Genomic DNA, 56255 nt, shown 5'->3' with positions numbered 1-56255 from the left:
GGTCACCAACGGTGTCTCGATCCGCATGGCCGTCCTGTACCTGCTGCTCGGAGGCTCCGAGCCGGCCGTCACCACCACCACCAGCACGCCCCGCACCGAGGAGAGCAAGTAAAGATGAGCAAGATCCTTATCCGTGGCGCGAAGGTACTCGGTGGCGACGTCCAGGACGTCCTGATCGACGGCGAGACCATCGCCGCCGTGGGCACGGACCTCGACGCCGGCGACGCGACCGTCATCGAGGCCGCGGGCCAGGTCCTCCTCCCCGGCCTCGTCGACCTCCACACCCACCTGCGCGAGCCGGGCCGCGAGGACTCCGAGACCGTCCTCACCGGCACCCGCGCCGCCGCCTCCGGCGGCTACACCGCCGTCTTCGCCATGGCCAACACCTTCCCCGTCGCCGACACCGCCGGCGTCGTCGAGCAGGTGTGGCGCCTGGGCAAGGAGTCCGGCTACTGCGACGTACAGCCGATCGGCGCCGTCACCGTGGGCCTGGAGGGCAAGCAGCTCTCCGAGCTGGGCGCCATGCACGAGTCCGCCGCCCGCGTCACCGTCTTCTCCGACGACGGCAAGTGCGTGGACGACGCCGTGATCATGCGCCGCGCCCTGGAGTACGTGAAGGCCTTCGGCGGCGTCGTCGCCCAGCACGCCCAGGAGCCCCGCCTCACCGAGGGCGCCCAGATGAACGAGGGCATCGTCTCCGCCGAGCTCGGCCTCGGCGGCTGGCCGGCCGTCGCCGAGGAATCGGTCATCGCCCGCGACGTCCTGCTCGCCGAGCACGTCGGCTCCCGCGTCCACATCTGCCACCTCTCCACCGCCGGCTCCGTCGAGATCATCCGCTGGGCCAAGTCCCGCGGCATCGACGTCACCGCCGAGGTCACCCCGCACCACCTGCTCCTCACCGACGAGCTCGTGCGCTCGTACAACCCGGTCTACAAGGTCAACCCGCCGCTGCGCACCGAGGCCGACGTCCTGGCCCTGCGCGAGGCGCTCGCCGACGGCACGATCGACATCGTCGCCACCGACCACGCCCCGCACCCGCACGAGGACAAGGACTGCGAGTGGGCCGCCGCCGCCATGGGCATGGTGGGCCTGGAGACCGCGCTCTCCGTCGTCCAGCAGACGATGGTGGAGACCGGACTGCTCGACTGGGCGGGCGTCGCCGAGCGGATGTCCTTCGCCCCGGCGCGCATCGGCAGCCTTCCGAACCACGGACGCCCCGTCTCGGCAGGTGAACCCGCGAACCTGACCTTGGTCGATACCTCGTACCGTGGTGTCGTGGACCCCGCACACTTCGCCTCCCGCAGCCGCAACACGCCTTACGAGGGCCGTGAGCTGCCGGGGCGCGTCACTCACACCTTCCTGCGGGGCCGGGCAACGGTCGTGGACGGGACGCTGGCGTGACACCTGCAGTAATCCAACTGGCCGCCGAGGCGACACAGAAGTCGGCGGAGGTGACGGACTGGGGCGCCCGCATCGCGTGGGTGATCGGTCTGCTCGTCTTCATCGCGTTCGTGTACTGGCTGATGCGGCAGGGCTGGAAATGGCGCGGCACCCTGCAGAGCGATCTGCTGGAGCTGCCCGCCGCCCCCGGCGGTCTCCCCGAGCACCGGCTGGCCCTGACCGGCCGGTACCACGGGTCCACCACCGCCGGGCAGTGGCTCGACCGGATCGTCGCCCACGGACTGGGTGTCCGCAGCCGGGTCGAGCTCACGCTCACCGATGCGGGCCTCGACGTGGTCCGTCCGGGTGCCACCGACTTCTTCGTACCGGCCGCGCAGCTGCGCGGCGCCCGCCTCGACAAGGGAATCGCGGGCAAGGTACTCACCGAGGGCGGTCTCCTCGTCGTCACATGGGCGCACGGCGACAGGCTGATCGACTCCGGATTCCGCTCCGACCGCGCGGCGGAACACGCCGCCTGGGTCGAAGCGATCAACCTCATGAACCACTCAATCACCACGACGGAAGGCGCCGAACGATGACGACCTCCACCAGGGGAGCAGCCAAAGCTCCCGCCGTACTCGTCCTGGAGGACGGTCGGATCTTCCGCGGCCGCGCCTACGGCGCTGTGGGGGAGACCTTCGGCGAGGCCGTGTTCTCCACCGGCATGACCGGCTACCAGGAGACCCTCACCGACCCGTCGTACCACCGGCAGGTCGTCGTGATGACCGCCCCGCACGTGGGCAACACCGGCGTCAACGACGAGGACCCCGAGTCCTCCCGCATCTGGGTCGCCGGGTACGTCGTACGCGACCCCGCCCGCGTCCCCTCCAACTGGCGCTCGGTGCGCTCGCTGGACGAGGAACTCGTCAAGCAGGGCGTCGTCGGGATCTCCGGCATCGACACCCGCGCCCTGACCCGCCACCTGCGCGAGCGCGGTGCCATGCGCGTCGGCATCTTCTCGGGCGAGGCCTGGGAGGGCGTGCGCGACGAGGCGCTGCTGGCCAAGGTCCAGGCCGCCCCGCAGATGAAGGGCGCCGACCTCTCCGCCGAGGTCTCCACCAAGGAGACGTACGTCGTCCCCGCGATCGGTGAGAAGAAGTTCACCGTCGCCGCCGTGGACCTCGGCATCAAGGGCATGACCCCGCACCGGATGGCCGAGCGCGGCATCGAGGTGCACGTGCTCCCCGCCACCGCCACCGTCGAGGACGTGTACGCGGTCAACCCCGACGGCGTGTTCTTCTCCAACGGCCCGGGCGACCCGGCCACCGCCGACCACGCGGTCTCCGTCATGCAGGGCGTCCTCGCCCGCAAGACCCCGCTGTTCGGCATCTGCTTCGGCAACCAGATCCTGGGCCGCGCGCTCGGCTTCGGCACCTACAAGCTGAAGTACGGCCACCGCGGCATCAACCAGCCGGTGCAGGACCGCACCACCGGCAAGGTCGAGATCACCGCGCACAACCACGGCTTCGCCGTGGACGCGCCCCTCGACAAGGTCTCGGAGACCGCCTACGGCCGCGCCGAGGTCTCCCACGTCTGCCTGAACGACAACGTCGTGGAAGGCCTCCAGCTGCTCGACCAGCCGGCCTTCTCCGTCCAGTACCACCCCGAAGCCGCCGCCGGCCCGCACGACGCCGCGTACCTCTTCGACCGCTTCACGTCTTTGATGAACACCGCCCAGATGGAGGCCGATCGTGCCTAAGCGCACCGATATCCAGTCCGTCCTGGTCATCGGCTCCGGCCCGATCGTCATCGGCCAGGCCGCCGAGTTCGACTACTCCGGGACCCAGGCCTGCCGCATCCTCAAGGCCGAGGGCCTGCGGGTGATCCTGGTGAACTCCAACCCCGCCACGATCATGACCGACCCGGAGATCGCCGACGCCACGTACGTCGAGCCGATCACCCCCGAATTCGTCGAGAAGATCATCGCGAAGGAGCGCCCCGACGCGCTGCTCCCGACCCTCGGCGGCCAGACCGCGCTGAACACCGCCATCTCCATGCACGAGCAGGGTGTGCTGGAGAAGTACGGCGTCGAGCTCATCGGCGCCAACGTCGAGGCGATCAACAAGGGCGAGGACCGCGACCTCTTCAAGGGCGTCGTCGAAGCCGTCCGCGCCAAGATCGGCTACGGCGAGTCCGCCCGCTCGGTCATCTGCCACACGATGGACGACATCATCCAGGGCGTCGACACCCTCGGCGGCTACCCCGTCGTCGTGCGCCCCTCCTTCACCATGGGCGGCGCCGGTTCCGGCTTCGCCCACAACGAGGAAGAGCTGCGCCGCATCGCCGGCCAGGGCCTCATGCTCTCCCCGACCACCGAGGTGCTCCTGGAGGAGTCCATCCTCGGCTGGAAGGAGTACGAGCTGGAGCTGATGCGCGACACCAAGGACAACGTCGTCGTCGTCTGCTCCATCGAGAACTTCGACCCGATGGGCGTCCACACCGGTGACTCGATCACCGTCGCCCCGGCGATGACGCTCACCGACCGCGAGTACCAGCGGCTCCGCGACATCGGCATCGCGATCATCCGCGAGGTCGGCGTCGACACCGGCGGCTGCAACATCCAGTTCGCGATCGACCCGGTCGACGGCCGCGTCATCGTCATCGAGATGAACCCGCGCGTCTCGCGCTCCTCGGCGCTCGCGTCGAAGGCCACCGGCTTCCCGATCGCCAAGATCGCCGCCAAGCTGGCCATCGGCTACACGCTCGACGAGGTCCCCAACGACATCACCGAGAAGACGCCGGCCTCCTTCGAGCCGTCCCTCGACTACGTCGTCGTCAAGGCCCCGCGCTTCGCCTTCGAGAAGTTCCCGCTGGCCGACGCCACCCTCACCACCACCATGAAGTCGGTGGGCGAGGCCATGGCCATCGGCCGCAACTTCACCGAGGCCCTGCAGAAGGCCCTGCGCTCGCTGGAGAAGAAGGGCTCGCAGTTCACCTTCGTCGGCCCCACCGGCGACAAGGAGGAGCTCCTCGCCACCGCGGTCCGCCCCACCGACGGCCGCATCAACACCGTCATGCAGGCCATCCGCGCCGGCGCCACCCAGGAAGAGGTCTTCGAGTACACGAAGATCGACCCCTGGTTCGTCGACCAGCTCTTCCTCATCAAGGAGACCGCGGACGAGCTGGCCGCCGCCGACAAGCTCCACCCCGAGCTGCTCGCCGAGGCCAAGCGCCACGGCTTCTCCGACAGCCAGATCGCCGAGATCCGCGGCCTGCGCGAGGACGTCGTCCGCGAGGTCCGCCACGCGCTGGGCATCCGCCCGGTCTACAAGACGGTCGACACCTGCGCCGCCGAGTTCGCCGCGAAGACCCCGTACTTCTACTCCTCGTACGACGAGGAGTCCGAGGTCGCCCCGCGCGAGAAGCCCGCGGTCATCATCCTGGGCTCCGGCCCGAACCGCATCGGCCAGGGCATCGAGTTCGACTACTCCTGCGTCCACGCCTCCTTCGCCCTCAGCGACGCCGGCTACGAGACCGTGATGGTCAACTGCAACCCGGAGACCGTCTCCACCGACTACGACACCTCCGACCGCCTGTACTTCGAGCCGCTGACGCTCGAAGACGTGCTGGAGATCGTCCACGCCGAATCGCTGGCCGGCCCCATCGCCGGTGTCATCGTCCAGCTCGGCGGCCAGACCCCCCTGGGCCTCGCCCAGGCGCTCAAGGACAACGGCGTCCCCGTCGTCGGCACCCCGCCGGAGGCCATCCACGCCGCCGAGGACCGCGGCGCCTTCGGTCAGGTCCTCGCCGAGGCCGGCCTGCCCGCCCCCAAGCACGGCACCGCCACCACCTTCGCCGGCGCCAAGGCCATCGCCGACGAGATCGGCTACCCCGTCCTCGTACGCCCCTCGTACGTGCTCGGCGGCCGCGGCATGGAGATCGTCTACGACGAGGACCGGCTGTCCTCGTACATCGCCGAGTCCACCGAGATCTCGCCGACCCGCCCCGTGCTGGTCGACCGCTTCCTCGACGACGCGATCGAGATCGACGTCGACGCCCTCTACGACGGCACCGAGCTCTACCTCGGCGGCGTCATGGAGCACATCGAGGAAGCCGGCATCCACTCCGGCGACTCGGCCTGCGCCCTGCCCCCGATCACGCTCGGCGGCTACGACATCAAGCGGCTGCGCGCCTCCACCGAGGCCATCGCCAAGGGCGTCGGCGTCCGCGGCCTGATCAACATCCAGTTCGCGATGGCGGGTGACATCCTCTACGTCCTGGAGGCCAACCCGCGCGCCTCCCGGACCGTCCCCTTCACCTCGAAGGCGACCGCCGTACCGCTCGCGAAGGCCGCCGCCCGCATCTCGCTCGGCACCACCATCGCCGAGCTCCGCGAAGAGGGCATGCTCCCGAAGACCGGCGACGGCGGCACCCTGCCGCTCGACGCGCCGATCTCCGTCAAGGAGGCCGTCATGCCGTGGTCGCGCTTCCGCGACATCCACGGCCGCGGCGTCGACACCGTCCTCGGCCCGGAGATGCGCTCCACCGGCGAGGTCATGGGCATCGACTCCGTCTTCGGCACGGCGTACGCCAAGTCGCAGGCCGGCGCCTACGGCCCGCTGCCCACCAAGGGCCGCGCCTTCATCTCGGTCGCCAACCGCGACAAGCGCACGATGATCTTCCCGGCGCGCGAGCTCGTCGCCCACGGCTTCGAGCTGATGGCCACCTCCGGCACCGCCGAGGTCCTGCGCCGCAACGGCATCAACGCCACCGTCGTGCGCAAGCTCAGCGAGGGCGAGGGCCCGGACGGCGAGAAGACCATCGTCCAGCTCATCCACGACGGCCAGGTCGACCTGATCGTCAACACCCCGTACGGCACCGGTGGCCGCCTCGACGGCTACGAGATCCGTACGGCCGCCGTGGCGCGCGGAGTCCCGTGCCTCACCACGGTCCAGGCGCTCGCCGCGGCCGTCCAGGGCATCGACGCGCTCAACCGCGGGGACGTGGGCGTCCGCTCGCTCCAGGAGCACGCGCAGCGGCTGACGGCGGCCCGCGACTAGGTCCCCGCCAGGGATCCAACAGCCCGTACGGCCCGTAGAGGGGAGGGGGACACCGTCCAGCGCGATGCGCGACGGTCGTCCCCCTCTTCATGAGCTTCATGAGCGGACAAGGGAACTCCTGCACGATGTACAAAACCTTCTTCAACCTGGTCTTCAAGCGCATGGACCCGGAGCAGGCCCACTACATGGCCTTCCGCTGGATCCGCCTCGCGGCCCGCACCCCGGTCCTGCGCACCTTCGTCGCCGCCTACCTGGCACCCCGGTACGCGGCCCTGCGCACCGAGGCCCTCGGACTGCGGATGCACGGCCCCTTCGGGCTCGCGGCCGGCTTCGACAAGAACGCCGTCGCCATCGACGGCATGTCGATGCTCGGCTTCGACCACATCGAGATCGGCACCGTCACCGCCGAGCCCCAGCCCGGCAACCCGAAGAAGCGGCTGTTCCGGCTGGTCCCGGACCGCGCGCTGATCAACCGCATGGGCTTCAACAACGAGGGCTCGGCGGCCGTGGCGGACCGCCTGGCGGCCCGAGTGCCGGTCTTCAAGACCGTCGTCGGCGTCAACATCGGCAAGACCAAGGTCGTCCCCGAGGAGGAGGCCGTCGCGGACTACGTCGCCTCCACCGAGCGCCTCGCCCGCCACGCGGACTACCTCGTCGTCAACGTCTCCTCCCCGAACACCCCGGGCCTGCGCAACCTCCAGGCCACGGAGTCGCTGCGGCCCCTGCTGAGCGCCGTGCGCGAGGCCGCGGACCGCGTCGTCACCGACCGGCGGGTCCCGCTGCTCGTCAAGATCGCGCCGGACCTCGCGGACGAGGACGTGGACGCGGTCGCCGACCTGGCCCTGGAGCTGGGCCTGGACGGCATCATCGCGACGAACACGACGATCGCCCGCGAGGGCCTGGGCCTGAAGTCCGACCCCTCGCTCATCAAGGAGACCGGCGGCCTGTCCGGCGCCCCGGTCAAGGAGCGCTCCCTGGAGGTCCTGCGCCGGCTGTACGCCCGCGTCGGCGACCGGCTGGTCCTGGTCGGCGTCGGAGGCGTCGAGAACGCCGAGGACGCCTGGCAGCGGATCCTGGCCGGCGCGACCCTGGTCCAGGGCTACAGCGCCTTCATCTACGAGGGCCCCTGCTACGCCCGCGCCATCCACAAGGGCCTGGCCGCGCGCCTGGCCGCCAGCCCGTACGCGACGCTCGCCGAAGCGGTGGGCGCGGAAACCCGAAAGGCCGCCCTGTGACCTCTGCGACTCCTGTGATCCCCTTCGGTACGCGGCTGCGCGAGGCGATGGACACCCGCGGGCCGCTCTGCGTGGGCATCGACCCGCACGCGGCGCTGCTCGCCTCCTGGGGCCTGAACGACGACATCGCGGGCCTGGAGAAGTTCTCCCGCACGGTCGTCGAGGCGCTCGCCGACTCGGTCGCGGTCTTCAAGCCGCAGGCGGCGTTCTTCGAGCGGTTCGGCTCGCGCGGGATCGCGGTACTGGAGCAGACGGTGGCCGACGCCCGTGCGGCGGGCGCGCTGGTCGTCATGGACGCGAAGCGGGGTGACATCGGCTCGACGATGGCCGCGTACGCGGAGACCTTCCTCTCGCCCTCCTCGCCGCTCTTCTCCGACGCGCTGACGGTCTCCCCGTACCTCGGCTACGGCTCGCTCGCCCCCGCGGTGGAGCTGGCGCGGGAGTCGGGAGCCGGTCTGTTCGTCCTGGCCCTGACCTCCAATCCGGAGGGTGCGGAGGTGCAGCGGGCGGTGCGGTCGGACGGCCGGTCGATCGGCGCGACGATGCTGGCGCACCTGGCGGCGGAGAACGCGGGCGCCTCCCCGATGGGCTCCTTCGGAGCCGTGGTCGGGGCGACCCTCGGGGACCTGTCCTCCTTCGACCTGGACATCAACGGGCCGCTGCTGGCCCCCGGCATCGGGGCGCAGGGCGCTACCGCGGCGGACCTCCCGGCGGTGTTCGGCTCGGCCGTCCGCAATGTCGTCCCGAACGTGTCGCGGGGCGTCCTGAAGCACGGGCCGGACGCGGCTGCGCTCAGGGCTGCCGCCCGGACCTTCGCGGACGAGATCCGCACCGCCGTGGCGGCGTAGCAGACACCCCGCTGCGCGGGGCTGGTCCCCTACCCGCCCTTCCACCGTTCCCCGGAGCTCCGCCCCGGACCCGCTGCCGCGTGCGGCGCCGTTGCCGGGGGCCAACCCCCGGACCCCCGCTCCTCAAACGCCGGAGGGGCTGGATTTTGGCCGGCGTCAGCCTCTGCGCGCACGCCATGGCGGGCTGGATTGCCCGCAGGGCAATTCCAGCCCCGCCGGCGTTTGAGGCGCGGGGTCCGGGCGCAGCCCGGCACCCTTCCAGCCCGTCCGGCGCTTGAGGACCGGGGTCCGGGCAGAGCCCGGCTGGGGGTCCCCCCGGACGGAGTCTGGGGGATGGTGGAAGGGCGGGGCGGGGACTCTGCCCCGCGCAGTGGGAGTCCGTGGCGCGGGCCGGGGGCAGGGCGTACGGCCCGGAGGGTCAGGGCTTCGGACCGGTGTGGTGCGGGGTGGGCCCGGACGATCATGGGGTGGGGGGTCACGGCCCCTACCCCGGACGGAGCGCCCCGCGTGCCCCCAGTACAGACCGTCGCCACGATCCGGCGGATCACGCCCGTCGGGGCCTACCACCACCTGGTCCTCGACGCCCCCGGCGTCACCGGTGTCCGCCCCGGCCACTTCGGCGCCCTCGCCATCGGCGGCCGGGATGCGAGCACACTGCTCCGCCGCGCCTTCTCCATCCACCGCGCCGACCCCGACACCGGCACCGTCGAGTTCGTCTTCGCCGAGGCAGGCCGCGGGACCAGGGCGCTCGCAGCGCACCGGCCCGGGGACACCGTCGACCTGATCGCCCCCCTCGGCACCCCCTTCCCGCTCCCCGACGGCCCGGTCGGCGCGGTCCTCGTCGCCGGCGGCTACGGCAGCGCCCCGATGTTCGCCCTCGCCGAGGAGATCCTCGGGCGCGGCGGCCGGGTCGCCTTCGTCCTCGGCGCGGCCACCGAGGACCGGCTGTTCGGGGTCGACCGGGCCGAGGCCCTCGCCGAGCACGTGTACGTGGTCACCGACGACGGTTCGGCGGGACGACGGGGACGGGTCACCGACGTGCTCCCCGAGGCCATCACGGTGACCGGAGCCACCGAGGTCCACTCCTGCGGCCCGATGGGCATGCTCAAGGCCGTCACGGAGATCGCCACCGCCGCCGGAGCCGCCAGCCACACCGCCGTCGAGGAGGCCATGGCCTGCGGGATCGGGATCTGCATGAGCTGCGTCCTGCCCGTCACCGGCCCGGGTGGCGTCACCCGTTTCCTTCGCTCCTGCACATCCGGACCCGTCTTCGACGGCACCACCGTCCGCTGGGACGCCGCCGGAACCCTGCCCGACGACCTCGAAGGCGCTGCCGCCATGACCCCGAAGGCGAGCGACCGGTGAATCCTCTGAACCCGGAGGACGTGGACATGTCCGCACCCCTCGGCGGCGACGTCACCCTCCCCAACCCCGTCTCCACCGCCTCCGGATGCGCCGGCTACGGTCGGGAGCTGCACCGCTTCACGCCCCTGCACGAGCTCGGCACCATCACCACGAAGACGGTGATGCCGTACGTCCGCTCCGGCCGGGCCACTCCGCGGATGGCCGAGACCCCCAGCGGGATGCTGAACTCCATCGGACTCCAGGGCTCCGGCATCGACCACTTCGTCGAGCACGAGCTGCCCTGGCTGGCCGAGCGCGGGGCACGGGTGCTCGTATCGGTCGCGGGGGAGCGGACGGAGGAGTTCGCCGAGGCGGCCGCCCGGCTGACCGGGCAGCCCGGCGTGGTCGGTATCGAGGCGAACATCTCCTGCCCGAACGTCGCGGACCGCGGCCTCGTCTTCGCCTGCGACGCCGACGCCTCCTTCGAGGTGGTCACGGCGGTCAAGGCGGCGGCCGACCCCGCACTGCCCGTCTACGCCAAGCTGACCCCCGATGTGACGCGGATCACCGACATCGCGGCCGCCTGTACGGAAGCGGGCGCCGACGGGCTCTCGGTGATCAACACCGTCCTCGGGATGGCCATCGACACCGACACCATGCGCCCGGCCCTCGCCGGGGTCACCGGAGGCCTCTCGGGTCCGGCGATCCGGCCCGTCGCCGTCCGCTGCGTCCATCAGGTCCACGGCGCGATGCTGGCCGGGGCCGTCCGGCGGGTCCCCATCCTCGGGATGGGCGGGATCGCCTCCGGCCGGGACGCGCTCGAATTCGTGCTCGCCGGTGCTTCGGGCGTGGCGGTGGGGACCGCCTTGTTCAACGACCCGTCCGCGCCCCTGCGGATCCGCGACGACCTGCGCGCGGCACTCGCCGCACGCGGTTTCGGGGCGTTCGAGGACGCCGTCGGAGTGGCTCATCGCACTCTCTGACGAAATTCGAACGTCTTTCACCGGACAAATCCGGGGTGGTTTGTCCGTGATGTACCGTTCAGCGGAGGCTGACCAGGACTTTTCGTCCGTTCTCGCTGACTGGAGCGGTCATGGCCGCTAGTCTCCGAGCAGAGTCAACGAGCAGCGATCGAGCACCACCGCTGTTCGGGCGCTCGCCTGGTGTGATGCCTTCAGGCATTCCACTGGTCCGTATCCGACAGTTCGACATCCGAGGTGACGTAGGCGTGGCTCTTCCGCCCCTTACCCCTGAACAGCGCGCAGCAGCGCTCGAAAAGGCCGCCGCGGCTCGCCGGGAGCGGGCCGAGGTGAAGAATCGACTCAAGCACTCCGGCGCCTCCCTGCACGACGTCATCAAGCTGGGGCAGGAGAACGACGTCATCGGCAAGATGAAGGTTTCCGCTCTCCTGGAGTCCCTGCCTGGCGTCGGCAAGGTGCGAGCCAAGCAGCTGATGGAGCGCCTCGGCATCTCCGAGTCCCGGCGTGTCCGAGGTCTCGGTTCCAACCAGATCGCCTCTCTGGAGCGTGAGTTCGGGGGCAACGCCGCCTAAGGCGTCGTCCGAAGTTCTCCCGGCGTTCTCAGGCAGTCCCGAGAAGCTGGATAATCGCTCTATGGCAGCAGAGGTTCGTCCGCGGCTGACCGTGCTCTCCGGCCCTTCGGGGGTCGGCAAGAGCACGGTCGTCGCGCATATGCGCAAGGTTCACCCCGAGGTCTGGCTCTCGGTGTCGGCCACCACCCGCAAGCCGCGGCCCGGTGAGCGACACGGAGTCCACTACTTCTTCGTCAACGACGACGAGTTCGACAAGCTGATCGCCAATGGCGAGCTGCTGGAGTGGGCCGAGTTCGCGGGCAACCGCTACGGCACACCGCGCGGCGCAGTGCTGGAACGCCTGGAGAACGGCGAGCCGGTCCTGCTGGAGATCGACCTCCAGGGCGCACGGCTCGTACGCGAGTCCATGTCCGAGGCACAGCTGGTCTTCCTGGCTCCTCCGAGCTGGGACGAGCTGGTCCGCCGGCTCACCGGCCGGGGCACCGAAACCGCGGAGGTCGTCGAGCGTCGGCTCGGCGCCGCCAAGATCGAACTGGCTGCCGAATCCGAGTTCGACACCACCCTGGTCAACACCTCGGTCGAGGACGTGGCGCGCGAGCTGCTAACGTTGATGAATGTCGTCTGATCGTTGACCGGTGTTCAACCGGTCTGGACGGTCTGAATCCGACACTTTTAGGTCTTACCCCATCTTCGGAAGGTAGAGCGTGTCCTCTTCCATTACTGCGCCCGAGGGCATCATCAACCCGCCGATCGACGAGCTGCTCGAGGCCACGGACTCGAAGTACAGCCTCGTGATCTACGCGGCCAAGCGCGCGCGTCAGATCAACGCGTACTACTCGCAGCTCGGTGAGGGCCTGCTCGAGTACGTCGGCCCGCTGGTGGACACCCACGTCCACGAGAAGCCGCTTTCGATCGCGCTGCGCGAGATCAACGCGGGTCTGCTGACCTCCGAGGCCATCGAGGCCCCGGCTCAGTAAGGCACGAGTTTCCTTTCACCACAGGCCCGGCAGAACATCTGCCGGGCCTGTGGTGTGTCATAGGTGTCATAGGTGTCGTGCAGGTGTGACTGCGGTCATCAGCCGAAGGGGCGTGTGTGGTGGGTAAGCCGAAGGTCGTGCTCGGAGTCAGCGGCGGGATCGCCGCTTACAAGGCGTGCGAGCTGCTGCGCCGGCTGACCGAGTCCGGGCACGACGTACGCGTGGTGCCGACGGCGGCGTCGCTGAACTTCGTCGGGGAGGCCACCTGGGCCGCCCTTTCCGGGAACCCGGCCTCCACCGAGGTCTGGGAGAGCGTCCACGAGGTGCCGCACGTACGCATCGGGCAGGGCGCCGATCTCGTCGTCGTGGCCCCGGCCACCGCCGACATGCTGGCCAAGGCCGCCCACGGGCTGGCCGACGACCTGCTCACCAACACGCTGCTCACCGCGCGCTGCCCCGTGGTGTTCGCACCCGCGATGCACACCGAGATGTGGGAGCACCCGGCCACCCGGGAGAACGTGGCCACGCTGCGCCGGCGCGGCGCCGTGGTCATCGAGCCGGCCGTCGGCCGCCTCACCGGCAAGGACACCGGCAAGGGACGGCTGCCCGACCCCGAAGAGATCTTCGAAGTGTGCGTGAACGTATTGAGAAGGCACGGCCTTGCCCGTGGGGTGGTCGAGCCCGACCTCGCCGGCCGGCACGTGGTGATCAGCGCGGGCGGTACGCGCGAACCGCTGGACCCGGTTCGCTTCCTCGGCAACCGCTCCTCCGGCAAGCAGGGCTACGCCCTCGCCCGTACCGCGGTCGCCCGCGGGGCCCGGGTCACCCTGATCTCCGCCAACACCGCGCTCGCGGACCCGGCCGGGGTGGACCTCGTACGGGTCGGGACGGCCCTGCAGCTGCGCGAGGCCGTGCTCAAGGCGGCCGCGGACGCCGACGCGGTGGTGATGGCCGCGGCCGTGGCCGACTTCCGGCCGGCCGAGTACGCGGGCGGGAAGATCAAGAAGAAGGACGGGCAGGAGCCCGCTCCCGTCGCCCTCGTACGCAATCCGGACGTTCTCGCGGAGATTTCCGCCGACCGCGCCCGGGAGGGTCAGGTCGTGGTCGGTTTCGCCGCCGAGACCGACGACGTACTCGCCAACGGGCGGAGCAAGCTCCTCCGCAAGGGGTGTGATCTTCTCGTCGTCAATGAGGTGGGTGAGGCGAAGACCTTTGGTTCCGAGGAGAACGAAGCGGTCATCCTGTCCTCCGATGGGAGTGAGCTCGCCGTCCCCTACGGTCCGAAGGAATCGCTCGCAGACGTGATTTGGGATCAGGTGGCACCGCGCATCGGCGCGCGACGCGCCTGAGCGGAGGCCCTTTCCGCAGGCTGATCCTTGGGTAAGAATGGAGTGTCGCAGGTCACACGGCTCCCACAGGGCGAGACGGGTGGTCCGGCGAACGGTGGCGACCGATAAACTGCAGCCGGAACGTGATCGGGCGCAGCCTCCGATGTGGTTCCACCAATATTTCAGCCAGCAGCCGCTGCAACCCCAGGGAGCGTTGTGTCCCGTCGTCTCTTCACCTCGGAGTCTGTGACCGAGGGTCACCCCGACAAGATCGCTGACCAGATCAGCGACACCATTCTCGACGCGCTCCTCACCGAGGACCCGACCTCGCGCGTCGCCGTGGAGACCCTCATCACCACCGGTCTCGTCCACATCGCGGGAGAGGTGACGACGAAGGCGTACGCCCCGATCGCGCAGCTCGTCCGCGACAAGATCCTCGAGATCGGCTACGACTCCTCGAAGAAGGGCTTCGACGGCGCCTCCTGTGGCGTCTCGGTGTCCATCGGCGCGCAGTCCCCGGACATCGCGCAGGGCGTCGACACCGCCTACGAGAAGCGCGTCGAGGGCGACGAGGACGAGCTCGACAAGCAGGGTGCCGGCGACCAGGGCCTGATGTTCGGGTACGCCTGCGACGAGACCCCCGAGCTCATGCCGCTCCCGATCCACATCGCGCACCGCCTCTCCAAGCGGCTGTCCGAGGTCCGCAAGAACGGGACCATCCCGTACCTGCGTCCCGACGGCAAGACCCAGGTCACCATCGAGTACGACGGCGACAAGGCCGTCCGCCTCGACACGGTCGTCGTGTCCTCGCAGCACGCGGCGGACATCGACCTGGACTCGCTGCTCGCCCCGGACATCCGCGAGTTCGTCGTCGAGCACGTGCTGAACCAGCTCGTCGAGGACGGCATCAAGCTCGACACCGAGGGCTACCGCCTGCTGGTCAACCCCACCGGCCGCTTCGAGATCGGCGGCCCGATGGGCGACGCCGGCCTGACCGGCCGCAAGATCATCATCGACACCTACGGCGGCATGGCCCGTCACGGCGGCGGCGCCTTCTCGGGCAAGGACCCGTCCAAGGTCGACCGCAGCGCCGCGTACGCCATGCGCTGGGTCGCCAAGAACGTGGTCGCCGCCGGTCTGGCCTCGCGCTGCGAGGTCCAGGTCGCGTACGCGATCGGCAAGGCCGAGCCCGTCGGTCTGTTCGTGGAGACCTTCGGCACGCACAAGGTGGACGTCGAGAAGATCGAGAATGCCATCGGCCAGGTCTTCGACCTGCGCCCGGCCGCGATCATCCGCGACCTCGACCTGCTGCGCCCGATCTACGCCCAGACCGCCGCCTACGGCCACTTCGGCCGCGAGCTGCCGGACTTCACCTGGGAGCGCACCGACCGCGTGGACGCCCTGCGTACCGCTGTCGGCCTGTAGGACCCGCCTGATCGACGGACGGCCCCTGACCCTCGTGGTCCGGGGCCGTCCGCGTGCGGCGCCCCGTCCGCCGTTGTCGGTGGGGTTTGGTAAGAATGCGGGTGTGAGCAGCACCGATGACATGGGGGAGCGGAGCGCGCCGGGCGGTCCGCCGGAGCAGCTCGCGCTGATGCGGGAGATGGTCGCCGAGGCGAAGGCCAAGGCGCCCAAGGCCAAGCCGCGGACCTGGCGCGGGGCTTCCGTGGCCGAGGAACTGCCCGTGGCCCGGGTCCTCGTCAACAAGGGCGTGCTCCACCTCGACCGGCTCTTCGACTACGCCGTCCCCGCCGAACTCTCCGAGTCCGCCCAGCCCGGTGTCCGCGTCCGGGTCCGTTTCGGCGCGGGCTCCCACCGGGTGCACGGCGGCCGCCGCGAGGGCGGCGGGCTCATCGACGGCTTCGTCATCGAGCGCCGCGCCGAGTCCGACTACAACGGAGCCCTCGCGGCCCTCGCCCAGGTCGTCTCGCCCGAGGTCGTGCTCGGCCCCCGCATGCTCGCCCTCGCCCGCGCCGTCGCCGACCGGTACGCCGGCAGCCTCGCCGACGTGCTCCAGCTCGCGCTGCCCGCGCGCAGCGCCCGCGCCGAGGCCAAACCGTCCCCCGACCCGCTGCCCCCGCCCGCCGCGCCCGAGCCCGCCGGCTGGGAGCGGTACGGAGCCGGCCCCGGCTTCCTGCGGGCCTTGGCGGGCGGCGGAACCCCGCGCGCCGTGTGGACGGCCCTGCCCGGCCCCGGCTGGGCCGACGAGCTGGCCCGCGCCATGGCCGCCACCCTCGCCTCCGGACGCGGCGCCCTCGCGGTGGTCCCCGACGGGCGCACCGCCGCCCGTGTCGACGCGGCGCTCACCGCCCTGCTCGGCGAGGGGCGGCACGCCCTGCTCACCGCCGAGTCCGGGCCGGAGAAGCGCTACCGCCAGTGGCTGGCCGTCAGCCGGGGCTCGGTGCGGGCCGTGGTCGGCACCCGGGCGGCGATGTTCGCTCCCGTACGGGACCTCGGGCTCGTCGCCGTCTGGGACGACGGCGACTCCAGCCACAGCGACGTCCACGCCCCCTTCCCGCACGTGCGGGAGGTACTGGAACTGCGCGCGGTCACCGACGGCTGCGCCTTCCTGGTGGGCAGCACCAGCTGCACGGTGGAGGCCGCGCAGCTCGTCGAGTCCGGCTGGGCCCGGCCGCTGGTCGCCGACCGCGAGACGGTACGCACGTACGCGCCCCGGATCCGGACCGTCGGCGACGAGCTGCTGGCCCGGGACGGGGCCGCGCGGGCCGCCCGGCTGCCGAGCCTCGCGTGGGAGACCGTACGGGAGGGCCTGAAGACCGGGCCCGTGCTCGTCCAAGTGCCCCGGCGCGGCTACGTGCCCCGGCTGGCGTGCGAGCGGTGCCGGACGCCGGCGCGGTGCACGGCCTGCGCGGGGCCGCTGGAGGCGCCCGACGCGCGGGACCTGCACTGCGGGTGGTGCGGGCGGGCCGAGCCGGCCTGGCACTGCGAAGAGTGCGGATCGTTCCGGCTGCGGGCCCAGGTGGTGGGCGCGCGGCGGACCGCCGAGGAGCTGGGGCGGGCCTTCCCCGCCGTCCCCGTACGGACCTCCGGGCGCGACCACATCCTGGACGAGGTGCCGGACGGGCCCGCGCTGGTGGTGTCCACGCCCGGCGCCGAGCCGGTCGCGGCGGGCGCCGGGTACGCGGCGGCGCTGCTGCTGGACGGCTGGGCCATGCTCAGCCGGCCCGACCTGCGGGCGAGCGAGGACGCGCTGCGGCGGTGGCTCGCGGCGGCCTCGCTGGTACGGGGGGACGGGCAGGTGGTGGTCGTCGCCGAGCCGACGCTGCGGCCCGTCCAGGCGCTGGTGCGGTGGGATCCCGTCGGGCACGCGGTACGGGAGCTCGCGGAGCGGGCGCAGCTCGGGTTCCCGCCGGTTTCCCGGATGGCGGCGGTCGCCGCGGGCAGCGCCGAGGCCGTCGAAGCCTTCCTGGCGGGGGCCGGACTGCCGCCGGACGCGGAGGTGCTGGGGCCGGTGCCGCTGCCCGGGCGGCGGGGGGAGCCGTCCGCGGGGGAGCGGGCGCTGGTCCGGGTCCCGCCGGGCAGTGGGGCTGCGCTGGCAGCTGCGCTGAAGGGTGCGCAGGTGGCCCGGATGGCGCGGGGGGTTCCGGCGGCGGAGGCGGTCCGGATCCGGATCGATCCGTTGGACATCGGCTGAGCCTGCCTCGCGTGGCGCGGCCGGGCCGGCTTCGTCCGCCCTGGGCGGGTCCGGGCGGATGGGCCTGCGGGGCGGAGTCCCCGCTGCGACCCTTGCCGCTGCGCGGGGCAGAAGTCCCCTCCCCGCCCTTCCACCATCCCCCCAGACTCCGTCCGGGGGGACCCCCAGCCGGGCGTTGCCCGGACCCCGGTCCTCAGCGCCGGACGGGCTGGAAGGGGTACCGGGCTGCGCCCGGACCCCCTGGGGCTCCGCCCCAGACCCCGGTCCTCAGACGCCGGACGGCTGAATTGGCTGCGCCCGGACCCCCTGGGGCTGCGCCCAGACCCCGGTCCTCAGACGCCGGACGGCTGAATTGGCTGCGCCCGAGGACCGGGGTCCGGGCGGAGCCCGGGGAACGGGCGAGGGCGGGTAGGGGAACTCCATCTGTTCCTCCCGGTTCCTTCCCTGTGCCGGGAACGACGGAGCCCCCGGCGGGGCGGCCCTGGGGGCGCTCCGCCGGGGGCCGGCCGTCGGGGGTCGGCGTCCCGGCGGCGGTGGGTCAGCCGTTGCGGGGGCCGGGGAAGGCGGCGGGGCGGGACGCGCCCGCCTCCTCGCGCACCGGCTGCGGCGGCACCGAGCGCGCTGCCGGGACGGTGGGCAGGGGCCCCAGGGTCCGGGTCGTCGTGCCCTCGGTCAGCGGCTCCCGCTCGGCGCTGCCGGGCTCGGCGCTCTGCGCCCGGCGGGCCCCGTAGCGCCGGTGGACGGCCTGCTTGGTGACGCCGAGCGCCGAGCCGACCGCGTCCCACGAGAAGCCGAGCGAGCGGTCGAAGTCCACCGCGGCGGTGACCAGCGTCTCGACGCTGTCCCGCAGCTCCTGGGCGAGGCGGACGGTGGGCGCGGGTGCCCGGCCGTAGACGACGAAGCCCGTGGAAGGGCCTGAGCGGCGCGGGCGGTAGACGTTGCCGAGCTGGGCGGTGAGCGTACGCAGAGCATCCACCTGCCGGCGAACCCGCTCGATGTCCCGCACCAGGAGGTGCAGGCTGGCCCGTGCTTGGGCGTCGTGGGTGGCGTGGTCGGCCATGAAGAAGCCTCTCGAACCGGTGCTGAAGAGCGGATAGGGCCGCAGACACCGTTCTGTTTCGCGGCCCGTTTCGGTCAATCTCTCTTGACCAACGCGCTACCCGGTGGGCAGGTCACGCTGTGGGGGCGTGTCGGCATATGCGAGGAGCGCGCGTGTGTGCGTACGCCCCCTCGGGCGGGCAACTCGGCGCAGGTGGGACCGTGGGCGGACAGACCATAGACTGATGTGCTGCTGACAGCCGAGATAGCGAGGTAGACCCCAGTGAAGCTCGTCTTCGCAGGCACCCCCGAGGTCGCCGTGCCCGCCCTGGACGCTCTGATCGCCTCCGGGCGCCACGAGGTCGCCGCCGTCGTCACCCGGCCCGACGCGCCCGCCGGCCGAGGCCGTCGCCTCGTCGCCAGCCCCGTGGCCGAGCGCGCCGAGGAAGCCGGCATCGAGGTGCTCAAGCCCGCCCGGCCGCGCGACCCGGACTTCCAGGCCCGATTGAGGGAGATCGGGCCCGACTGCTGTCCGGTGGTCGCGTACGGTGCGCTGATTCCCAAGGGCGCGTTGGACATTCCGAAGCACGGCTGGGTCAACCTGCACTTCTCGCTGCTGCCCGCGTGGCGCGGTGCCGCGCCCGTGCAGCAGTCGATCATGGCGGGGGACCAGGTCACCGGTGCCTCCACCTTCCGGATCGAGGAGGGGCTGGACACCGGCCCGGTCTTCGGGATCCTCACCGAGGAGATCCGGCCCACCGACACCAGCGGCGACCTGCTGACCCGCCTCGCCTTCGCCGGCTCAGGGCTGCTGGTCGCCACGATGGACGGCATCGAGGACGGCACCCTGCGCGCGGTGGAGCAGCCCGCCGACGGGATCTCGCTCGCGCCGAAGATCACCGTCGAGGACGCCCGGGTCGACTGGAACGCGCCCGCGATGCGCGTCGACCGGCTGGTGCGCGGCTGCACCCCGGCGCCGGGCGCCTGGACGGTGTTCCGGGGGGAGCGGCTCAAGCTGGTCTCGGTCGGGCTCGTCGCGGACCGGACCGACCTGAAGCCGGGCGACCTGAGCGTGGCCAAGAACAACGTCTACGTCGGCACCGGCTCGCACGCCGTGGAGCTGCTCTGGGTGCAGCCGCAGGGCAAGAAGCCGATGAAGGCCGCCGACTGGGCGCGCGGGGTGCGGATCGCTCCTGGTGAGCGCTTGGGCGGCGGGGTCGACGTAGGCTGATTTTCGTAGTTATTCGCGTTTCCTCTCCTTCCTCTCTTTCCTCTTTTGTTCTTGCAGTTCTTCCCGTAACCCCCGGAGCACCTTTCACGTGAGCGAGCAGCCTCGTAGCAAGCCGGCCAAGACGGCCAAGCCGTATCGCAGGCCCAAGAAGGACCCCGTCCGGATGCTGGCCTTCGAGGTGCTGCGGGCGGTGGACGAGCGTGACGCGTACGCGAACCTCGTGCTGCCGCCGCTGCTGAAGAAGGCCCGCAAGGACGAGACCTTCCAGGCGCGGGACGCGGCGCTGGCCACCGAGCTCGTGTACGGGACCCTGCGCCGCCAGGGCACGTACGACGCGGTCATCAAGGCCTGCATCGACCGGCCGCTGCGCGAGGTCGACCCGCCGGTGCTCGACGTGCTCTCGCTCGGCGCGCACCAGCTGCTCGGGACCCGGATCCCCACCCACGCGGCGGTGTCCGCGAGCGTGGAGCTGGCCCGGGTGGTGCTCGGGGACGGGCGGGCGAAGTTCGTCAACGCGGTGCTGCGCAAGATCTCCGCGCACGACCTGGAGGGGTGGCTGGAGAAGGTCGCCCCGGCGTACGAGGACGACGCCGAGGAACACCTCGCGGTCTTCCACTCGCACCCGAGGTGGGTCGTCAGCGCCCTGTGGGACTCGCTGGGCGGCGGCCGCGCCGGGATCGAGGACCTGCTGGAGGCCGACAACGAGCGGCCCGAGGTCACGCTCGTGGCGAGGCCAGGGCGGTCCACGGCGCAGGAGCTGCTGGAAGCGGTGGGCGAGGACTCGGCGCTGCCCGGGCGCTGGTCCCCGTACGCGGTCAGGATGGCCGAGGGTGGCGAACCGGGTGCACTGGAGGCGGTGCGCGAGGGCCGCGCCGGTGTTCAGGACGAAGGCAGCCAGCTGGTGGCGATGGCCCTGGCGGCCGTCCCGGTCGAGGGCCGCGACGAGCGCTGGCTGGACGGCTGCGCGGGCCCGGGCGGCAAGGCGGCGCTGCTCGCGGCGCTCGCCGCTCAGCGCGGGGCGTTCCTGCTGGCCTCCGAGAAGCAGCCCCACCGGGCCCGCCTGGTCGAGCGGGCGCTCGCCGGCAACCCCGGCCCGTACCAGGTCATCACCGCCGACGGAACGCGCCCACCGTGGCTGCCGGGTTCCTTCGACCGCGTCCTGATGGACGTGCCCTGCTCCGGCCTGGGCGCACTGCGCCGCCGGCCGGAGGCGCGCTGGCGCCGCCGGCCGGAGGACCTGGAGAGCTTCGCGCCGCTCCAGCGCGGGCTGCTGCGCGAGGCCCTGTCGGCCGTCCGGGTGGGCGGCGTCGTGGGCTACGCGACCTGCTCTCCGCACCTGGCGGAGACCCGGGTGGTCGTGGAGGACGTCCTCAAGGGACGGGGCGCGGGTGCGGCCCCGATCGCGGCGGAACTGATCGACGCGCGACCGTACATGCAGGAGGTCCCGGCGCTGGGCGACGGCCCGGACGTGCAGCTGTGGCCGCACTTGCACGGGACGGACGCGATGTATCTGGCGCTGATCCGCCGGACCGGGTAGCGGGACGGGTACGGGACTGGGTGGGGGCCGGGTAGGGGAGGCCGCGCGGTTGCGTCAGGCGACGGCGGTCCCCTCCAGCTCCACCAGCTGGCCGGGGATCGCCAGCCGTGTCACGCCGAGCATCGTGGTGGTCGGCGCCACCCCGGCGGCTCCCAGCCGCCCTGCCAGCTCGCCGTAGTGCCGGAAGAGCAGGTCGACGTCGGTCGTGTAGACGTTGAGGCGGATGAGGTTCGCCAGGGACATGCCGGCCTCGACGAGCACGGCCTCCACGTTGTCGATGCTCAGCGCCAGCTGCGCCGCCATGTCACCGTCGTGCTCGGGCTTTCCGTCGGCGTTCATCGCGGTCTGCCCCGAGAGGTACAAGGTCCGGGTGTGGCCGGAGACGACCTCGCCCTGGTTGAAGCCCATCTCGACCGACCATGTCACCGGGTTGACTGCGGTTCGCTGCGTTGCCATGTCGGGTCTCCATCGGGGTGGTGGGTGCGTGGTGTGTGGGCTCGATTGCCGCCGCTTGTTCTGTTGACGAGCCTCGCAAGGAATCACGACACCCTCTGTCGTGTATTCCGATAAAGTTTTTGCATGCGCGCAGACCGGTTGGTCTCGCTGGTGCTGCTGTTGCGTCAGCGCGGTCGGCTGACGGCGGACACGCTGGCCCGCGAGCTGGAGGTATCCACCCGTACGGTGCTGCGCGACATCGAGGGCTTGTCGGCAGCCGGGGTCCCGGTCTACGCGGAACGCGGCCGGCACGGTGGTTTCGTGCTGTCTCCCGGATTCCGGACCGAGCTCACCGGCCTGAACCACGAAGAGACCCTTGCCCTGCTGGCCGCCGGATCGGGGCGCGGTGAGCAGGTGTTCGGCCTGGGCTCGGCGCTCGCCTCGGCGATGCGGAAAGTGGTCGACGCGCTGCCCGAAAGCCACCGGGCCACGGCGAGCGACGCGGCCCAGCGATTTCTCGTCGACCCGGAGGGCGACCTGCTCTCGCGCCGGCTGGTCGCCGAAGAGGTGCCCGGATCCACGATGATCGAGGTCCGGCGCGCGGTGCTCGCCGGACGCAAGCTGCGGATCCACTACGCGGCCACGGGCGGGACGCCGCAGTGGCGCACGGTGGACCCGATCGGGCTGGTCACCGTACGGGACCGGGGCTATCTGCTGGCCACGAGAGCCGGCGAGGACCGCACCTACCGGTTGTCGCGCGTGCTGGCCGCCGAGGAACTCCCCGAAGCGGCGCAGCGACCGAACCGGGTCGATCTGGACCGGATCTGGCGGGAACGCTCCGCGCAGTTCCTCTCCGGCGGCGATCACATCGCCGTGCTGGTCCGGGTGAACCCGGCGCGGCGGGAAGACCTGCTGAACACCGCACTGGCGGTCCGCGCGGAAGAGCCCGACGCCGACGCAGACGGCTGGCTGCGCCTGGAGGTGACCTTCCAGGATTCACGACATGCCCAATGGGCCCTGTGGCAGCTCGGCATGGATGGGGAGGCGTTGGCTCCGCAGTCGTTGCGCACGCTGCTGCGCGACCGGGCGGCGGCGGTTGCGGCGCGGTATGGGGACCCGTCGTGAGGGGTGGGGGCGGGGGTGGGCTGGTGGCCCGGACCGCCCCTCCCGTAGCCACTGAAACCCGTCCCCCGTCCCCACTTCTGGGGTAGTGGCCGGAAGGCGTTGGCGGCATGGCACGCTTGGGGCATGGCCGTTCAGATCAATCCCAGCATCTTGTCCGCCGACTTCGCCCGGCTCGCCGAGGAGGCGAAGGCCGTTCAGGGGGCAGACTGGCTGCATGTCGACGTCATGGACAATCACTTTGTCCCGAACCTCACCCTCGGCGTGCCGATCGTGGAGTCGTTGAGCCGGGCGACGGACATTCCGCTCGACCTGCACCTCATGATCGAGGACCCCGACCGCTGGGCCCCTGAGTACATCGAGGCGGGTGCGGGCTCCGTGACGTTCCATGCCGAGGCCGCCGCTGCGCCCGTGCGGCTCGCGCGGGAGATCCGGGCCAAGGGGGCGCGGGCGGCCATGGCGCTGAAGCCCGCGACGCCGATCGAGCAGTACGAGGACATCCTTCCCGAGCTCGACATGCTGTTGATCATGACCGTGGAGCCCGGCTTCGGCGGCCAGCCCTTTCTCGACATCATGCTGCCCAAGATCCGCCGCACCCGGGAGCTGATCTCCAAGCACGGTCTGGAGCTGTGGCTGCAGGTCGACGGAGGCGTCTCCGCCACGACCATCGAGCGGTGCGCGGAGGCCGGCGCGGACGTCTTCGTGGCGGGCAGTGCGGTCTACGGAGCGGTCGATCCGGCGGCAGCCGTACGCACGCTGCGTGACCAGGCGGGTGCGGCGATCGCCGCCGCGCCCTGGGCTTGCAACCACTGAACCAAGGCTTGGTGAACAGCTCGGTGAACGGGAGCTGTCCAGGCTGATCAACGGCCGTCGGATCTGACAGGATGAACGGCGAGTCGAGAGTGTGAACAGCAGTGAGGAGAACGCGGTGTCTGCAATGTCGGCGGGACGGTCAGCCCTGCGGATGGGACCCGCGGAGCTGGTGCAGGCGGCGGCCATGGCGCGCCGCTTCTACCTGGAGGGGAAGTCCAAGATCCAGATCGCCGAGGAGTTCGGCGTGAGCCGCTTCAAGGTGGCCCGGGTCCTGGAGACCGCTCTGGAGCGCGACCTCGTACGCATCGAGATCCGCGTGCCGGCCGAGCTGGACGCGGAGCGCTCCGACGCGCTGCGCGCCCGGTACGGGCTGCGGCACGCCGTGGTCGTGGAGTCCCCCGCCGATGCCACCGAGGACGCGCCGGACCCGGAGAACCTGGGTGCCGTAGCCGCCGATCTGCTGGGTGAGCTCGTCAACGAGGGGGATGTGCTCGGCCTCGCGTGGGGGCGGTCGACCATCCACATGGCCGCCTCCCTGCACCGGCTGCCTCCGTGCACCGTCGTCCAGCTGACGGGGGTGTACGACGCCGGTACGGCCGAGCGCGGGTCCGTGGAGGCCGTGCGCAGGGCCGCGCAGGTGTCCGGCGGAGACGCCCACCCGATCTACGCGCCGATGCTGCTGCCGGATCCGGCCACCGCGGCCGCCCTGCGGAGCCAGACGGGGATCGCGCGGGCCTTCGAGTACTTCGACAAGGTGACGGTCGCCGCCGTCTCCATCGGGTCCTGGGAGCCGGGCATCTCGACCGTCCACGACATGCTGAGCGACGAGGAGCGGGCGCACTACGCCTCGCTGGGTGTCGCGGCTGAAATGTCCGCCCATTTGTTTGATTCCGAGGGGCGCCGGGTCGGGCGGGACCTCGGCGAGCGGTGCATCACCGTGGAGGCGGACCGGCTGCGCCGGATCCCCGAGGTCGTCGCCATCGCCGGCGGGCTGCGCAAGGCGTCCGCGATCGGGGCCGTGCTGCGCTCGGGGCTCGTGACCAGTCTGGTCACCGACACCGCCGTCGCGGACTACCTGCTGACCGAATCGGAGCCCGGCCGCAGGCCCGCACTGGAGCGGGCCGACCCCGACGAGTGATTGTTCGGATTGGTCCGATTGTCCGGGCGAATGCCGGTCAAACGCGGGCGCGTGAGGTTCGCCGATGCGGATGGTGCCGGAATTGAGATCCGAACGGCGGACCGTTCGACGGCCTGCTGGGCGCATACTGGGTGCAATGACAAAGTCCGCAGTACCTCGCCGCCATCTGCCGTCCAGCCCGTTCAAGGCCCCCGTGGAAGCGCCGCTCCGGCACTTCAGCGTCGGCGACCGGGTTTCTCACGATGAGCACGGCCTCGGCCGTGTCGTCGCCGTTGAGGAGGGGATCGCTGTCCTCGTTGAATTCGGGCCTGAGGTCCGCAAGCGCATTCTGAGCCCGTACACCAAGATGTCCGCCCTCTGAAGACACCGCGCGATTCGCGGGCGAATCGGATATTTGGCACGATCGGTGCATGATCTTTTGGAACGTGCCCCGATCGTTGCTGCGTGTGCTGGGGGCCGTGTTCCTCTGCGCGGCGCTGGTCGGTGCGGTGGGTTGCAGCGGGAAGAAACCCGCGCCTGCCGCGGCCACCAGTACGAGCGCGAGCGCCGGCTCCGGCGTTGACGTTGCCCCGAGCGGGGCGGCGAGTTCCGCCGTGCCGACGCCCGGATGGGCGAAGGGCATGGCGACGGTACGGGCCGCGGCATTGCCGCAGCAGGCCCGGGACGTGTTCGCGCTGATCGACAAGGGCGGGCCGTACCAGTACCGGCAGGACGGGACCGTCTTCGGCAATTTCGAGAAGGTCCTGCCGCAGAAGAAGCGCGGCTACTACCACGAGTTCACCGTGAAGACGCCCGGTGAGCGGGACCGTGGGGCCCGGCGGATCGTGACCGGTGGGGGCGGGGAGTTCTTCTACACGGACGACCACTACAAGACCTTCGAGGCGGTTCTCCGATGACCTTGGACCCGCGGCCCCTGGCCCCCGTGCTCGAAGCGGCCGAGGCCGCCGGCTGGGCGACCGTACGGCTGGATCTGGACGGCGTACGGAGCAAAGCGGAGCTGATGCGCGTGTGTGGGAGCGCGCTAGGGGTTCCCGAGTACTTCGGGGGGAACTGGGATGCGCTGGCCGATGCGATGAGGGATCTGTCGTGGTTGCCGGCTGCGCCGGGGCGGCTGATTGCCGTGACCTCTTGGCGTGGGTATGCGGAGGCTCGGCCTGCGGACTGGGAGACGTTGCGGGAGATCCTGGAGGAGGCCGTCGATTTCTGGCGGGCGGAGTCCGAGTCCGGGGGCGAGGTTGATGCGCCGGGGCTGACGGTGCTGCTCGCCGAGTCCGGCCCGGGGCCGGCTGCCGGGGCTCCGCCCCGGGCCCCGCGCCTCAAGCGCCGGCGAGGCTGAGATTTGCCCCGGTGGGGTCGGATGGTGCGGCGGGATGGGCCCGCCGGGCTGGGAGGGGCCTGCCCCGGCTGGGATGGGTTCGCAGAGCTGGAGGGGCCCGGCGGAGCGCGGGGGCTCCGCCGGGGAAGCCGGGTCAGGGCTTCGGGATCCAGGGTGGGGTTTGGCCCCAGGACCAAACCGGGATGTCGGCCGCGTCGACCGGGGGTGGGTTGGGGCCCGAGTAGATCAGGGCCATGCGGGTGCCCCATTCGATGTAGTACGCGAAGACCGCGCGGAACTCGGGGTCCGTGGGCAGGCCCACCTCGTCGGCGGTGTCCGTCAGGAGGTCCACCCAGCGGCGGCGCTGCTGTTCGGTGATGCCGCGGCCCAGGTGCTTGGTGGCCATGTGCTGGTGGCCGCCGTGGGCCGCCGTGTACTGCTTCGGGCCGCCGAAGACTTCCGCCAGCCAGACCGCTACGTGCTGGGGGTGCTCCGCGTCCATGCCCGCGAAGACCGGGGCCAGGATCTCGTCCCGCAGGGCGTGGGCGTAGAAGACGTCCGTGAGGCGGTTCATCGCCTCCTCGCCGCCCATCCATGCGTAGATGGTGGGCGTGGTGCCGGGCGTCGTGTCCGGTGTGGTCTCTGGTGTGGTGCTCATGACGGGGTGGAAGCCTTTCCGGGGCCGGCCACCTTGGTGACGAGGTAGTGCTGCATTTCCTCGATGGCCGTGACGTACGGGCGGATCGCGCTGAAGAACGCGGGGAAGTGCTCGCCCTTGCGGAAGCCGTTCAGGTGGGCGTCGGTCGAGGTCCAGCGGATGCGGAGGATGTAGCGCTCGGGCTCTTCCTCGCAGCGGGCGAGTTCGTAGTCGATGCACTCCGGCGAGGCGGCCAGGGCCTCGGAGGCCCTGACGTACGCGTCTTCGAAAGCCGGCTGGTCGTCCAATGCGATCCGGTAGCGGATGTATTCGACGGTGGTCGTCATGGTGCGGGCCTCTCCCTGGGGTCGGGCGTTGATCGCCGGTGGTCCGTGCCAGGCTCGCGCGATCTTGCGGGCGCGGGGAGATCTTTCGCCGTTATGACCCGGACTTCTGGGAGTCGGCGAGGTCCGGACCCTCGGCGCGGACCTGCTGGACCCGGTCCAGGGACTCGCGCAGGTCCGTCAGCCAGGTGTCGGTGTTGCGTCCGACCAGGCGGACGCACCAGGCGAGGGCGTCGGCGCGGCTGCGGGCGACGCCGCCCGCGACCAGGGTGTCGAGGACCTGGCGCTCGGGCTGGCGCAGGCGGGTCATGACCGGGACCGCGAGGTGGGTGAAGAGGGTCTGCTCCTCGCCGGACCGGGCGGCCCAGGACACCTTGCGGCGGTAGAGCTCCTCCGCCTCCCGGGCGACTTCCATGCGCTGTTCGCGGGTGCGCTCGCGGAAGGCGGCGACCGATTCGGTCTCGGGGATCGCGCCGACGACGGTGATCTCCTCCCGGTCGACCGTGACCGAGAGGAGCGAGGTGTAGACGTCCACCGGCAGGTGCTCGGCGAACCAGGTGCGGAGCTGTTCGTTCTGCTCGGATGTAATCATGTAATCAACGGTGCGTCGGGGTGGAGCTTGATCGCAAGTGGGCCCGGGCGGTGTTCGCTCTCAGCCCAGAGAGTTCAGCCCGGAGAGTTCAGCCCGGAGGGCTCAGCCCATCGAGCGGTAGCGGTGGATCAGGGAGACCGCCATCGCTCCCTCGCCCACGCCCGAGGCGACCCGTTTGACCGAGTGGGCCCGTACGTCCCCCGCCGCGAAGACGCCGGGAACGCTGGTCTCCAGCGGGTACGGGGCGCGCTCCAGGCTCCACTCCTCCGGGAGTTCGCCGCCGTTGGAGATCAGGTCCGAGCCGGTGAGGACGAAGCCGTACTCGTCCCGCTCGACCACCCCGGCCAGCCAGCTCGTGTGCGGGCGGGCGCCGATGAAGGTGAACATGAAGCGGGCCGGGATCTCCTTGTCCTCGCCGGTCTCGGAGTTGTGGAGGGTCAGGCGTTCGAGGTGGTCCTCGCCGTGCAGGCTGACGACCGTCGTGCGGACCCGCACCTCGATGTTGGGAGTGCGCTCGATCTCGTCGATCAGGTAGCGGGACATGCTGTCGTCGAGCGAGGCGGCGCGGACCAGGATGGTGACCCGGGCGGCGTACTTGGCGAAGTGCACGGCGGCCTGGCCGGCCGAGTTGGCACCGCCCACGATGAACACGTGCTGCGAGATGCACGCCGAGCTCTCCGTGGTCGCCGCGCCGTAGTAGAGCCCGGCGCCCTCGAAGCGGTCGGCGCCGGGGGCGTCCAGGCGGTTGTACGAGACGCCGGTCGCCAGGAGCACCGTCTCGGCGCTGATCTCCGTACCGTCCGCCAGGGTCAGGATCTTCGCCGGGTCGTCACGGGTCAGCGAGGTCACCTCCACCGGGTGCAGGATCTCCGCTCCGAAGCGGGAGGCCTGGATGGTGGCGCGGCGGGTCAGGTCGCCGCCGGAGAGGCCCGAGGGGAAGCCGAGGTAGTTCTCGATCAGGCTGGAGGTGCCGGCCTGGCCGCCCGGGGCGCGGGAGTCCAGCATGAGCGTGGACAGGCCCTCGGAGGCCGAGTAGACCCCCGCCGCGAGGCCCGCGGGGCCCGCGCCGACGATGACGCACTCGTAGTGCGGGCGCGAGGCGGTGGTGGCCAGCCCCAGGCGCTGGGCCAGCTGCGTGTCCGTCGGCGCGGAGAGCACCGAGCCGTCGGGGAAGCGGACCAGGGGCAGCGCGGCGTCGGGCTGGGCGGCGGCTATCACGGTCAGCGCCTCGGGGTCCCGCTCGACGTTGAGGAAGCGGAAGGGCTGGCCGTTGCGGGTGAAGAAGTCCCGGACGGCGTGGGTGCCGGGGGAGACCAGGTGACCCGCGACGATGATCCCGTCGTACGCCGGGCGGTAGGTGGCGAGCCAGTCGGACAGGAGGTCGTCCAGGACCGGGAAGAGCCGCTCGTGCGGCGGGTCCCAGGGCTTGAGCAGGTAGTAGTCCAGGCGGACCCGGTTGATGGCGGTGATCGCCGCGTCCGTCTCGGCGTACGCGGTGAGGAGCACGCGGCGGGCGTCGGGGAAGCGGCTGACGGCCTCCAGCAGGAACTCGACCCCGGTGACGTCCGGCATCCGCTGGTCGACGAGGAAGAGCGCCGGGTCGTGGCCGCGCTCGTCGAGGGAGTCCAGGATCTTGAGCGCGTCGGCGGCCGAGGAGGCGCCGAGCACCCGGTAGCGGTCGCCGTACGCGCTGCGCAGGTCGCGGCGGACGGCGCGCAGCACCTGCGGGTCGTCGTCCACGGCCAGGATGACGGGCTTGCGGTTCTCCGCGCGCGCCGCGGCTTCGGCGGTCGCGGCCGCCGTCGTGCCGGGGGCGCCCGTGGTGCCGGTTGTGCCGGTCGTGCTCGCGGCGGTGGTGCTCGTGGGCGCCGTGGCGCTCTCCGGGGCGGCGCTCACGCCGGGTCCAGCATCAGCTTGTCGGTGTAGCACCAGGCCCAGTCCTCGCCGGGCTCGTGGGAGGCCGCGATGGGGTGCGCGGTGGTCCCGTAGTGCCTGGTGGCGTGACGGTTCTTCGAGGAGTCGCAGCAGCCGACGTGCCCGCAGCTCAGGCACATCCGCAGGTGCACCCAGGCGTCACCGGAGACGAGGCACTCCTCGCAGCCCTCGGTGCCCGGTTTCACCGGACGTATCGACTCGATGTGGGTGCACAACAGGTCCATCGTCATCGTCCCCGTCCCTCTCTCGCGCTCCCGCGCTGTCGCGCTTCGCGCCCGTGATATGCAGCGCGCCCGTGATTCCGGCGCGTCCAGACCATAAGGCGGGTCCCCGGCGACGGTTCAGGGATTCGGACGAAGTCAGGAAGTCCGGAAGCTACTTCATGACATCGCCGGACGACTTCCTGAGGTGCCCCCACGGCCTGGGCGACTACCTCACGAAGTCGCACACCAGCGCTTTGACGGGAACCCCGGGCGCGGCCAGTGTGGGGGACGCCAACGACAACAGGCGGCGCCTGGAGGAATCCGTGAGCAGAAAGATTCTGGTCATTGTCTCCGAACACGGTTACTGGGCCGAGGAACTGATCGGCCCCGTATCGCAGTTCGACGAGCAGGGCTATGAAGTCGTATTCGCCACGCCGACCGGAAAGCGTGCCCACGCTCTCCCGCCGAGCCTCGACGCGAACTACATCGATCCTCCGCTGGGACGCTCGGTCACCACCGAGGAGAACGCCCGGCTGGGCCGGGAGTTCGAGCAGTCGAGCCGGCTCGACTCCCCCCTCGACATCGAAGCGTGGGCCCCCGAGCGCCCGTACACGAGCGACTCGGCCTATCTGCCCAAGCTGGAGCAGTACCACCGCGATCTGGACAAGCTCCAGACCGACATCGCCGGTTTCGACGCGGTCCTCATCGTGGGCGGCAGCGGTCCGATCGTCGACCTCGCCAACAACGAGCGCGTGCACGCCCTGATCCTCGCCTTCAAGAACGCGGGCAAGGTCGTCGCGGCCGAGTGCTACGGCGTCGCCTGCCTGGCCTTCGCCCGGGACTGGGGCGACCGCCGCAGCATCATCTGGGGCAAGCACGTGACCGGCCACTGCAAGGAGTACGACTACAAGGACGGCACCGGATTCCTCGGCACCGATTTCAACATGGGGCCGCCGCCGTATCCGCTGGAGTACATCCTGCGCGATGCGACCGGGCCGCGCGGTGCGTACCACGGGAATTTCGGCCACCCGCTCTCGGTGATCGTCGACTTCCCGTTCGTGACCGGTCGTTCGACCCCCGATTCGTATCTCACGGGGCAGAAGATCGTGGAAGTCCTGGAGAACGGTCTCACCCGGTACGGCTGGTAATTCCGGTCCGACGCTGCGAAAAGGAGGGGGAGTTCGATGAGTTCTGGAGCCACTCCCGGACGGGAAAGGCTGATCGACCAGTTCAAGGCCGACGGCCTGAACGTCATGTTCGGAAATCCGGGGACGGTGGAACAGGGATTCCTCGACGCCGTCGACGCGGCGGAGGACTTCCACTACGTCCTCGCCCTCCAGGAGACCGTGGCCGCCGGCATCGCCGACGGCTACGCCCGGGCCACCGGCGGGGCGGCGCTGCTCCAGCTGCACTCCGGGGTGGGTCTGGGCAACGGCATCGGCATGCTCTACCAGTCGCTGCGCGGCCACACCCCGCTCGTCGTGGTCGCCGGCGACGCCGGGGTTCGCTACGACGCCATGGACGCGCAGATGGCGTCCGACCTGGTGGCGATGGCGAAGCCGGTGACCAAGTACGCGACCCGGGTCACCGACCGGCACTCCGTGCTGCGCACGATCCGCCGGGCGGTGAAGATCGCCCTGACCCCGCCGCGCGGCCCGGTGTTCGTGGCCCTGCCGATGGACGTGCTGGACGAGCTCAACTCCGAGCTCGTCCTGCCCGCCACGGTCCCCCTCACGGACGTGGCCCCTTCGGCCGCCTCGGTGGGGCGGGCGGCCGAGCTGCTGGCCTCCGCCGAGCGGCCGGTCGTCCTCGTCGGGGACGGGGTCTCGCTCTCCGGGGCGCAGCGCGAACTCGTCGCCGTCGCCGAGCTGCTCGGCGCCGACGTGTACGAGGTCGACTCCTCCGAGGTGAACATCGCGGCCTCGCACCCGCTGCGCCGCGGTCAGACGGGCCACATGTTCGGCCCGCACAGCAAGGAGCTGATCGGGGACGCGGACGGGGTGCTGATCGTCGGCACCTACGTCTTCCCCGAGGTGTTCCCGGAGCTGGAGAGCCCCTTCCGGGCCGGCGCGCGGGTCGTGCACATCGACCTGAACGCCTACGAGATCGCCAAGAACCACCCGGTGGACCTCGGGCTCGCCGCCGATCCCCGGCAGGCGCTGCGCGCGCTGGCCGGCGTACTGGAGCACGTGCTCACCCCCGCACAGCGGGCGGCGGCGGCCGGGCGGCTGGACGCGCGGACCCGGGAGCGGGTGCGGGCGGGCCAGGCCGAGCGGGAGGCCAAGGATGCGGACGGTTCGCCGATGGCGGTCTTCCTGCGGACCCTGGCCGAGCGCACGGGCGGGGACCTGATCGTCTTCGACGAGGCGCTGACCACCTCCCCGCTGGTCACCCGGTACCTGCCGCCGGAGCGGCCGGGCGACTACCACCTCACCCGGGGCGGCTCGCTGGGCGTGGGCTTCCCGGGCGCGGTCGGCGTGAAGCTGGCCCGGCCGGAGCGGCTCGTCGTCGGCTTCGCCGGCGACGGCGGCTCGATGTACACCTACCAGGCGCTGTGGACCGCGGCCCGGCACGGCATCGAGGCCAAGTTCGTGGTCTGCAACAACCGCAAGTACCGGCTGCTGGACGACAACATCGCCCAGTACTGGCGGGAGCGGGACATCCCGCAGCACGGCTTCCCGGGCTCCTTCGACCTCTCGCACCCCGAGATCGACTTCGCCGCCCTGGCCCGGTCGCTCGGGGCGGGCGGGATGCGGGTGGAGAAGCCCGACGAGGCGATCGCCGCGGTGGGCCGGATGCTCGCCCACCCCGGGCCGTTCTTGGTCGACGTCCAGATATGACGCCGCCAGATGTGAGCACCGCCCGATGTGAGCACCGCCAGATCTGACGCATCACACCCGCACGGACAGACAGGAGGAGACCGCATGCCCGCCGAGCGGCTGACCGAGGACGCGATCCGCGCCTTCGCCGAGAAGTGGTACGTGGCCCTGGACCAGCACGTCGAGCCGGACCAGGTGCTGGCCCTGATCACCGAGGACCTGGAGTTCAAGGTCCCGGAGGACACCTTCCTCGGCCACCAGGGCTTCGGCCGCTGGTACGAGGCGGTCACGAACCGCTTCTTCGACGAGGTGCACACGGTCACGAAGGTGGAGCCCGTCATCGAGGGCGACCGGGCGATCGTCCGGGTCCTCGTCAACTGGCAGGCCAAGATCTGGGACCCGCCGTCCGCCCGCAGCGTGTGGCTGGGCTTCGACGCGGACCAGACCTGGACCGTGGTCGCCGGCCCCGACGGGCCGCTGATCCGGCAGTACACCGTCAACGAACTGGCGCCCATGCCCGGTTCCGCCTCCCTCTAGTGCTGTGACCGGGAAGGAGCAACGATGACCGAAGTGACACGGGAGCGGGTCGAGGCGGCCTACCGCGCCCTCGGCTCCGGCGACCGGGCCAGGATCCTGGAGTACTACGCAGAGGACCTGCGCTGGCAGGTCCCCGGCAACCACCCGCTCGCCGGCTGGTACGAGAGCCTGGACGCCTTCCTGGAGCTGATGGGCCAGACCCACAAGCTCACGGGCGGCACCTTCCGCATGGACATCGAGGCGGTCCTCGTCGGCGAGGACTGCAGCGCGGACGTCTGCCGCAACGTCGCGGTGCGCGGCGGCGCCGACGAGTCGAGCCGCTCCCCGTACGAGCGGATGGACTACCCGGTCTTCCACTTCATGCGCTGGCGCGACGGCCGGATCGTCGAGGGCCACGACGGCCTCTTCGGCGACACGGCCACCGCCTTCAGCCAGTTCTGGGCGCCCTTCGCGCCCGACGGAACCCGCAGGGACCAGTAGGGGGTTGAGCGCCATGGACGCGCGGCAGATCTTGCAGAAGTACTACGAGTACGCCAACGCCGGTGACTGGGACAGCTGGTGCGACCTGTTCGCCGAGGACCAGGTCATGGACGAGCAGCTCGCCGGCCACATCGAGGGCCTGGAGACGCTGCGGTCGATGATGAAGGGCATGGGGACGATGTACCGGGTCTTCCGCAACGAGCCCGTGCACTTCCTCGTCGACGGTGAGAAGGCCGCGGCCGTCTCCCACCTGACCGCGGTCACCCCCTCCGGGGAGGAGATCGAGGCCGAGGTCATGAACTTCTTCCGGATCGTGGACGGAAAGATCGCCTACATGGCGAACTACCACGACACGGTTCCCTTCCAGGTGCTCGGCCAGGGCTGAGGGGGCGCGCGATGGCCGTGGATGAGTACGACTACATCGTCGTGGGATCCGGCACCGCCGGCAGCGTCCTCGCGAACCGCCTCTCCGAGGACCCGGACGTCACCGTCCTGGTCCTGGAGGCGGGAGCGGGCCGCATCCCTCCCGAGGTGGACGATCCGTCCTCCTGGTACAAGCTGCTCGGCGGGCCCGTCGACTGGGGTTACACCAGCGTCCCGCAGCCCGGCCTGGACGGCCGCCGCACGTACGAACCGCGCGGCAAGGCCCCCGGCGGCAGCAGCAACCTCTACATCATGATGCACATCCGGGGCCACGCCTCGGACTTCGACAACTGGGCCTACCAGGGCGCGGCCGGCTGGGCGTACGAGGACGTACTGCCCTACTTCTCGCTGCTGGAGGGCCAGGAGGACGCCACCGCGCCGACCACCGGCACCCGCGGGCCGCAGCGGATCACCCACGCCGGGCGGCACGGCCCCAATCCGGTCTCCCGCGCCTTCATCGACGCCGCCGTCGAGCTCGGCCACGAGGAGATCGCCGACTTCAACACCGACGGACCGCGGCGCGGCCTCTTCGGGACCGGCTGGCACCACATCGACGTGGCCGACGGCCGCCGCCAGGGCGTCCTCGCCGCCTACCTGGAGCCGGCCCTCGACCGCTCCAACCTGACCCTGCGCACCAGTGCGCAGAGCACCCGGCTGCTCTTCGACGGGGACACGTGCACGGGAGTGGAGTACGTCCAGCTCCAGGCCCCCGCCACGCTTTCGGACAGCGACGTCCGGGGGCGGACCGTGCGCGACGGCCACAGCGCGGCGTCCGAGCCCGGGCTGCACACCGTACGGGCCCGCCGGGAGGTGATCGTGGCCGCCGGGGCGATCGAATCGCCGAAGCTGCTGCTGCTCTCCGGGATCGGGCACCCCGAGCAGCTGCGCGAACACGGCATCGGAGCCGTCGCGGCGCTGCCCGGGGTCGGCGAGAACTTCCACAACCACGTACTGACCGGGCTGATGGCCGAGGTCACCCAGGAACTCCCGCCGCCCGCACAGAACTTGTCGGAGAGCGCGCTGTTCCTCTCGTCCCGGCCCGGACTGCCGGCGCCGGACCTGCAGATCGCCTTCGTGCACGTGCCGTTCGACGTGATCGTCGGACAGGACCACCCCAACACGGTGTCCATCCTGCCCGGTGTCGTCCGTCCCGTCTCGCGCGGCTGGATCAAGCTGGCGAGCGCCGATCCGCTGGCCCACCCGCTGATCCACCCGAACTACCTGGGCGACCGCTGGGACTTGGAGCGGATGGTCCAGGGCGTCAAGACCGCCCGGGAGCTCTTCGCGACCTCCGCCTTCTCGCCCTGGTACAAGCAGGAGCTCCAGCCCGGACCCGGCTACGTGTCCGACGAGGACCTGCGGACCTTCGTGAAGCAGAAGTCGGAGAGCTACCACCACCAGGCCGGCTCCTGCCGCATGGGCATCGACGACCTCTCCGTCGTCGACCCGGAACTGCGGGTGCACGGCGTACGGAACCTGCGCGTCGTCGACGCGAGCGTGATGCCCGCCGTCCCGTCGGGCAACTGCCACACCGCCATCGCGATGATCGCCGAGCGCGCGGCGGACTTCCTGAAGGGGGTGTCCCGTGCCTGACGTGGTCCTGCGCGAGGGAGCGCTGTCCGGGACGCGGATCGCGGTCCTGGTCGAGAGCGACTTCTACGAGCCCGAGATCTTCTACTATCAGCACCGGTTCGCCGAGGAGGGCGCCGAGGTCGACTTCCTGACCCGGCTGTGGGGCAACGACTCCATCACCTTCTCCGGGCACGAGTACCGGGCGCCGTTCACCGCGACACAGTCCCTGGAGGGGCTGAGCGACGAGGACCTGCGACGCTACGCGGCGATCATCGTGCCTTCCGGCATGGTGGCCGACCGGCTGCGCTACACCGAGGACGTGGACGTACTGGCCCCGGCGACGGAGCTGCTGCGCCGGGCCTTCGAGGAGCCGACGGTCCTCAAGGGGATCATCTGCCACGGCATGTGGCTGGCCGCCTCGATCCCGGACAAGGTGCGCGGCCGCAAGGTCGTCTGCCACAACAACCTCATCGGCGACGTCCGCAACATGGGCGGCGAGTACGTGGACGAGGACGTGGTCGTCGACGGCGACCTGGTCACCGGCCGCACCGGGGCCCACCACCACCTGTTCGCCCGCCGGATCATCGAGCTGATCGCCGCCGACCGGGGTGCGCGGGGCGCGCGCGGCACGGGGGGCGCACCGGGCGCCCGGGGCGCCGGCTGATGGCCCCGATGGTCTGGTCGCACGTGGGCCTGAACTGCGCCGACCAGAAGACCACCGAGGACTTCTACACCCGGTACTTCGGCTTCACCCGGGCCCGGGTGGTCGACCTCGGGGACGCACAGATCATCTTCCTCCGCCAGGGGGACGTGTATCTGGAGCTCTTCGCGGCGGACACCGAGCCGGCCGCGTCGGCCCAGCACGACGGGCCGGCGGCGCCGGGCCGGATGCGCCACCTGGCCTTCCAGACCGACAGCGTGGACGGCTTCCTGGCCACGCTCGGCGACGAGGCCGAAGTGACCCTGGGACCACTGGACTTCGACGATTTCATCTGCGGGTGGCGGACCGTGTGGGTGCGCGATCCCGACGGGGTGATCGTCGAGGTCAGCCAGGGATTCGAGGACGAGCACGGCCACGAGCAAGGCCACGACCACGAAGAAAAGGACGGTGTATGACATGGCGGACGCCGTGAGCTTCTCCTTCTCCGACACGATCGCCGGCTACGTCGGCCGCTTCGACTCCGAGTCCCGGCTGCTGCGGCTGAAGACCTCGGACGGCCGCGAGTTCGACGTCTCCCTGGCCGGGGACCCCAGCGCCGAGCTGGTCCGCAACCTGGACGAGCCGTACATCGACGCCTCCGGGCACATCGACGAGATGCTCTCGCCGGGACGGTTCCTCTACGTCTACGGGGTGCACTACCCCGAGCAGGGCGGCCGCTTCGAGGCCAAGCGCCTGGTGTTCCTGGGCCGCGGGGCCGAGGACTACCGCTTCGAGGAGCCCAGCTGGTGGATCAAGCAGATCGAATCGCTGGCCGACTTCTACAAGCGGGCGCAGTTCGGCGACGGGCCGGTGGACTTCACCGAGTACCGCACCGAGATCCGGCTCGGCGGTGACAAGACCGCCAGCCACGTCCAGGAGACCGACACGATCTCCCGCCTGGTCTACGGCATGGCCTCGGCCTACCTGCTGACCGGCAAGGACGAGTACCTCGAGGTCGCCGAGCGCGGCACCGAGTACCTGCGCAAGCACATGCGCGTCGTGGACAGCGAGGAGGACGTGGTCTTCTGGTACCACGGCATCAGCGTCGACGGGGACAGCGAACGCAAGCTGTTCACCTCGGAGTTCTCCGACGACTACGACGCGATCCCGATGTACGAGCAGATCTACGCGCTGGCCGGCCCGATCCAGACCTACCGGGTCACCGGCGACATCCGGATCAAGAACGACGCGGACGCCACCATCCGGCTGTTCGACAAGTTCTTCAAGGACCCGGAGCAGGGCGGCTACTACTCGCACATCGACCCGATCCTCTTCAGCGCCGACCACGAGTCCCTCGGGGAGAACGCGGAGCGCAAGAACTGGAACTCGGTCGGCGACCACGCGCCCGCGTACCTGATCAACCTGTACCTGGCGACCGGGGAGCAGCGCTACGCGGACTTCCTCGAGTACACCTTCGACACGATCGCGGACAAGTTCCCGGACTACAAGAACAGCCCCTTCGTCCAGGAGCGCTTCTTCCGCGACTGGTCCCACGACACCGCGCACAGCTGGCAGCAGAACCGCGCGGTCGTCGGCCACAACCTCAAGATCGCCTGGAACCTGATGCGGATGAACTCGCTGAAGGCCAAGCCGGCCTACGAGGAGCTCGCCCGCAAGATCGGCGAGATCATGCCGGCCGTCGGCAGCGACGTGCAGCGCGGCGGCTGGTACGACGTGGTCGAGCGCGTCAAGTCGGGGGACGAGGAGACGTATCGTTTCGCCTGGCACGACCGCAAGGCCTGGTGGCAGCAGGAGCAGGCGATCCTCGCCTACCTCATCCTGAACGGCACCGTCGGCGGTGACGGCTTCCTGCGCGAGGCCCGCCAGGCGGAGGCCTTCTACAACACCTTCTTCCTCGACCACGACGAGGGTGCCGTCTACTTCAACGTCCTCGCGAGCGGGACCCCGTACCTGCTCGGGACCGAGCGGCTCAAGGGCAGCCACTCGATGTCCATGTACCACTCGGCGGAGCTCTGCTACCTGTCCGCCGTCTACAACAACCTGCTCATCAACGGCCGGGAGATGGACTTCCACTTCCAGCCCGACCCGACGAACCTGCCCGACCGCGTGCTGCGCGTCTCGCCCGACCTGCTCCCCGCCGGCTCGGTGCGGATCGCGTCCGTCGAGATCGACGAGAAGCCGTACACGGACTTCGACGCCGACGCCCTCACCGTCCGGCTGCCCGACGTCCAGGGCCGGGTCAAGGTCAAGGTCCGGCTGCGCCCGACCGCCCAGTAGCGCTCAACGGGGGCGCCCCACTCAGAGGGGAAAGCAATGACCCTGAACGTGAAGGAACGCCGCAACAAGACGGGCACCGTGCTCGTCGCCACCGGCGAGATCAACAGTGAGACCTCCGGATCGCTGCTGCAGAGCCTGCTGCCGCTGGTCCGCGAGGGCCGGCCGCTGCGCATCGACCTGACGGCCGTCACCTACGTCTCCAGCGCCGGGCTGCGCACCCTGCTCGTCGTCTACCGCGAGGCCCAGCACGCCGGGGTCGCCGTCACCCTCTACGGGGTGAGCGAGGAAGTCCGGTTCGTCATGTCGGCCACCGGCTTCCTCGATTTCTTCTCCACCGGCGAGGCCGAGGCGGCCGCCGCCAAAGCCGCCGCCAAGACGGCCGCCAAGGCCGCACGATGAGCGAGCCGGCGTCCGAACAGGTGCTGCGCGTCGACGCGTACCCGACCCACGAGGTGGGCGGGTACCGCGTCCGCGCCGGCAAACCGTTCCCCTTCGGGGCCAACGTGGTCCCCGGCGGGGTCAGCTTCTCCGTCTTCTCCGACCAGGCCACCTCTATGACCCTGGTGATCTACAAGCGCGGAGAGCCCGAGCCGATGGCCGAGCTGGAGTTCCCCCAGGAATTCCGCACCGGCAGCGTCTTCGCCATGACGGTCTTCGGCCTCGACCACGAGAACATCGAGTACGGGTACCGGGCCGACGGGCCCTACGACCCCGTCACCGGCCACCGCTTCGACGCCCGCCAGGTGCTCTCCGACCCGTACGCCCGGCTGATCGCCGGCCGCGACGTGTGGGGCGTGGAGCCGGACCGCAGCCGCGGCTACCAGTACCGCTCCCGCGTCTGCCTCCAGGACTTCGACTGGGGCGACGACACCCCGCTGGGCATCCCCGCCGAGGACCTCGTCGTGTACGAGACCCACGTGCGCGGCTTCACCCGGCACCCCTCCTCGCAGGTCACCGCCCCCGGCACCTTCGCGGGGCTGCGGGAGAAGATCCCGTACCTGAAGGAGCTCGGGATCAACTGCATCGAGCTGCTGCCGGTGTTCGAGTTCGACGAGAGCGACAACCCGCGCACCAACCCGGAGACGGGCGAGCAGCTCTTCGACTACTGGGGCTACAACACCGTCTCCTTCTTCGCCCCCAAGGCCGGCTACGCGGCCACCGGACGCTACGGCATGCAGGGCGACGAGTTCCGCACCCTGATCAAGGACCTGCACGCGGCCGGCATCGAGGTCATCCTCGACGTCGTCTTCAACCACACGGCCGAGGGCAACGAGCAGGGCCCCACCATCTCCTTCAAGGGGCTCGACAACGCCACGTACTACATGCTCACGCCCGAGGGGTACTACTTCAACTTCAGCGGCACCGGCAACACCGTCAACTGCAACCACCCCGTCGTGCGCAACTTCGTCCTCGACTGCCTGCGCCACTGGGTCGCCGACTACCACATCGACGGTTTCCGCTTCGACCTCGCGGCCATCCTCGGCCGCTCCCCGGACGGCACGCCGCTGCCCAACCCGCCGCTGCTGGAACTGCTCGCCTACGACCCGGTGCTGCGGCACACCAAGCTCATCGCCGAGGCCTGGGACGCCGGCGGCCTCTACGAGGTCGGCAACTTCCCGGCGTACGGCCGCTGGGCGGAGTGGAACGGCAAGTACCGCGACACCGTGCGCAGCTTCCTCAAGGGCGACCCCGGGGTCACCGGGGAGCTCGCCACCCGGCTCGCCGGCTCGCCCGACCTCTACTCCAGCCGCGGGACCTCGGCGTCGGTCAACTTCCTGACCGCGCACGACGGTTTCAGCCTGGCCGACCTGGTCTCGTACAACGACAAGCACAACGAGGCCAACGGCGAGGGCAACAACGACGGCGGCAACGACAACGCGAGCTGGAACTGCGGAGCCGAGGGGCCGACCGACGATCCCGAGGTGGGCGCGCTGCGGCTGCGCCAGATGAAGAACGCCCTGGCCATCCTCTTCACCAGCCAGGGCATCCCGATGCTGCTGTCCGGCGACGAGGTGGCACGCACCCAGCAGGGCAACAACAACACGTACTGCCAGGACAACGAGCTGTCCTGGTTCGACTGGAGCCAGGTCGACGAGAACTCCGAACTGCTCCGCTTCACACGGGAGATGATTGCCTTCCGCAAGCACCACCGCGAACTGCGCTCCACCTCCCACCCCACCGGTCAGCTCCGCGACAGCCTCGGGCTGCCCGACATCAGCTGGCACGGGGAGCGGGCCTGGCAGCCCGACTGGTCGGCGGAGAGCCGGCTGCTGGCGGTGGCCCGCTGCGGCACCGGTGACGACGACGTGGTGTACGCGGCCATGAACTCCCACTGGGAGGCGCACGACCTGGAACTGCCCGCCCTCCCGGGCGGCCGCAGCTGGCACCTGTTCGCGGACACCGGGGCCGAGGCCCCGCACGACATCCGCACCCCCGGCGCCGAACTCGAACTGGAGAACGCCGGCAAGTACCTGATCGGTCCGCGGTCGGTCGTGATCCTGGTCGGCCGCACGCCCGACGCCGAGCTCTAGCCCGAGCTCTAGCCCGAGCTCTAGCCCGAGCTCTAGCCCGAGCTCTAGCCCGAGCTCTAGCCCGAGCTCTAGCCCGAGCTCTAGCCCACGCACCGAAGGAGACCTGACATGCCGCTTTCCGTGTCCCTGAGCATCGAGGGCGACACCACCGTGATCGAGCTGGAGGGCGAACTGGACGCCAAGACCGCGCCGGACTTCCACCAGACCATCGAGAAGGCCGCCGGCCACGGCACCAGCACCGTCGAGATCCGCATGGCCGGAGTCGGCTACATGGCCAGCGCCGGACTGCGCTCCCTGGTCTTCGCCCAGCAGAAGGTGGGGGAGCACGTCACCATCAAGGTGGTCGGCGCCAACGAGCCCGTGTCCCGGACCATCCGGACGGCCGGACTCGACCGCAGCATCGTGCTCTGCGACGACTGAGTCCCGATGGACGAGGCGGTCAAGACGGCGAGGATGTCCGCCGAGATGCACGTGCCCGCCACCCTGGGGGCATTGGACGACATCGCCGCGCTCGTGATGCGGCTGGCCGGCCGGGCGGGCCTGAGCAAGGGCGCCTCGTACCGGATCCGGCTGGCCGTGGACGAGCTGGCCACCAACATCGTGATGCACGGGTACCGGGGCGGCGACGGACGGATCACCGTCCGGGGCCGCTCCGGGCCGGGCCGGGTGCAGATCTCCATAGAGGACCGCGCCCCGGCCTTCGACCCCGTCCGGGGGCGACTGCCGCCCGACCCGCACACCGCTCCCGACCGGCGCCGGATCGGCGGACTCGGCATCCACCTCGCACTGACCAGCGTGGACGAGTTCGACTACGTACGCAGGGACGGCCGCAACATCAGCACGCTGACTGTGATGGCTGAGGGGACGGACCCATGCCCTCCACGACCGTGATCATCCTCGACGAGTACCCGCCACCGCCCCTCGAACTCCTCGGAGCACTGGAGGAGATGGGCGCGGCACTCGTCCCGCGCACGCTGGCCGACCTGCTGGCCGGCCCACTGGAGGAGCTGCCCGAAGCGGACGTACTGCTCGCCCCGGCCCAGGCCGACGGGGAGTCCGTACGGGCCGTCGTACGCAGACTGCGCCGCTGGGGCGGTGCCCCCATCGTGGTCGTCTGGACCGTGACGGAATTCGCCGCCCTGGAGGAACACGTCCGGATCGGCCACGACTACCTCGTACCCCCCTTCCTGCCCGCCCTCGTCGGGGCCCGGCTGCACAGCTGCTCGGAGCGCGCCGGACTCGGCCGCACCCTGCGCGAAGCCGACGCCCGCGCCGAACTGATGGGCTACGAGAAGGAACTGGAGATCGGCCGCGAGATCCAGGCCGGGTTCCTGCCGGAATCACTGCCGGTCCCCGAGGGCTGGGAGATCGACGTGTGCTTCCGGCCCGCCCGGCAGGTCGCCGGGGACTTCTACGACGTCTTCGAGCTCTCCCGCGGCCGGCGCCTGGCCTTCGTCGTCGCCGACGTCTGCGACAAGGGGGTCGGAGCCGCGCTCTTCATGGCGCTCATCCGCTCCCTGCTGCGGCACACCGCCGAGAACAGCGGCCTGCAGCACCTGGTGGCCGCCGGCCGCACCGGCAACAGCCGGCGCATTCCCGTGGTGGGCGCCACGCCGCTGCTCAACGCGGTCACCGCCACCAACGGCTACCTGACCCGCAACCACCTGCGGCAGGGCTACTTCGCCACCCTCTTCTTCGGGGTGCTCGACCCGCTCACCGGATCCCTCGTCTACATCAACGGCGGCCACAACCCGCCGCTGCTGCTGGACGCGGAGGGCGGCGAGCCGCGCACGCTGGAGGTCACCGGCCCCGCCGTCGGGGTGCTCCCCGACTGTGTGTACACGCTCGGCTACGCCCAGTTGAACCCGGGAGACACGCTCTTCGTGTTCACCGACGGAGTGCCCGAGGCGCGCTGCCCCAGCGGCAGCTTCCTCGGCGACGAGCGGATGCTGGAGCTGCTGTCCGGCCCCCCGGTCAGCGGCAGGGAGGTGGTCGACCGGATGGACACGGCCGTACGCGAACACACCGGAACAGCCGAACAGCACGACGACGTCACCATGCTGGCCCTGCACCGGCCACGCGCGGCGCGGGGGCCGCACGCGGGCGGCGCCGATTGCCAGGTCGTGGCCTGATGACCCGGACCATCGTGGTGCACTCGTACCGCGGCGGTACCGGAAAGTCCTCGGTACTGGCGAACCTGGCCCTGCTCCTCGCGGGCGAGGGGCGCCGGGTGGGGGTGATCGACACGGACATCCAGTCGCCCACCCTGGACCTGCTCTTCCGGCTCGGCCCCGGACCCTCGCTCGCCGACTACCTGCTCGGCCGGTGCGAGATCGAGGCCGCCGCCCAGGAGGTCACCACCGGGTGCGGCCGCGGGAGCCTGTACGTCGTGCCGGCGCGGACCGGGACGGCGGCCCTGCGGGAACTCATGACCACCGGCTACGACGTGGGGCTGCTGCCCGAGGGCTTCGACCGGCTGGCCGTGCACCACGCCCTGGACGTCCTGCTGCTCGACACCCATGCCGGGCTCAACAACGAGTCGGTCACCGCGATGGCGAGCGCCGACGTACTGCTGATCATGGCCCGGGCCGACCGGATCGACCTCCTCGGCGTCGAGGAGACCATCGCCCTGACCGGCCGGCTCGCCTGCCGTCGGACCCTGGTGATGAGCATGGCGCCCGAGGGCATCGACCGGGAGGCCGCCCGGCGGCGGGCCGAGGAGGTCTACCGCACCCCCCTGGCCGGAATCCTTCCCTACGTTCCGGAAATGGCCGCGCTCTACGGAGAACGCATATTCTCCGAAGCCCATCCCGACCACCCCCTGGTCGGTGAATTCCGCACCATCATCTCGGCGTTGGACGCACGTGACGAAGTATCGCGTGCCTGACGTCTCCCCCTTACGCCCCTAGCGGGGGGCGTGTTGAATCGGCAGCGAATCCAGACAGACCAAGGAGAAGAGTCATGAAGATTCTCGTCGTCATGACGGCCAAGGCCACGCTTCATCTGCTGGACGGGGAACAACACCCCTCGGGTTTCTGGGCCGAGGAATTCGCCGTTCCCTACACCCTCTTCAAGGACGCGGGCCACACCGTGGACGTGGCGACGATCGGCGGCCGGGCCCCGACGGTCGACCAGACCAGCATCGACCCCCAGTTCCTCCAGTGGGTCCGCCCCCAGGGCTCCGCGGACACGGACGCCGCCAGCGCCCTGGAGTACGGCCGCGTCATAGAGGGCGCCCCGCAGCTGAGAAACCCGATCGCCCTGGAGACCCTCGGCGAGAAGGACGTCGCCGGCTACGACGGCATCTACATCAGCGGCGGCCACGGGGCCATCGGCGACCTGCCCAAGTCCGACGAGCTCGCGCAGATCCTGCGCTGGGCCATCGCCCAGGACAAGCCCCTGGCCACCGTCTGCCACGGGCACACCGCCCTGCTGGCCCTGCGCGACGGCGAGGGCCAGTGGCCCTTCGCGGGTTACCGGATGACCGCCTTCTCGCACAGCGAGGAGCTCGTCACCAACATGGCCGGCCGCCTCCCGCTGATCCTGGAGGCCGAACTCACCCGGCTCGGAGCCCGCTACGAGAAGGCCGACGCGATCTGGGACTCGCACGTGGTGGTGGACCGCAAGCTCACCACCGGCCAGAACCCCTACTCCTCCAAGGCCCTCGCGGAGACGTTCTTACGTCAGCTCGCGCAGGGCTAAGCGAAGCGCCCTGCCCCTCGCACCCGAAACCGGAAGGCAGCCACAGCCATGACCAAGCGCGCGCTCAGCGACCAGCCCTTGGCCAACCCCGGGAAACTGTTCATCGGCGGCACCTGGGTCCCCGCCCGGGACGGCCGTACCGAACCGGACATCAGCCCCGTGGACGGCCAGGAGATCGTACCGGTGGCCCAGGCGGCCGCCGCCGACGCGGACGCGGCCGTGGCCGCCGCCCGCACGGCGTACGAGGAAGGTCCCTGGAGCAGACTGTCCGCCCAGGAACGCGCGCTGCGGCTGAACCGGGTCGGGGAGCTCATCGAGCGCGACCTGGAGGAGATCGCCCTGCTGGAGACGGTGGACATGGGCAAGCCGTTCGCCTTCTCCTCCACGGTCGACGCCCCCATGGCCGCCCAGCTCATGCACTACTACGCCGGCGCCGTGACCCGGGTCGACGGCTCCTCCCGGGCCCCGGCCGGCGGGCAGCTCGCGTACACCCTGCGCGAACCGCTGGGCGTGGTCTGCGCCATCACCCCGTTCAACTTCCCGCTGCTCCTGTCGATGACGAAGATCGCCCCGGCCCTCGCGGCCGGCAACACGGTGGTCCACAAGCCCTCGCCCGCCACCCCGCTCACCGCCCTGAAGATCGCCGAGCTGTTCCAGGAGGCGGAAATCCCGGACGGCGTGCTGAACGTCATCACCGGTCCGGGCGTGGAACTGGGGGAGACCCTCACCGGCCACCCCGGCATCGACAAGATCGCCTTCACCGGCTCCACCTCGGTCGGCCAGTCGATCATCCGCAGGGCGGCCGGCACCCTGAAGAAGGTGACGATGGAGCTCGGCGGCAAGTCCGCCAACATCGTCTTCGCCGACGCCGACCTCGACGCCGCCGAGGAACTCGCCTTCTTCGGCATCTACTACAACAAGGGCGAGATCTGCACCGCCGGCTCCCGGCTGCTGCTGCACCGCCCGATCCACGACGAGATGGTCGAACGGCTCGTGGCCCGCGCGGCCGCCCTGCTGCCCGGAGACCCGCGCGACCCGGCCACCCTCTTCGGACCGCTCGCCCACCGCGGCCAGTTCGACAAGGTCAGCTCGTACATCGAGGTCGGCGAGAAGGAGGGCGCCGTCCTGCGCACCGGCGGCACCGGCTGGACCCCCGAAGGGGCCTCGTCCGAAGGCCTGTACTTCCTGCCGACCATCTTCACCGGCGTCGACAACGGCATGCGGATCGCCCAGGAGGAGATCTTCGGACCCGTCCTGTCGATCATTCCCTTCGACACCGAGGAGGACGCCGTACGCATCGCCAACGACAGCGCGTACGGCCTCGCCGCCGGCGTCCACACCAAGGACCTGCGGCGCGCCCACCGGGTCGCCTCGCAGATCAAGGCCGGCACGGTCTGGGTCAATTGCTACAACCAGTACGACCCCTCCGTGCCCTACGGCGGCTACAAGGCCTCCGGCTACGGGCGCGAGTGCGGCCCCGAGTCCCTGGAGAGCTACACCCAGACCAAGTCGGTCTGGATCGGAATGGACTGACATCTCCCGCTCGCACCGAGACCACCTGAGGAGCCCCCATGCGGATCGGCATCATCGGCACAGGCCGGATCGGATCGACCCTGGCCAGGATCCTCGTGGCGGCGGACCACCAGGTCGTGCTCGCCAACGCCCGGGGCCCGCAGAGCCTCGCGGCCCTGCTGGCCGAACTGGGCCCCGCGGCCTCGGCGGCGCACCCCGCCGAGGCCGCGGCCCGGTCCGAAGTCCTCGTACTCATGGTGCCGTTCGACAGCGTCCAGGGGCTGCTGGCGCAGGACGCCGTACGGGACACCGTGCTGGTGGACGCCACCAACGCGTTCAGCGCCCCGGGCACCGCACCTCAATCGGGAGGGCGCCGGGACCTCGGCGGCCGGGGCTCCAGCGAACTGGTCGCCGAATGGTATCCGGGGACCCGGGTCGTCAAATCCCTGAACACCATGCATTTCGAGACGCTAGCCGTCGCCGGAACCGCCTCCGGGCCGCGTCTGGCCCATTTCACGGCGGGCGACGACGGGAAAGCCAAAGAAATAGTCGCGGGAATCATCACGGATCTCGGATTCGCTCCCGTGGACACCGGTCCGCTGCACTCCGGAGGAATTCTCCAGCAGCCCGGCGGACCCCTCTTCAACCGGCCGCTCACGGAAGCGCAGGCGCTGGCATGGACCTCTCACTGAACGTCAACGGAAGACCCGAGCAGTTCGCGGCGCAGCCGAACGAACTGCTCGTGGAACGGCTCCGCGACGGCCTCGGACTGACCGGTACCAAGGTCGGCTGCGACACCGGACAGTGCGGAACCTGCGTCGTCCAGCTCGACGGCCGCTCCGTCAAGAGCTGCCTGATCCTCACCGCGGCAGCCGCCGGCTCCGCGGTGACCACCATCGAGGGGGTCACCACCCCCGGCGGTGAACTCACCGGCCTCCAGGAGGCGCTGCGCGAGGAACACGGCACCCAGTGCGGCTTCTGCACCCCCGGGATGGTCATGGCCCTGGGTGAGCTCGTGGAGAACACCGAGCACCGCGAGCCGCCGACCGAGCCCGAGATCCGCGAGTGGCTCACCGGCAACCTGTGCCGCTGCACGGGCTACCACAGCGTCGTACGGGGAGTGCAGCGCGCCTGCTCCGCGGCCCGCGCGCAGGTGCCCGTGGAGCAGGGCACCGCGCAGCCGGCCACCGCCGCGTCCGGACAGGAGGGGTGAGGGAGATGACCGCAGTCACGGGGGAGACCCCGCTCCAGGGCAACGGCCTGCTCGGACAGCCGCTGGACAGCCGCGAGGACCCGCAGCTCCTGCGCGGAGAAGCCACGTACGTCGGGGACATCGACCTGCCGGGCACCGCCCACATGGCGATCCTCGGCAGCCCCGTGGCCCACGCGAAGGTCCTCTCCATCGACACCAAGGCCGCCGAGCAGCTGCCGGGTGTACTGAAGGTGGCCACCGCGGCCGACTTCACCGACGTCATGCCGCTGCCCTGCATCTGGATACCCGGCGGGGTCGAGAGCCACTTCCCGCCCCACCCCTACGGACTTCCCGGCTCCCGCCCGGTGCTCTCCGGCGACACCGTGCGCCACGTCGGCGACCCCGTCGCCGTGGTCGTCGCCGAGACCCCGCGCCAGGCCGCCGCCGCGCTCGCCGCGATCTGCGTCGAGTACGAGCCGCTGCCCGTGGTGACCCGCGCCGACGAGGCCCTCGCCGAAGGCGCCCCCCAGCTCCACGAGGCCGTCCCCGGCAACCTGAACGCGTACTGGACCTGCGGCGACAAGGACCGCACCGACGCGGCCATCGCCGCGGCCGAGGTCACCGTCGAGCTCGACCTGGTCAACCAGCGCACCATCAACAGCCCCATCGAGCCGCGCGGCGCGGTCGGCGACTACAACGCCGCCACCGGCGAGTACACCCTGTACGCCTCCACCCAGGGCCCGCACAACCACCGCTTCCTGCTCTCCGCGCTGGTCCTCGGCATCCCCTTCAACAAGCTCCGCGTCATCGCCCCGACCGTCGGCGGCAGCTTCGGCACCAAGGGGTACCTGTACCCCGACATGCCGCTGGTCCTGCTGCTCTCCAAGGCGCTCGGCCGGCCCGTGAAATGGGTCGACACCCGCACCGGCCTGATGAACTCCACCGTCCAGGGCCGCGACCACCGCCAGCACGTCACCCTGGCCGGCACCCGCGACGGCCGGATCACCGCCGTGCGCTGCACGAGCTACGCCAACCTCGGCGCCTACCCCTCCACCATCGGCCCCGGCGTCGCCACCGCCCTGATGGGCCGCTCCATCAGCGGCATGTACGACATCGACGCCGCCTTCTGCGAGGTGTACGCCGCCTTCACCAACACCGTCTCGCTCGGCGCCCAGCGCGGCAGCGGGCGCGCCGAGGCCGCGTTCCTGATGGAGCGCCTCGTGGACCGCTACGCCTCCGAGATCGGCATGGACCCGGCGGCGGTGCGCCGCAAGAACCTGGTGCCGAAGGAGAAGTTCCCGTACGACAACGGCCTGGGCTGGACGTACGACTCGGGCGACTACCAGCTCAACTTCGACCGGGCCATCGAGCTCTCGGGCTACGCCGACATGCCGGCCCGCAAGACCGAGGCCCGCGCCCGCGGCAAGCGGCTCGGCGTCGGCATCGCCTCGTACGTGGCGATCTGCGGGGTCGGCCCCTCCACCCGGATGTCCAAGGAGGGCATGCTCGGCGGCACCTGGGAGAGCGCGAACATCCGCGTCCACCCCACCGGCGAGGTCACCGTCACCGTCGGCTCCGCCTCCACCGGCCAGAGTCACGGCACCGTCTTCGCGCAGGTCGCCGCCGACGAGCTCGGCATCGACCCGGCGCAGGTCCAGGTGTTCGAGGGGGACACGCAGAAGGCCCCGTACGGGCAGGGCACTTACGGCTCGCGCTCCTACAGCATGGCCGCGCCGGCCATCGCGCTCACGGCCCGGAAGATCAAGAGCAAGCTGGTCAAGGCCGGGGCCGTCTTCCTCGGCGTCCCCGAGGACAAGGTCGTCTACGCGGACGGCAAGGTCTTCGAAGTGGGCAACGAGGAGAACGCCAAGACCTTCGCCGAGCTGGCGATGGCCATGTGGTACGGCTGGGGGCTGCCGCCCGAGATCGAGCCCGCCCTCGACGAGACCACCCACTTCGACCCGCCGGACTTCAACTACCCCTTCGGGACGCACGTGGCGGTCGTCGAGATCGACGAACTGACCGGCGAGACCGAGGTGGTGGCCTACACCGCCGTCGATGACGCCGGAAACATCGGCAATCCGAAGATCGTGCTCGGCCAGATCGAGGGCAGCATCCTGCACGGCCTCGGCCAGGCCCTCATGGAGCACGCCGAGTACGACCCGGACGGGCAGCTCGTCAGCCGCGACCTCAATCACTACGCACTGCCGCGCGCCATCGACGCGCCCTTCTTCACCCTGGACAAGACGGTCACCCCCTCCCCGCACAACCCGCTGGGAGCCAAGGGCGCGGGCGAGATCGCCACCGTGCCGCCCGCCGCGGCCGTCGTCAACGCCGTCGTCGACGCCCTGTCCGACCTGGGCGTCCAGCACATCGACATGCCCGTCACCCCCGAGAAGGTCTGGCGCCGCCTGAGAGGGGAAGCCCAGTGATCCTCACCGAGTTCGACTACGTACGCCCCGTCGGCCTCGACGAGGCCCTGACCCTGCTGGCCGGCCGCCCCGGCGCCCGGGTGCTGGCCGGCGGGCAGAGCCTGCTGCCCGGCCTGCGCACGGGGGAGGAGCGGGCCTCCCTGCTCGTCGACCTGCGCCGACTGGAAGAGCTCCGGGGGGTCGAGCCGGTGCCCGGGGGGCTGCGGATCGGGGCGCTGACCACCCTGGCCGAGCTGGCCACGGACCCCCTGGTGCTGGCCGGGGCGCCGGAGATCGCCGCCGCGGCCCGTGCCAACGGCGACCCCCAGGTCCGCAACCTCGGCACGGCCGGGGGCAACCTCGCCGCCACCGGCCGGGCCACGGACCTGCCCGTCGCCGCCATCGCCGCCGGAGCCACAGTCGAACTGGCCGGTCCCGGCGGGGTGTCGACGCTCACCGCCGAGGAGCTGGCCGCCTCCGGGGTTCCGGCGGGCACCGTCATCACCGCCCTGCTCGTCCCGGTGCTCGCCGGCGGCGGCGCCGCCTTCGAGAAGACCGCCGACCGGGCGACCCGCTACCCGGTCTGCGCAGCCGCCGTACGGATCACCCCCGACGGGCCGCGCATCGCGGTCACCGGGGCCACCGCCCGCGCCCTGCGGCTGCGCGGGGTCGAAGAACGGCTCGGCGGGGGCCCGTACACGACGGAGAGCGTGCTCGCGGCCTTCCGCGCCGAACCCCGGGAGCTGTTCGTCCCGGGGCGCGGCACCTCGGCCGAGTACCTCGGCCACCTCGCGGGCGTACTCACCGCCCGCGCGCTCACGAGGGCCGTGCAGGCACCCGCCTGACCGCCCACGACGGGGGAGTTGAAAGCAGTGGAACCGTTGCCCACGACAGCGCGGACCGCGCCGTCCGCGACCACCACGGGGGACCCCTTGCGTCCAGCCGCCGGCTCCGCAGGCGCACCGGGAAGCTCCGGCTTCTGGGTCGTGGGCGCGGTCCTCGTCCTGCTGATGCTCTCCTCCTCCGTCCCCTCCGCCCTCTACGTGCTCTACCAGCAGGAGTGGGGCCTGTCCTCCGGCACGATCACGGTGGTCTTCGCCCTGTACGCCGTCACCGTGCTCGCCGGACTCCTGCTGTTCGGCTCGCTGTCCGACACCCTGGGCCGGCGGCCCGTACTCGCCGCGGGCCTGGTCCTGGCGATCGTCTCCATGGTCCTGTTCGCCTCGGCTCAGGGCCTCGGCCTGCTGCTCGCCGCCCGCGCCGTGCAGGGGCTGGCGGTGGGCCTGGCCACCGGAGCCATGGGCGCCGCCCTGCTGGAACTCAGCCCCCGCTCCCGGCCCGCGCTCGGCGCCCAGGTCAACAGCGCCGGCCCGACCGTCGGCATCGGCCTCGGCGGCATCGGGGCCGGGCTGCTGGTGCAGTACGCGCCCGCTCCGACCGTCCTGACCTACCTGCTGCTCGTGGGGGCCTTCGCCGTCTGTCTGGCCGCCGTGGCCCGGATGGCGGAGAGCGCCCCGGGGCGGTCGGGGGGCGGGAGCGGCGGACGGCTGAAGATCGCCCCGCACCGGATCCACATCCCGGCCGCCGCGCGCGGCCGCTTCGCCGTGCTGATCCTGACCATCGTGGCCGTCTGGTCGGTCGGCGGCTTCTACCTCTCGCTCGGCCCGCACCTGGCCCTCTCCCTGCTCCGGAGCACCAACTACCTCGTCGGCGGAGCCACCGTCGCCCTCCTGGCCGGCGCCGCCACCGCCGCCCAGCTCCTGCTGGGCCGCACCGAGGCCCTGCGCACCGCCGTCCTCGGGCTGCTCGGCCTGCTCGGCGGGCTCGCCCTGGTGCTCCTCGCACTCGGGCTCGGCTCGGCCCCCGTGTTCCTCGTGGCCACCGCCGTCCTCGGAGCCGGCTGGGGCGCCGCCTTCCTTGGCTCCTTCCGTGCGCTGAGCGCACTGGCCGAGCCCGCCCACCGGGGCGAACTGACCGCCGCCGTCTACGTGTTCGCCTACCTCGCGATGAGCGTGCCGGCGGTGCTCGCCGGACTGCTCACCAACATCCACGGGCTGCACCGCACCTCGGTCGGCTTCATGGCCACCGTCGCCGCGGTGTGCGCGCTCGCCCTGCTGGCCACCCTGAGGCTGGCGGCCCGGAGCAGGACCGAAGGGAGCACCGGATGAGCGTTGCCCCGGGTACCGCCGCGCTGCGCACCGCACTGCGCGGGCTGGAGATCTTCGAGGGCCTCACCGAGGAGCAGCTGGACTGGCTGGTCTCGGTCTCCGAACCCCGGGTGCTCGCCGACGGGGAGATCCTCTTCCGCGACGGGGAGGAGGCCACGGGCTTCCACGTCCTGCTCTGCGGCGGCCTCGTGGTGACCAAGGTCGTCGACGGCCGCGAGGAGGTCCTGACCCGGCACTCCACGGAGGAGGAGAGCGCGGCCGCCGAGGACCACGACGGCAAGCCCTCGGCCGCGCACCGGTTCACCGGCGAACTGCCGCTGCTGACGGACGGGTCGTACGTGGCCACGGCCGCGGCGAGCGGGCCGGCCACGACCGTGGTGGCGTACGCGAAGCCGGTCTTCTTCGAGATGCTGACCCGCTGCCACGGGGTGGCCGCCGTCCTGATCCCCGTGCTGGCCTGGCGCATCAAGTCCTCGGAGGTCCAGGCCCGCAAACGGGCCACCGTGGAGGCCCTGGGCACCCTGGCGGCGGGCCTCGCGCACGAGCTGAACAACCCGGCCGCCGCCGTGGCCCGCGCCGCGCAGGAACTGGCGCCCGCCCTGGACCAGCTCACGCGCACCGCCCAGGCCTGGGGCGCGGCCGCCACGGACGCCGAGCGCTCCGTGTTCGACCAGCTCGCCGAGGAACTGGACAAGGTGGCGCCGCCGTTGGTCACCGATCCGCTGGACCAGGCGGACGCGGAGGAGCAGATCGCCGACTGGGCCGAGGAAGCCGGCGCGGAGCGGGCGGGGCTGCTCGGCTCGGGGGTCTCCGACCTCGGACTGGACCTGGGCGGGCTGCTCGAGCGGCTGGAGGGGGTCGGCGAGCCGGCCCTGCCCGCCGCCCTGGACCATCTGGCGGCCCTTCTGGAGATCCGCTCGCTGGCCGCCGAGCTGCGGGCGGCCGGTCCGCGGATCTCGCACCTGGTCTCGGCCACCCGGGATTACGCCAATCTCGACCGGGCCCCCGAGCAGCGCTTCGCGGTCACCGACGGGCTGGAGAACACGCTGGTCGTGCTGCGTGCCAAGCTCGCCGGGATCGGGATCGTGCGCGCGTACGAACCGGACCTGCCCGAACTGACGGGCTATCCGAGCGAGCTGAACCAGGTGTGGACCAACCTGGTCGACAACGCGGCGGCCGCCATGGAAGGTGCCGGAACCCTCACCCTGCGCGCCCGGGTCGAAGGCGTCTGCCTGGTGGTGGAGATCGCCGACACCGGCTCGGGGATACCCGAGGAATCCCTGCCGAGGATCTTCGAACCCTTCTACACGACCAAGGACGTGGGGAAGGGAACCGGTCTCGGTCTGCACCTCAGCTACCGCATCGTGACCCAGCGCCACCACGGTTCGATCACGGCCCGCTCGCGCCCGGGGGAGACCCGGATGACCGTACGGCTGCCGCTGTCCGGGACCGACCCGTCCTGCGCCGTGCCGGCCGACCCCACAGTTCCCACCGCTCCAACCCCATCGAAGAGTTGAAAAGGGAGTCGACATGCCCAAGTACGACATCTCCACGCTGCACCCGGTGTTCGTCCGGCAGATGGACGCGCTGGCCGCCCTGGACATCGAGGCGGTCATGAAGAACTACACCGACGACGCGGTGCTGTTGCGCTTCGAGGGCGTCTCCGTCGGCATCGACGCGGTGCGCGAGACGTTCACCGGGTACCTGACGGTGAAGCCCACCCTCGTGGAACTGCAGGAGTACGTCGAGACCGACGACACCATCTTCTACCGGGCGATCATGAACCTGAACGGTGAGCCGGAGCACGCGTTCGGGACACTTGTCGTCCGTGATGGCCGGATCTGGCGACAGACTGCCGGCTTTGGCGGCTGATTGCCGAAATCTGGGTAGCGTGTGCGGGGAGGGTGGGGAACTGCACCCTCCCCGCATGTGCGACAGCCGTAGATATATGCAAGAAGCGTGAAGGGGAGGCCATGGAAACGGAAACCGGCCGGGTCGAGGCATTCAGCGACGGAGTATTCGCGGTCATCATCACGATCCTCGTCCTGGAATTGAAAGTTCCGGAAGAAACCGGATCCGACTTCTGGCACGGAGTGCGGGAGCAGTGGCCGCACTACGCCGCCTATGTGGTGAGTTTCCTCATCATCGGCGTGATGTGGGTGAACCACCACACCATCTTCAGTCACATCAAGCGGGTCGACCGCCCTTTGCTGTTCCTGAACCTCCTGGTGCTGATGGTGGTGTCGGTGGTCCCGTACACGACCAATGTGCTCGCCGAACACCTCATGGAAGAAGGGGGATCGGCCAACGCCGCGGCCGTCCTCTACAGTCTGCTCACCGTGGCCTACGCCTTGGCGTTCCTGGCCTTCTGGTGGTACGTCACCCGGGTCGGGCACCTCTTCCACGACCAGGTGGACAAGGCCGGCGCCCGGGCCACCAGGGTCCGCTTCGGCCTGGGTGCCATCGCCTACCCCTTGACCGTCGTACTGGCCTTCGTGTCCGCTCCGCTCACTCTCGTCGCGCACTTCCTGATCGCGCTCTACTATGCGGCGAACCAGATCCCCATCCCCCTCGTGGTAGAAGAAGAGCGGCTCGAATCTGCCAGCGACCTCAGGAAGTAGCCGTCGGGACCTACGGCCGTTCTCCGCGGTCAAGTAGGGTAATGGATCTAGCTGGTCGCGGGGGAGGCCCAGATGGCTCGCGTAGTCCTGCCGGAGGAATCCACGAAGGAAATCTCCGAATTGATCGACGTTCTGATCTCGCTCTTCTTCGAGTCGTTACCCCGGCGGGACCAGCGAAACTGGGCCCGCGTATACCTCAACGGCCTGGTGCGGACCAACGGAAAGAAAACAATTCGTAACATCGCCGGAACCGGAGCCAGTTCCGTCGAGCAGAGCCTGCAGCAGTTCATCAGTAAATCCCCCTGGGACTGGACCCCCGTCCGCCGCTCCCTCGCCCAGCACCTGGAACGCACCGCGCAGCGCCCGCTGGCCTGGGTGGTGCAGCCCATGGTCATCGAGAAGGCCGGCGACCGATCGGTCGGCGTGGGACGGCAGTTCGTCCCCCAGCTGGGCCGCACCGCCAACTGTCAGCAGGCCAGTGGGATCTGGCTCACCTCCAGCGATGCCGGCTTCCCCGTCGAATGGACCCTCACCCTCCCCGGGCCCTGGACGGCGGAACTCCTGCGACGCCGGCGGGCCGGGATCCCCGACACGGCCCGCTCGCTCACCCCCGCGCAGGACGCGATACACGCGGTCCAGCGGATGGCCGCCACCTGGCAACTCCAGCGCAGGCCCGTGGTGATGGAAGTCTCCAACAGCGAACTGCCGCAGTGCATCGAATCGTTCGCGATGCAGGACATCCCCTTCGTATTCAAAGTGGACGGCACCCTGCCCGTCTCCTTCGGCGGGGCCGGCCGGCACAAACCCGGACCGCACACCGCGCCGGCCCGCGAGCTCATCGACTCCCTGCGCTCCCAGCGGCGCGTCGTCGAATGGACCCGGCACGGCCGCGCCGAGGGGGCGGTCACCCTGCTCACCTCGGCCGCCATCTTCGCCACCCCCGGCGAGGACCGCCTCGTACCGGCCCCGCCCACCCCTCTGCTGCTCGTCGGGGCCTGGACCGAGGCCGCCCTGCTGCCCTCGGAGTTCTGGATCACCAACATCGGAGACCGGCCGCTCGCGCAGCTGTTCCTCCTCGCCAAACTCACCGACCGGGTCGCGCTCGACTTCACCGAGGTCTGCGAACCCGCCGGAATCCGGGATTTCGAGGGCCGCTCCTTCCGCGGCTGGCACCACCACGCCACCCTCGCCAGCGTCGCCCACGCCGCGATGCTGCTGGGCGCGCGCGGACGGGGACCCCACCCGTCACAGCCCGAGCCGTACCCCGGCCCGGCCCGCAGCGCCGCCCCCGTCCGTACGGTCGCCGCCGCGCGCACCCCCGGACCCCCCGCGCTGCAGCCGAGACCGGTCATCCCCGGGCAGAGCCCGCGCCGCGAGTACATCCGCTGATGCTCGACATCGCCGAAGAGCTACGCGCGTGGTGCGCCGCAGGACGGGACTTCGCCGTGGCCACGGTGGTCGCCGTCAGCGGCAGCGCACCGCGCGGCCCGGGCGCCTCACTGGCCGTCGACACCGGGGGCACCGCGCTCGGCTCCCTCTCCGGGGGCTGCGTGGAATCCGCCGTGCACGAGCTGTGCCTGGAGGCCATCGCCTCCGGGCACGGCGGCGTGCACCGGTTCGGATACAGCGA

The 56255-nt window shown here is 70.9% G+C and carries 57 protein-coding genes (2 of these 57 only partly in view); 50 read left to right on the top strand and 7 right to left on the bottom strand.

Features of this window, described 5'->3' with window-relative positions:
- The 15 genes from AC3IYI_RS06975 to AC3IYI_RS06905 form a co-directional block, all read left to right on the top strand.
- Nucleotides 1-112 carry the 3' portion of an aspartate carbamoyltransferase catalytic subunit gene (locus tag AC3IYI_RS06975; protein WP_489409365.1) on the top strand. It extends 881 nt beyond the left edge of the window, so the window shows 112 of its 993 coding nt (coding positions 882-993); its start codon lies beyond the left edge, outside the window; it ends in the stop codon at nt 110-112.
- A gap of 2 nt (nt 113-114) precedes the next feature.
- Nucleotides 115-1401, top strand: coding sequence for a dihydroorotase (locus AC3IYI_RS06970; protein WP_399452857.1), 1287 nt, complete (start codon nt 115-117; stop codon nt 1399-1401).
- Nucleotides 1398-1979, top strand: coding sequence for a PH-like domain-containing protein (locus AC3IYI_RS06965; protein WP_489409364.1), 582 nt, complete (start codon nt 1398-1400; stop codon nt 1977-1979). Before AC3IYI_RS06970 ends, AC3IYI_RS06965 begins: the two co-directional genes overlap by 4 nt.
- On the top strand, nt 1976-3139 hold the full coding sequence (gene carA / locus AC3IYI_RS06960; RefSeq protein WP_489409363.1) for a glutamine-hydrolyzing carbamoyl-phosphate synthase small subunit: 1164 nt from the start codon (nt 1976-1978) through the stop codon (nt 3137-3139). The genes AC3IYI_RS06965 and carA overlap by 4 nt, the downstream gene beginning before the upstream one ends.
- On the top strand, nt 3132-6440 hold the full coding sequence (gene carB / locus AC3IYI_RS06955) for a carbamoyl-phosphate synthase large subunit (protein WP_489409362.1): 3309 nt from the start codon (nt 3132-3134) through the stop codon (nt 6438-6440). Before carA ends, carB begins: the two co-directional genes overlap by 8 nt.
- A gap of 125 nt (nt 6441-6565) precedes the next feature.
- Entirely contained in the window at nt 6566-7675 is a 1110-nt protein-coding gene (locus tag AC3IYI_RS06950; RefSeq protein ID WP_489411456.1) for a quinone-dependent dihydroorotate dehydrogenase, read from the top strand.
- Nucleotides 7676-7722: 47 nt separating this feature from the next.
- On the top strand, nt 7723-8523 hold the full coding sequence (gene pyrF / locus AC3IYI_RS06945; RefSeq protein ID WP_489411455.1) for an orotidine-5'-phosphate decarboxylase: 801 nt from the start codon (nt 7723-7725) through the stop codon (nt 8521-8523).
- Nucleotides 8524-9030: 507 nt separating this feature from the next.
- Nucleotides 9031-9888, top strand: coding sequence for a dihydroorotate dehydrogenase electron transfer subunit (locus AC3IYI_RS06940; protein ID WP_489409361.1), 858 nt, complete (start codon nt 9031-9033; stop codon nt 9886-9888).
- Nucleotides 9889-9914: 26 nt separating this feature from the next.
- Entirely contained in the window at nt 9915-10850 is a 936-nt protein-coding gene (locus AC3IYI_RS06935) for a dihydroorotate dehydrogenase (protein ID WP_489409360.1), read from the top strand.
- Between the two features lie 245 nt (nt 10851-11095).
- Nucleotides 11096-11419, top strand: a complete 324-nt coding sequence (gene mihF / locus AC3IYI_RS06930; RefSeq protein ID WP_243334344.1) for an integration host factor, actinobacterial type — start codon at nt 11096-11098, stop codon at nt 11417-11419.
- 61 nt (nt 11420-11480) lie between these two features.
- A complete protein-coding gene (gmk, locus tag AC3IYI_RS06925; protein ID WP_478689580.1) occupies nt 11481-12044 on the top strand; it encodes a guanylate kinase in 564 nt (187 codons plus the stop codon).
- Between the two features lie 79 nt (nt 12045-12123).
- Complete coding sequence (gene rpoZ / locus AC3IYI_RS06920; protein WP_004948662.1) at nt 12124-12396, top strand: DNA-directed RNA polymerase subunit omega; 273 nt, start codon at nt 12124-12126, stop codon at nt 12394-12396.
- A 119-nt stretch (nt 12397-12515) separates the two neighbouring features.
- Nucleotides 12516-13745 carry a bifunctional phosphopantothenoylcysteine decarboxylase/phosphopantothenate--cysteine ligase CoaBC gene (coaBC, locus tag AC3IYI_RS06915; RefSeq protein ID WP_489409359.1) on the top strand — a complete coding sequence of 410 codons (1230 nt, stop codon included), beginning with the start codon at nt 12516-12518 and terminating at the stop codon, nt 13743-13745.
- A gap of 195 nt (nt 13746-13940) precedes the next feature.
- Nucleotides 13941-15149, top strand: coding sequence for a methionine adenosyltransferase (metK, locus tag AC3IYI_RS06910; RefSeq protein ID WP_327251764.1), 1209 nt, complete (start codon nt 13941-13943; stop codon nt 15147-15149).
- Nucleotides 15150-15270: 121 nt separating this feature from the next.
- Nucleotides 15271-17379, top strand: coding sequence for a primosomal protein N' (locus tag AC3IYI_RS06905; protein ID WP_489411454.1), 2109 nt, complete (start codon nt 15271-15273; stop codon nt 17377-17379).
- Between the two features lie 538 nt (nt 17380-17917).
- On the opposite strand, the gene AC3IYI_RS06900 is transcribed toward AC3IYI_RS06905, so the two are convergent.
- Nucleotides 17918-18439: a hypothetical protein gene (locus tag AC3IYI_RS06900; protein WP_489409358.1), complete on the bottom strand. Its 522-nt coding sequence runs from the start codon at nt 18437-18439 to the stop codon at nt 17918-17920.
- Between the two features lie 261 nt (nt 18440-18700).
- Here AC3IYI_RS06900 and fmt point away from each other — a divergent pair, with 261 nt between their 5' ends.
- Nucleotides 18701-19648: a methionyl-tRNA formyltransferase gene (gene fmt, locus AC3IYI_RS06895; RefSeq protein WP_489409357.1), complete on the top strand. Its 948-nt coding sequence runs from the start codon at nt 18701-18703 to the stop codon at nt 19646-19648.
- Nucleotides 19649-19736: 88 nt separating this feature from the next.
- The gene (locus tag AC3IYI_RS06890; RefSeq protein WP_489409356.1) at nt 19737-21185 is read left to right on the top strand and encodes an RsmB/NOP family class I SAM-dependent RNA methyltransferase; all 1449 of its coding nucleotides are present in this window, start codon (nt 19737-19739) and stop codon (nt 21183-21185) included.
- Between the two features lie 54 nt (nt 21186-21239).
- Here the strand turns inward: AC3IYI_RS06890 and AC3IYI_RS06885 are convergent, their stop codons facing one another.
- The gene (locus tag AC3IYI_RS06885) at nt 21240-21641 is read right to left on the bottom strand and encodes a RidA family protein (protein ID WP_489409355.1); all 402 of its coding nucleotides are present in this window, start codon (nt 21639-21641) and stop codon (nt 21240-21242) included.
- 123 nt (nt 21642-21764) lie between these two features.
- Here AC3IYI_RS06885 and AC3IYI_RS06880 point away from each other — a divergent pair, with 123 nt between their 5' ends.
- The 6 genes from AC3IYI_RS06880 to AC3IYI_RS06855 all read left to right on the top strand — a co-directional run bounded on the left by AC3IYI_RS06880 (nt 21765) and on the right by AC3IYI_RS06855 (nt 26029).
- Complete coding sequence (locus AC3IYI_RS06880) at nt 21765-22745, top strand: helix-turn-helix transcriptional regulator (RefSeq protein WP_489409354.1); 981 nt, start codon at nt 21765-21767, stop codon at nt 22743-22745.
- A 123-nt stretch (nt 22746-22868) separates the two neighbouring features.
- On the top strand, nt 22869-23555 hold the full coding sequence (rpe, locus tag AC3IYI_RS06875; RefSeq protein WP_489409353.1) for a ribulose-phosphate 3-epimerase: 687 nt from the start codon (nt 22869-22871) through the stop codon (nt 23553-23555).
- 124 nt (nt 23556-23679) lie between these two features.
- Nucleotides 23680-24693, top strand: a complete 1014-nt coding sequence (locus tag AC3IYI_RS06870; protein WP_489411453.1) for a sugar-binding transcriptional regulator — start codon at nt 23680-23682, stop codon at nt 24691-24693.
- Between the two features lie 136 nt (nt 24694-24829).
- Nucleotides 24830-25054: a hypothetical protein gene (locus AC3IYI_RS06865; RefSeq protein WP_243334368.1), complete on the top strand. Its 225-nt coding sequence runs from the start codon at nt 24830-24832 to the stop codon at nt 25052-25054.
- 259 nt (nt 25055-25313) lie between these two features.
- Entirely contained in the window at nt 25314-25589 is a 276-nt protein-coding gene (locus AC3IYI_RS06860) for a guanyl-specific ribonuclease (RefSeq protein ID WP_489411452.1), read from the top strand.
- Between the two features lie 26 nt (nt 25590-25615).
- Entirely contained in the window at nt 25616-26029 is a 414-nt protein-coding gene (locus AC3IYI_RS06855; protein WP_489409352.1) for a barstar family protein, read from the top strand.
- 133 nt (nt 26030-26162) lie between these two features.
- Here the strand turns inward: AC3IYI_RS06855 and AC3IYI_RS06850 are convergent, their stop codons facing one another.
- From AC3IYI_RS06850 to AC3IYI_RS06830, 5 genes are all read right to left on the bottom strand, one after another.
- Entirely contained in the window at nt 26163-26666 is a 504-nt protein-coding gene (locus tag AC3IYI_RS06850) for a group II truncated hemoglobin (RefSeq protein WP_489409351.1), read from the bottom strand.
- Nucleotides 26663-26992 (bottom strand): putative quinol monooxygenase, encoded by a 330-nt coding sequence (locus AC3IYI_RS06845; protein ID WP_489409350.1) that lies wholly within the window; start codon nt 26990-26992, stop codon nt 26663-26665. Before AC3IYI_RS06845 ends, AC3IYI_RS06850 begins: the two co-directional genes overlap by 4 nt.
- Before the next feature lie 91 nt (nt 26993-27083).
- Nucleotides 27084-27581 (bottom strand): hypothetical protein, encoded by a 498-nt coding sequence (locus AC3IYI_RS06840; RefSeq protein WP_489409349.1) that lies wholly within the window; start codon nt 27579-27581, stop codon nt 27084-27086.
- Between the two features lie 102 nt (nt 27582-27683).
- Nucleotides 27684-29327, bottom strand: a complete 1644-nt coding sequence (locus AC3IYI_RS06835) for an FAD-dependent oxidoreductase (protein WP_243334551.1) — start codon at nt 29325-29327, stop codon at nt 27684-27686.
- A gap of 146 nt (nt 29328-29473) precedes the next feature.
- Nucleotides 29474-29746 carry a UBP-type zinc finger domain-containing protein gene (locus AC3IYI_RS06830; RefSeq protein WP_489409348.1) on the bottom strand — a complete coding sequence of 91 codons (273 nt, stop codon included), beginning with the start codon at nt 29744-29746 and terminating at the stop codon, nt 29474-29476.
- A gap of 296 nt (nt 29747-30042) precedes the next feature.
- Between AC3IYI_RS06830 and AC3IYI_RS06825 the strand changes: the two genes are divergently transcribed.
- The 27 genes from AC3IYI_RS06825 to AC3IYI_RS06695 form a co-directional block, all read left to right on the top strand.
- Nucleotides 30043-30867, top strand: a complete 825-nt coding sequence (locus AC3IYI_RS06825; protein ID WP_489409347.1) for a type 1 glutamine amidotransferase domain-containing protein — start codon at nt 30043-30045, stop codon at nt 30865-30867.
- A gap of 36 nt (nt 30868-30903) precedes the next feature.
- On the top strand, nt 30904-32559 hold the full coding sequence (locus AC3IYI_RS06820; RefSeq protein ID WP_489409346.1) for a thiamine pyrophosphate-binding protein: 1656 nt from the start codon (nt 30904-30906) through the stop codon (nt 32557-32559).
- A gap of 84 nt (nt 32560-32643) precedes the next feature.
- The gene (locus tag AC3IYI_RS06815) at nt 32644-33075 is read left to right on the top strand and encodes a nuclear transport factor 2 family protein (RefSeq protein WP_489409345.1); all 432 of its coding nucleotides are present in this window, start codon (nt 32644-32646) and stop codon (nt 33073-33075) included.
- Nucleotides 33076-33099: 24 nt separating this feature from the next.
- On the top strand, nt 33100-33555 hold the full coding sequence (locus AC3IYI_RS06810) for a nuclear transport factor 2 family protein (RefSeq protein ID WP_266910467.1): 456 nt from the start codon (nt 33100-33102) through the stop codon (nt 33553-33555).
- Between the two features lie 13 nt (nt 33556-33568).
- Nucleotides 33569-33940, top strand: coding sequence for a nuclear transport factor 2 family protein (locus AC3IYI_RS06805; RefSeq protein ID WP_250741552.1), 372 nt, complete (start codon nt 33569-33571; stop codon nt 33938-33940).
- Nucleotides 33941-33951: 11 nt separating this feature from the next.
- Nucleotides 33952-35571, top strand: coding sequence for a GMC family oxidoreductase (locus AC3IYI_RS06800; RefSeq protein ID WP_489409344.1), 1620 nt, complete (start codon nt 33952-33954; stop codon nt 35569-35571).
- On the top strand, nt 35564-36214 hold the full coding sequence (locus AC3IYI_RS06795) for a DJ-1/PfpI family protein (RefSeq protein WP_489409343.1): 651 nt from the start codon (nt 35564-35566) through the stop codon (nt 36212-36214). Before AC3IYI_RS06800 ends, AC3IYI_RS06795 begins: the two co-directional genes overlap by 8 nt.
- Nucleotides 36214-36666, top strand: a complete 453-nt coding sequence (locus AC3IYI_RS06790) for a VOC family protein (RefSeq protein ID WP_489409342.1) — start codon at nt 36214-36216, stop codon at nt 36664-36666. Before AC3IYI_RS06795 ends, AC3IYI_RS06790 begins: the two co-directional genes overlap by 1 nt.
- Before the next feature lies 1 nt (nt 36667).
- Nucleotides 36668-38488, top strand: coding sequence for an AGE family epimerase/isomerase (locus AC3IYI_RS06785; RefSeq protein ID WP_489409341.1), 1821 nt, complete (start codon nt 36668-36670; stop codon nt 38486-38488).
- 36 nt (nt 38489-38524) lie between these two features.
- On the top strand, nt 38525-38887 hold the full coding sequence (locus tag AC3IYI_RS06780; RefSeq protein ID WP_489409340.1) for an STAS domain-containing protein: 363 nt from the start codon (nt 38525-38527) through the stop codon (nt 38885-38887).
- The gene (glgX, locus tag AC3IYI_RS06775; RefSeq protein WP_489409339.1) at nt 38884-41019 is read left to right on the top strand and encodes a glycogen debranching protein GlgX; all 2136 of its coding nucleotides are present in this window, start codon (nt 38884-38886) and stop codon (nt 41017-41019) included. The genes AC3IYI_RS06780 and glgX overlap by 4 nt, the downstream gene beginning before the upstream one ends.
- A 108-nt stretch (nt 41020-41127) precedes the next feature.
- Complete coding sequence (locus AC3IYI_RS06770) at nt 41128-41439, top strand: STAS domain-containing protein (RefSeq protein ID WP_489409338.1); 312 nt, start codon at nt 41128-41130, stop codon at nt 41437-41439.
- A 6-nt stretch (nt 41440-41445) separates the two neighbouring features.
- Nucleotides 41446-41910 carry an ATP-binding protein gene (locus AC3IYI_RS06765; RefSeq protein WP_489409337.1) on the top strand — a complete coding sequence of 155 codons (465 nt, stop codon included), beginning with the start codon at nt 41446-41448 and terminating at the stop codon, nt 41908-41910.
- A complete protein-coding gene (locus AC3IYI_RS06760) occupies nt 41892-43151 on the top strand; it encodes a PP2C family protein-serine/threonine phosphatase (RefSeq protein WP_489409336.1) in 1260 nt (419 codons plus the stop codon). The genes AC3IYI_RS06765 and AC3IYI_RS06760 overlap by 19 nt, the downstream gene beginning before the upstream one ends.
- A complete protein-coding gene (locus AC3IYI_RS06755; RefSeq protein WP_489409335.1) occupies nt 43151-43906 on the top strand; it encodes a MinD/ParA family ATP-binding protein in 756 nt (251 codons plus the stop codon). The genes AC3IYI_RS06760 and AC3IYI_RS06755 overlap by 1 nt, the downstream gene beginning before the upstream one ends.
- Nucleotides 43907-43980: 74 nt before the next feature.
- The gene (locus tag AC3IYI_RS06750) at nt 43981-44721 is read left to right on the top strand and encodes a type 1 glutamine amidotransferase domain-containing protein (protein WP_489409334.1); all 741 of its coding nucleotides are present in this window, start codon (nt 43981-43983) and stop codon (nt 44719-44721) included.
- Between the two features lie 48 nt (nt 44722-44769).
- The gene (locus tag AC3IYI_RS06745; protein ID WP_489409333.1) at nt 44770-46254 is read left to right on the top strand and encodes an aldehyde dehydrogenase family protein; all 1485 of its coding nucleotides are present in this window, start codon (nt 44770-44772) and stop codon (nt 46252-46254) included.
- A 38-nt stretch (nt 46255-46292) separates the two neighbouring features.
- Nucleotides 46293-46925 carry an NADPH-dependent F420 reductase gene (locus AC3IYI_RS06740; protein WP_489409332.1) on the top strand — a complete coding sequence of 211 codons (633 nt, stop codon included), beginning with the start codon at nt 46293-46295 and terminating at the stop codon, nt 46923-46925.
- Nucleotides 46910-47446, top strand: coding sequence for a (2Fe-2S)-binding protein (locus tag AC3IYI_RS06735; protein ID WP_489409331.1), 537 nt, complete (start codon nt 46910-46912; stop codon nt 47444-47446). Before AC3IYI_RS06740 ends, AC3IYI_RS06735 begins: the two co-directional genes overlap by 16 nt.
- Nucleotides 47447-47451: 5 nt before the next feature.
- Nucleotides 47452-49857, top strand: a complete 2406-nt coding sequence (locus tag AC3IYI_RS06730) for a xanthine dehydrogenase family protein molybdopterin-binding subunit (protein WP_489409330.1) — start codon at nt 47452-47454, stop codon at nt 49855-49857.
- A complete protein-coding gene (locus AC3IYI_RS06725) occupies nt 49854-50681 on the top strand; it encodes an FAD binding domain-containing protein (protein ID WP_489409329.1) in 828 nt (275 codons plus the stop codon). The genes AC3IYI_RS06730 and AC3IYI_RS06725 overlap by 4 nt, the downstream gene beginning before the upstream one ends.
- 36 nt (nt 50682-50717) lie before the next feature.
- Nucleotides 50718-52004 (top strand): MFS transporter, encoded by a 1287-nt coding sequence (locus AC3IYI_RS06720; protein WP_489409328.1) that lies wholly within the window; start codon nt 50718-50720, stop codon nt 52002-52004.
- Nucleotides 52001-53521: an ATP-binding protein gene (locus tag AC3IYI_RS06715; RefSeq protein ID WP_489409327.1), complete on the top strand. Its 1521-nt coding sequence runs from the start codon at nt 52001-52003 to the stop codon at nt 53519-53521. Before AC3IYI_RS06720 ends, AC3IYI_RS06715 begins: the two co-directional genes overlap by 4 nt.
- A gap of 13 nt (nt 53522-53534) precedes the next feature.
- Nucleotides 53535-53876 (top strand): nuclear transport factor 2 family protein, encoded by a 342-nt coding sequence (locus tag AC3IYI_RS06710; RefSeq protein ID WP_243334431.1) that lies wholly within the window; start codon nt 53535-53537, stop codon nt 53874-53876.
- Between the two features lie 101 nt (nt 53877-53977).
- On the top strand, nt 53978-54625 hold the full coding sequence (locus tag AC3IYI_RS06705; RefSeq protein ID WP_489409326.1) for a TMEM175 family protein: 648 nt from the start codon (nt 53978-53980) through the stop codon (nt 54623-54625).
- 72 nt (nt 54626-54697) lie between these two features.
- Nucleotides 54698-56014: an IS701 family transposase gene (locus AC3IYI_RS06700; protein ID WP_489409325.1), complete on the top strand. Its 1317-nt coding sequence runs from the start codon at nt 54698-54700 to the stop codon at nt 56012-56014.
- A protein-coding gene (locus tag AC3IYI_RS06695) for an XdhC family protein (protein WP_489409324.1) crosses the window boundary here: on the top strand, nt 56014-56255 show its 5' end (the start). 922 nt of this gene lie beyond the right edge of the window; the window shows 242 of its 1164 coding nt (coding positions 1-242); it begins with the start codon at nt 56014-56016; its stop codon lies off the right edge, out of view. The genes AC3IYI_RS06700 and AC3IYI_RS06695 overlap by 1 nt, the downstream gene beginning before the upstream one ends.

This window comes from Streptomyces sp. GL_148, assembly GCF_057834205.1.
Note: the sequence above shows the minus strand (reverse complement) of the source record. Positions and strands in the feature narration are given on the sequence as shown.

What these genes read in the sequence shown, in the direction of transcription:
- AC3IYI_RS06970 (WP_399452857.1), top strand. Translation starts at nt 115, where the DNA reads ATGAGCAAGATCCTTATCCGTGGCGCGAAGGTACTCGGTGGCGACGTC.
- carA (WP_489409363.1), top strand. Translation starts at nt 1,976, where the DNA reads ATGACGACCTCCACCAGGGGAGCAGCCAAAGCTCCCGCCGTACTCGTC.
- AC3IYI_RS06950 (WP_489411456.1), top strand. Translation starts at nt 6,566, where the DNA reads ATGTACAAAACCTTCTTCAACCTGGTCTTCAAGCGCATGGACCCGGAG.
- pyrF (WP_489411455.1), top strand. Translation starts at nt 7,723, where the DNA reads ATGGACACCCGCGGGCCGCTCTGCGTGGGCATCGACCCGCACGCGGCG.
- AC3IYI_RS06935 (WP_489409360.1), top strand. Translation starts at nt 9,915, where the DNA reads ATGTCCGCACCCCTCGGCGGCGACGTCACCCTCCCCAACCCCGTCTCC.
- gmk (WP_478689580.1), top strand. Translation starts at nt 11,481, where the DNA reads ATGGCAGCAGAGGTTCGTCCGCGGCTGACCGTGCTCTCCGGCCCTTCG.
- AC3IYI_RS06905 (WP_489411454.1), top strand. Translation starts at nt 15,271, where the DNA reads ATGGGGGAGCGGAGCGCGCCGGGCGGTCCGCCGGAGCAGCTCGCGCTG.
- AC3IYI_RS06900 (WP_489409358.1), bottom strand. Translation starts at nt 18,439, where the DNA reads ATGGCCGACCACGCCACCCACGACGCCCAAGCACGGGCCAGCCTGCAC.
- AC3IYI_RS06885 (WP_489409355.1), bottom strand. Translation starts at nt 21,641, where the DNA reads ATGGCAACGCAGCGAACCGCAGTCAACCCGGTGACATGGTCGGTCGAG.
- AC3IYI_RS06880 (WP_489409354.1), top strand. Translation starts at nt 21,765, where the DNA reads ATGCGCGCAGACCGGTTGGTCTCGCTGGTGCTGCTGTTGCGTCAGCGC.
- rpe (WP_489409353.1), top strand. Translation starts at nt 22,869, where the DNA reads ATGGCCGTTCAGATCAATCCCAGCATCTTGTCCGCCGACTTCGCCCGG.
- AC3IYI_RS06870 (WP_489411453.1), top strand. Translation starts at nt 23,680, where the DNA reads ATGTCGGCGGGACGGTCAGCCCTGCGGATGGGACCCGCGGAGCTGGTG.
- AC3IYI_RS06865 (WP_243334368.1), top strand. Translation starts at nt 24,830, where the DNA reads ATGACAAAGTCCGCAGTACCTCGCCGCCATCTGCCGTCCAGCCCGTTC.
- AC3IYI_RS06860 (WP_489411452.1), top strand. Translation starts at nt 25,314, where the DNA reads ATGGCGACGGTACGGGCCGCGGCATTGCCGCAGCAGGCCCGGGACGTG.
- AC3IYI_RS06850 (WP_489409351.1), bottom strand. Translation starts at nt 26,666, where the DNA reads ATGAGCACCACACCAGAGACCACACCGGACACGACGCCCGGCACCACG.
- AC3IYI_RS06845 (WP_489409350.1), bottom strand. Translation starts at nt 26,992, where the DNA reads ATGACGACCACCGTCGAATACATCCGCTACCGGATCGCATTGGACGAC.
- AC3IYI_RS06840 (WP_489409349.1), bottom strand. Translation starts at nt 27,581, where the DNA reads ATGATTACATCCGAGCAGAACGAACAGCTCCGCACCTGGTTCGCCGAG.
- AC3IYI_RS06830 (WP_489409348.1), bottom strand. Translation starts at nt 29,746, where the DNA reads ATGACGATGGACCTGTTGTGCACCCACATCGAGTCGATACGTCCGGTG.
- AC3IYI_RS06820 (WP_489409346.1), top strand. Translation starts at nt 30,904, where the DNA reads ATGAGTTCTGGAGCCACTCCCGGACGGGAAAGGCTGATCGACCAGTTC.
- AC3IYI_RS06815 (WP_489409345.1), top strand. Translation starts at nt 32,644, where the DNA reads ATGCCCGCCGAGCGGCTGACCGAGGACGCGATCCGCGCCTTCGCCGAG.
- AC3IYI_RS06810 (WP_266910467.1), top strand. Translation starts at nt 33,100, where the DNA reads ATGACCGAAGTGACACGGGAGCGGGTCGAGGCGGCCTACCGCGCCCTC.
- AC3IYI_RS06805 (WP_250741552.1), top strand. Translation starts at nt 33,569, where the DNA reads ATGGACGCGCGGCAGATCTTGCAGAAGTACTACGAGTACGCCAACGCC.
- AC3IYI_RS06800 (WP_489409344.1), top strand. Translation starts at nt 33,952, where the DNA reads ATGGCCGTGGATGAGTACGACTACATCGTCGTGGGATCCGGCACCGCC.
- AC3IYI_RS06790 (WP_489409342.1), top strand. Translation starts at nt 36,214, where the DNA reads ATGGCCCCGATGGTCTGGTCGCACGTGGGCCTGAACTGCGCCGACCAG.
- AC3IYI_RS06785 (WP_489409341.1), top strand. Translation starts at nt 36,668, where the DNA reads ATGGCGGACGCCGTGAGCTTCTCCTTCTCCGACACGATCGCCGGCTAC.
- AC3IYI_RS06780 (WP_489409340.1), top strand. Translation starts at nt 38,525, where the DNA reads ATGACCCTGAACGTGAAGGAACGCCGCAACAAGACGGGCACCGTGCTC.
- glgX (WP_489409339.1), top strand. Translation starts at nt 38,884, where the DNA reads ATGAGCGAGCCGGCGTCCGAACAGGTGCTGCGCGTCGACGCGTACCCG.
- AC3IYI_RS06770 (WP_489409338.1), top strand. Translation starts at nt 41,128, where the DNA reads ATGCCGCTTTCCGTGTCCCTGAGCATCGAGGGCGACACCACCGTGATC.
- AC3IYI_RS06765 (WP_489409337.1), top strand. Translation starts at nt 41,446, where the DNA reads ATGGACGAGGCGGTCAAGACGGCGAGGATGTCCGCCGAGATGCACGTG.
- AC3IYI_RS06760 (WP_489409336.1), top strand. Translation starts at nt 41,892, where the DNA reads ATGCCCTCCACGACCGTGATCATCCTCGACGAGTACCCGCCACCGCCC.
- AC3IYI_RS06755 (WP_489409335.1), top strand. Translation starts at nt 43,151, where the DNA reads ATGACCCGGACCATCGTGGTGCACTCGTACCGCGGCGGTACCGGAAAG.
- AC3IYI_RS06750 (WP_489409334.1), top strand. Translation starts at nt 43,981, where the DNA reads ATGAAGATTCTCGTCGTCATGACGGCCAAGGCCACGCTTCATCTGCTG.
- AC3IYI_RS06745 (WP_489409333.1), top strand. Translation starts at nt 44,770, where the DNA reads ATGACCAAGCGCGCGCTCAGCGACCAGCCCTTGGCCAACCCCGGGAAA.
- AC3IYI_RS06740 (WP_489409332.1), top strand. Translation starts at nt 46,293, where the DNA reads ATGCGGATCGGCATCATCGGCACAGGCCGGATCGGATCGACCCTGGCC.
- AC3IYI_RS06735 (WP_489409331.1), top strand. Translation starts at nt 46,910, where the DNA reads ATGGACCTCTCACTGAACGTCAACGGAAGACCCGAGCAGTTCGCGGCG.
- AC3IYI_RS06730 (WP_489409330.1), top strand. Translation starts at nt 47,452, where the DNA reads ATGACCGCAGTCACGGGGGAGACCCCGCTCCAGGGCAACGGCCTGCTC.
- AC3IYI_RS06715 (WP_489409327.1), top strand. Translation starts at nt 52,001, where the DNA reads ATGAGCGTTGCCCCGGGTACCGCCGCGCTGCGCACCGCACTGCGCGGG.
- AC3IYI_RS06710 (WP_243334431.1), top strand. Translation starts at nt 53,535, where the DNA reads ATGCCCAAGTACGACATCTCCACGCTGCACCCGGTGTTCGTCCGGCAG.
- AC3IYI_RS06705 (WP_489409326.1), top strand. Translation starts at nt 53,978, where the DNA reads ATGGAAACGGAAACCGGCCGGGTCGAGGCATTCAGCGACGGAGTATTC.
- AC3IYI_RS06700 (WP_489409325.1), top strand. Translation starts at nt 54,698, where the DNA reads ATGGCTCGCGTAGTCCTGCCGGAGGAATCCACGAAGGAAATCTCCGAA.